Annotated in this window: 43 protein-coding genes, 9 tRNA genes and 3 pseudogenes; 41 read left to right on the top strand and 14 right to left on the bottom strand. The window is 45.9% G+C overall.

The features are described from left to right. Nucleotides 1–154: 154 nt before the first annotated feature. The 8 genes from FU659_RS13170 to FU659_RS13135 all read left to right on the top strand — a co-directional run bounded on the left by FU659_RS13170 (nucleotide 155) and on the right by FU659_RS13135 (nucleotide 951). A tRNA-Ser gene (locus tag FU659_RS13170) sits at nucleotides 155–246 on the top strand. A gap of 27 nt (nucleotides 247–273) precedes the next feature. After that, a tRNA-Met gene (locus tag FU659_RS13165) sits at nucleotides 274–350 on the top strand. 17 nt (nucleotides 351–367) lie between these two features. Further along, nucleotides 368–443, top strand: a tRNA-Val gene (locus FU659_RS13160). A 13-nt stretch (nucleotides 444–456) separates the two neighbouring features. Further along, a tRNA-Thr gene (locus tag FU659_RS13155) sits at nucleotides 457–532 on the top strand. A gap of 12 nt (nucleotides 533–544) precedes the next feature. Further along, nucleotides 545–621: transfer RNA gene (locus tag FU659_RS13150), tRNA-Asp, on the top strand. 48 nt (nucleotides 622–669) lie between these two features. Next, nucleotides 670–742: transfer RNA gene (locus FU659_RS13145), tRNA-Phe, on the top strand. 44 nt (nucleotides 743–786) lie between these two features. After that, nucleotides 787–868: transfer RNA gene (locus FU659_RS13140), tRNA-Tyr, on the top strand. A gap of 10 nt (nucleotides 869–878) precedes the next feature. Beyond that, nucleotides 879–951 (top strand) — tRNA-Lys (locus FU659_RS13135). Nucleotides 952–1,183: 232 nt separating this feature from the next. Here the strand turns inward: FU659_RS13135 and FU659_RS13130 are convergent. The 7 genes from FU659_RS13130 to FU659_RS13100 all read right to left on the bottom strand — a co-directional run bounded on the left by FU659_RS13130 (nucleotide 1,184) and on the right by FU659_RS13100 (nucleotide 6,304). Continuing rightward, complete coding sequence (locus FU659_RS13130; protein ID WP_222708539.1) at nucleotides 1,184–2,008, bottom strand: aminoglycoside phosphotransferase family protein; 825 nt, start codon at nucleotides 2,006–2,008, stop codon at nucleotides 1,184–1,186. Between the two features lie 103 nt (nucleotides 2,009–2,111). Next, on the bottom strand, nucleotides 2,112–2,567 hold the full coding sequence (locus FU659_RS13125) for a phosphotransferase family protein (protein WP_147947992.1): 456 nt from the start codon (nucleotides 2,565–2,567) through the stop codon (nucleotides 2,112–2,114). Between the two features lie 20 nt (nucleotides 2,568–2,587). Next, nucleotides 2,588–2,968, bottom strand: a complete 381-nt coding sequence (locus FU659_RS36350; protein ID WP_222708538.1) for a phosphotransferase — start codon at nucleotides 2,966–2,968, stop codon at nucleotides 2,588–2,590. A 373-nt stretch (nucleotides 2,969–3,341) separates the two neighbouring features. Then, a complete protein-coding gene (locus tag FU659_RS13115; protein WP_147947996.1) occupies nucleotides 3,342–3,644 on the bottom strand; it encodes an MTH1187 family thiamine-binding protein in 303 nt (100 codons plus the stop codon). A 102-nt stretch (nucleotides 3,645–3,746) separates the two neighbouring features. Further along, on the bottom strand, nucleotides 3,747–5,312 hold the full coding sequence (locus FU659_RS13110; RefSeq protein WP_147947990.1) for a GMC family oxidoreductase: 1,566 nt from the start codon (nucleotides 5,310–5,312) through the stop codon (nucleotides 3,747–3,749). Next, nucleotides 5,309–5,905 carry a gluconate 2-dehydrogenase subunit 3 family protein gene (locus tag FU659_RS13105; RefSeq protein WP_147947989.1) on the bottom strand — a complete coding sequence of 199 codons (597 nt, stop codon included), beginning with the start codon at nucleotides 5,903–5,905 and terminating at the stop codon, nucleotides 5,309–5,311. The genes FU659_RS13110 and FU659_RS13105 overlap by 4 nt, the downstream gene beginning before the upstream one ends. Before the next feature lie 6 nt (nucleotides 5,906–5,911). After that, nucleotides 5,912–6,304, bottom strand: coding sequence for a hypothetical protein (locus FU659_RS13100; protein ID WP_147947988.1), 393 nt, complete (start codon nucleotides 6,302–6,304; stop codon nucleotides 5,912–5,914). Between the two features lie 243 nt (nucleotides 6,305–6,547). On the opposite strand from FU659_RS13100, the gene FU659_RS13095 reads away from it, so the two are divergent. The 24 genes and pseudogenes from FU659_RS13095 to FU659_RS12980 all read left to right on the top strand — a co-directional run bounded on the left by FU659_RS13095 (nucleotide 6,548) and on the right by FU659_RS12980 (nucleotide 30,277). Then, nucleotides 6,548–7,663: a PucR family transcriptional regulator gene (locus FU659_RS13095; protein WP_147947987.1), complete on the top strand. Its 1,116-nt coding sequence runs from the start codon at nucleotides 6,548–6,550 to the stop codon at nucleotides 7,661–7,663. Nucleotides 7,664–7,774: 111 nt separating this feature from the next. Further along, entirely contained in the window at nucleotides 7,775–8,905 is a 1,131-nt protein-coding gene (locus FU659_RS13090) for an ABC transporter ATP-binding protein (protein WP_147947986.1), read from the top strand. A 178-nt stretch (nucleotides 8,906–9,083) separates the two neighbouring features. Continuing rightward, nucleotides 9,084–10,025: an HPr(Ser) kinase/phosphatase gene (gene hprK / locus FU659_RS13085; protein WP_147947985.1), complete on the top strand. Its 942-nt coding sequence runs from the start codon at nucleotides 9,084–9,086 to the stop codon at nucleotides 10,023–10,025. Between the two features lie 74 nt (nucleotides 10,026–10,099). Next, nucleotides 10,100–11,077, top strand: a complete 978-nt coding sequence (gene lgt / locus FU659_RS13080; protein ID WP_147947984.1) for a prolipoprotein diacylglyceryl transferase — start codon at nucleotides 10,100–10,102, stop codon at nucleotides 11,075–11,077. After that, entirely contained in the window at nucleotides 11,055–11,714 is a 660-nt protein-coding gene (ppaX, locus tag FU659_RS13075; RefSeq protein WP_147947983.1) for a pyrophosphatase PpaX, read from the top strand. Before lgt ends, ppaX begins: the two co-directional genes overlap by 23 nt. After that, nucleotides 11,711–12,205: an acyltransferase gene (locus FU659_RS13070; protein ID WP_147947982.1), complete on the top strand. Its 495-nt coding sequence runs from the start codon at nucleotides 11,711–11,713 to the stop codon at nucleotides 12,203–12,205. The genes ppaX and FU659_RS13070 overlap by 4 nt, the downstream gene beginning before the upstream one ends. A gap of 194 nt (nucleotides 12,206–12,399) precedes the next feature. Continuing rightward, a complete protein-coding gene (locus FU659_RS13065) occupies nucleotides 12,400–13,608 on the top strand; it encodes an ATP phosphoribosyltransferase regulatory subunit (RefSeq protein WP_147947981.1) in 1,209 nt (402 codons plus the stop codon). A gap of 20 nt (nucleotides 13,609–13,628) precedes the next feature. Next, nucleotides 13,629–14,267 carry an ATP phosphoribosyltransferase gene (gene hisG, locus FU659_RS13060; protein WP_147947980.1) on the top strand — a complete coding sequence of 213 codons (639 nt, stop codon included), beginning with the start codon at nucleotides 13,629–13,631 and terminating at the stop codon, nucleotides 14,265–14,267. Between the two features lie 54 nt (nucleotides 14,268–14,321). Next, nucleotides 14,322–15,607, top strand: a pseudogene (gene hisD / locus FU659_RS13055) (histidinol dehydrogenase). Next, nucleotides 15,608–16,216: an imidazoleglycerol-phosphate dehydratase HisB gene (gene hisB / locus FU659_RS13050; protein WP_147947979.1), complete on the top strand. Its 609-nt coding sequence runs from the start codon at nucleotides 15,608–15,610 to the stop codon at nucleotides 16,214–16,216. A gap of 1 nt (nucleotide 16,217) precedes the next feature. Further along, nucleotides 16,218–16,822: pseudogene (gene hisH / locus FU659_RS13045) on the top strand (imidazole glycerol phosphate synthase subunit HisH). A gap of 18 nt (nucleotides 16,823–16,840) precedes the next feature. After that, nucleotides 16,841–17,581: a 1-(5-phosphoribosyl)-5-[(5-phosphoribosylamino)methylideneamino]imidazole-4-carboxamide isomerase gene (gene hisA / locus FU659_RS13040; protein ID WP_147947978.1), complete on the top strand. Its 741-nt coding sequence runs from the start codon at nucleotides 16,841–16,843 to the stop codon at nucleotides 17,579–17,581. Between the two features lie 84 nt (nucleotides 17,582–17,665). Next, nucleotides 17,666–18,424, top strand: coding sequence for an imidazole glycerol phosphate synthase subunit HisF (gene hisF, locus FU659_RS13035; protein WP_147947977.1), 759 nt, complete (start codon nucleotides 17,666–17,668; stop codon nucleotides 18,422–18,424). Continuing rightward, complete coding sequence (hisIE, locus tag FU659_RS13030) at nucleotides 18,421–19,083, top strand: bifunctional phosphoribosyl-AMP cyclohydrolase/phosphoribosyl-ATP diphosphatase HisIE (protein ID WP_147947976.1); 663 nt, start codon at nucleotides 18,421–18,423, stop codon at nucleotides 19,081–19,083. The genes hisF and hisIE overlap by 4 nt, the downstream gene beginning before the upstream one ends. A 25-nt stretch (nucleotides 19,084–19,108) precedes the next feature. Further along, nucleotides 19,109–19,914 (top strand): annotated as a pseudogene (hisJ, locus tag FU659_RS13025) (histidinol-phosphatase HisJ). 75 nt (nucleotides 19,915–19,989) lie between these two features. Next, the gene (locus tag FU659_RS13020) at nucleotides 19,990–20,940 is read left to right on the top strand and encodes a ribose-phosphate diphosphokinase (RefSeq protein WP_147947975.1); all 951 of its coding nucleotides are present in this window, start codon (nucleotides 19,990–19,992) and stop codon (nucleotides 20,938–20,940) included. Nucleotides 20,941–21,030: 90 nt separating this feature from the next. Continuing rightward, the gene (locus tag FU659_RS13015; RefSeq protein WP_147947974.1) at nucleotides 21,031–22,767 is read left to right on the top strand and encodes a tetratricopeptide repeat protein; all 1,737 of its coding nucleotides are present in this window, start codon (nucleotides 21,031–21,033) and stop codon (nucleotides 22,765–22,767) included. 138 nt (nucleotides 22,768–22,905) lie between these two features. Further along, nucleotides 22,906–23,853: a thioredoxin-disulfide reductase gene (gene trxB, locus FU659_RS13010; RefSeq protein ID WP_147947973.1), complete on the top strand. Its 948-nt coding sequence runs from the start codon at nucleotides 22,906–22,908 to the stop codon at nucleotides 23,851–23,853. A 168-nt stretch (nucleotides 23,854–24,021) separates the two neighbouring features. Beyond that, nucleotides 24,022–24,969: an ROK family glucokinase gene (locus tag FU659_RS13005; RefSeq protein ID WP_147947972.1), complete on the top strand. Its 948-nt coding sequence runs from the start codon at nucleotides 24,022–24,024 to the stop codon at nucleotides 24,967–24,969. Nucleotides 24,970–25,044: 75 nt separating this feature from the next. After that, nucleotides 25,045–25,932 carry an RNase adapter RapZ gene (gene rapZ / locus FU659_RS13000; protein WP_147947971.1) on the top strand — a complete coding sequence of 296 codons (888 nt, stop codon included), beginning with the start codon at nucleotides 25,045–25,047 and terminating at the stop codon, nucleotides 25,930–25,932. A 31-nt stretch (nucleotides 25,933–25,963) separates the two neighbouring features. Beyond that, nucleotides 25,964–26,947, top strand: coding sequence for a gluconeogenesis factor YvcK family protein (locus FU659_RS12995; protein WP_147947970.1), 984 nt, complete (start codon nucleotides 25,964–25,966; stop codon nucleotides 26,945–26,947). A gap of 5 nt (nucleotides 26,948–26,952) precedes the next feature. Then, on the top strand, nucleotides 26,953–27,888 hold the full coding sequence (gene whiA / locus FU659_RS12990) for a DNA-binding protein WhiA (protein ID WP_147947969.1): 936 nt from the start codon (nucleotides 26,953–26,955) through the stop codon (nucleotides 27,886–27,888). A gap of 148 nt (nucleotides 27,889–28,036) precedes the next feature. Further along, nucleotides 28,037–28,306 (top strand): HPr family phosphocarrier protein, encoded by a 270-nt coding sequence (locus FU659_RS12985; protein WP_028555561.1) that lies wholly within the window; start codon nucleotides 28,037–28,039, stop codon nucleotides 28,304–28,306. Nucleotides 28,307–28,513: 207 nt separating this feature from the next. Further along, entirely contained in the window at nucleotides 28,514–30,277 is a 1,764-nt protein-coding gene (locus FU659_RS12980) for a stalk domain-containing protein (protein WP_147947968.1), read from the top strand. A 95-nt stretch (nucleotides 30,278–30,372) separates the two neighbouring features. Here the strand turns inward: FU659_RS12980 and FU659_RS12975 are convergent, their stop codons facing one another. The 7 genes from FU659_RS12975 to FU659_RS12945 form a co-directional block, all read right to left on the bottom strand. After that, on the bottom strand, nucleotides 30,373–32,013 hold the full coding sequence (locus FU659_RS12975; RefSeq protein WP_147947967.1) for a response regulator transcription factor: 1,641 nt from the start codon (nucleotides 32,011–32,013) through the stop codon (nucleotides 30,373–30,375). Then, nucleotides 31,988–33,742, bottom strand: coding sequence for a sensor histidine kinase (locus tag FU659_RS12970; protein ID WP_147947966.1), 1,755 nt, complete (start codon nucleotides 33,740–33,742; stop codon nucleotides 31,988–31,990). The genes FU659_RS12975 and FU659_RS12970 overlap by 26 nt, the downstream gene beginning before the upstream one ends. 40 nt (nucleotides 33,743–33,782) lie before the next feature. Next, the gene (locus tag FU659_RS12965; protein WP_147947965.1) at nucleotides 33,783–34,601 is read right to left on the bottom strand and encodes a carbohydrate ABC transporter permease; all 819 of its coding nucleotides are present in this window, start codon (nucleotides 34,599–34,601) and stop codon (nucleotides 33,783–33,785) included. Further along, nucleotides 34,598–35,479, bottom strand: coding sequence for a carbohydrate ABC transporter permease (locus tag FU659_RS12960; protein WP_147947964.1), 882 nt, complete (start codon nucleotides 35,477–35,479; stop codon nucleotides 34,598–34,600). Before FU659_RS12960 ends, FU659_RS12965 begins: the two co-directional genes overlap by 4 nt. Nucleotides 35,480–35,590: 111 nt before the next feature. Then, nucleotides 35,591–36,898, bottom strand: a complete 1,308-nt coding sequence (locus tag FU659_RS12955) for an ABC transporter substrate-binding protein (protein WP_261807807.1) — start codon at nucleotides 36,896–36,898, stop codon at nucleotides 35,591–35,593. Between the two features lie 261 nt (nucleotides 36,899–37,159). After that, nucleotides 37,160–37,741, bottom strand: coding sequence for an ATP-dependent Clp endopeptidase proteolytic subunit ClpP (gene clpP, locus FU659_RS12950; RefSeq protein WP_147947963.1), 582 nt, complete (start codon nucleotides 37,739–37,741; stop codon nucleotides 37,160–37,162). A 166-nt stretch (nucleotides 37,742–37,907) separates the two neighbouring features. After that, a tRNA-Arg gene (locus tag FU659_RS12945) sits at nucleotides 37,908–37,979 on the bottom strand. 239 nt (nucleotides 37,980–38,218) lie between these two features. Here FU659_RS12945 and FU659_RS12940 point away from each other — a divergent pair. From FU659_RS12940 to FU659_RS12900, 9 genes are all read left to right on the top strand, one after another. After that, on the top strand, nucleotides 38,219–39,241 hold the full coding sequence (locus tag FU659_RS12940) for a sugar-binding transcriptional regulator (RefSeq protein ID WP_147947962.1): 1,023 nt from the start codon (nucleotides 38,219–38,221) through the stop codon (nucleotides 39,239–39,241). 78 nt (nucleotides 39,242–39,319) lie between these two features. After that, on the top strand, nucleotides 39,320–40,327 hold the full coding sequence (gene gap / locus FU659_RS12935) for a type I glyceraldehyde-3-phosphate dehydrogenase (protein ID WP_029195998.1): 1,008 nt from the start codon (nucleotides 39,320–39,322) through the stop codon (nucleotides 40,325–40,327). 121 nt (nucleotides 40,328–40,448) lie between these two features. Next, the gene (locus tag FU659_RS12930; RefSeq protein WP_147947961.1) at nucleotides 40,449–41,630 is read left to right on the top strand and encodes a phosphoglycerate kinase; all 1,182 of its coding nucleotides are present in this window, start codon (nucleotides 40,449–40,451) and stop codon (nucleotides 41,628–41,630) included. A gap of 55 nt (nucleotides 41,631–41,685) precedes the next feature. Further along, on the top strand, nucleotides 41,686–42,438 hold the full coding sequence (gene tpiA, locus FU659_RS12925; RefSeq protein ID WP_147947960.1) for a triose-phosphate isomerase: 753 nt from the start codon (nucleotides 41,686–41,688) through the stop codon (nucleotides 42,436–42,438). 1 nt (nucleotide 42,439) lies between these two features. Then, nucleotides 42,440–43,978 carry a 2,3-bisphosphoglycerate-independent phosphoglycerate mutase gene (gene gpmI / locus FU659_RS12920; protein ID WP_147947959.1) on the top strand — a complete coding sequence of 513 codons (1,539 nt, stop codon included), beginning with the start codon at nucleotides 42,440–42,442 and terminating at the stop codon, nucleotides 43,976–43,978. Between the two features lie 36 nt (nucleotides 43,979–44,014). After that, nucleotides 44,015–45,307: a phosphopyruvate hydratase gene (gene eno / locus FU659_RS12915; protein ID WP_147947958.1), complete on the top strand. Its 1,293-nt coding sequence runs from the start codon at nucleotides 44,015–44,017 to the stop codon at nucleotides 45,305–45,307. Nucleotides 45,308–45,334: 27 nt separating this feature from the next. Beyond that, nucleotides 45,335–46,045, top strand: coding sequence for a M50 family metallopeptidase (locus tag FU659_RS12910; protein WP_147947957.1), 711 nt, complete (start codon nucleotides 45,335–45,337; stop codon nucleotides 46,043–46,045). A 108-nt stretch (nucleotides 46,046–46,153) separates the two neighbouring features. Further along, nucleotides 46,154–46,390 carry a preprotein translocase subunit SecG gene (gene secG / locus FU659_RS12905; protein ID WP_147947956.1) on the top strand — a complete coding sequence of 79 codons (237 nt, stop codon included), beginning with the start codon at nucleotides 46,154–46,156 and terminating at the stop codon, nucleotides 46,388–46,390. Between the two features lie 87 nt (nucleotides 46,391–46,477). Beyond that, nucleotides 46,478–47,170 carry an alpha/beta hydrolase gene (locus FU659_RS12900; RefSeq protein WP_261807806.1) on the top strand — a complete coding sequence of 231 codons (693 nt, stop codon included), beginning with the start codon at nucleotides 46,478–46,480 and terminating at the stop codon, nucleotides 47,168–47,170. Nucleotides 47,171–47,238 lie beyond the last annotated feature (68 nt).

Genomic DNA, 47,238 nt, shown 5'->3' with positions numbered 1-47,238 from the left:
ACCAAACAATCCCAACCAAGTGAAGATAAGCTTTGTAGCAAATTCCGAATACTTGATTGGGGCCCAAGAACAAACCTAAGCAAATCTAACTTTACGCAATGTTTCGTATCTAGTTTTCAGGGAATAATATTTCCTGTACTGTGTATTATAGCTTGGAGAGATACCCAAGTGGCTATAAGGGGACCCTCTGCTAAGGGGTTAGACTGCGTAAGTGGTGCGAGGGTTCGAATCCCTCTCTCTCCGCCAGTTTCCAACTATATACACCTTTTATGTGGCGGCGTAGCTCAGCTGGCTAGAGCGTACGGTTCATACCCGTAAGGTCGGGGGTTCGAGCCCCTCTGCCGCTACCATAAAACCAAACCCAGATGGAGGCTTAGCTCAGCTGGGAGAGCATCTGCCTTACAAGCAGAGGGTCGGCGGTTCGATCCCGTCAGCCTCCACCATCTTTATTCTTTTGCCGTTGTAGCTCAACTGGTAGAGCAACTGACTTGTAATCAGTAGGTTGGGGGTTCAAGTCCTCTCGACGGCACCACTAATAGAACACGGAGCTGTGGTGTAGTGGCCTAACATGCCTGCCTGTCACGCAGGAGACCGCGGGTTCGAATCCCGTCAGCTCCGCCATCTATTATTTTTTTTGCAAATTTGGGTAAACTTTAGTTATCTACATAAGGCTCGGTAGCTCAGTCGGTAGAGCAGAGGACTGAAAATCCTCGTGTCGGCGGTTCGATTCCGTCCCGAGCCATTGAGATGGTTGATCTGTCTATGCAGATCAGATATCTCTTATCTGGAGGCTTAGTGAAGTGGCTAAACACGGCAGACTGTAAATCTGCTCTCTCCGAGTTCGGTGGTTCGAATCCATCAGCCTCCATCTTTCATAAGAGCCATTAGCTCAGCTGGTAGAGCACCTGACTTTTAATCAGGGTGTCGTAGGTTCGAATCCTACATGGCTCACTTTTTATTACAGACACAAGACCTTAGAGGTCTTTTTTTGTTTTATAAAGAAGGAGAAATGATTTCCACAGCGGAATGTCAGCAATTATTTAAGAAAATGTTTCCTATCGGGAGACTACTGCAAAACGAATATATAGTATTTGTACAAATTAACCCAGTGCCGGATAGGTACGGGGTCTTTAGGTTAGCCGCATTCTTTTGCACTATTGTAAGGTCCATAACTTTTCGCATCTCATAACAGCTTCTTAAGCTGCTCTTTATAATTCTTAACTTGTTTTGTGGTAGGAAGAAGGATGTTGAGGTGTTGATTTCTTTTTTGTTGCTGCAGCGCCCTAATAACAGGATATGGCAGAAGCAGCAATGTGTACAGTAAGTGCCTGTCTTCCACACTTAAAGATCGTTTTCTTTCGTAATAATTGATCCAACTTAGAGTTTCTTTACCTTGCCAGGGGAAATTACGATGCAAAATATGAGCAAGGTCCTGCATTCGTACATTCAATGACGTATTGTCGAAATCAATCATATGAATGGAACCCGACGTATCGAGAACAAGATTCGGATAATTAAAGTCCCCGTGCACGAAAGCGGATACGGTTTGTTCCTGTGCAATGGCTTTTATGACTGTTGGACTGTCCAAACGATCCAGTGCTTCATCGCAAGCATAAAGGAGATGCTGCATCTTGGGGTTATCGCTTAATATCTTTCTATAAGAGGTGATTCGCTCCCTAAGTCCGTTGTATCTTATCCTTGCCTCAGGAATAAGATCCGAAGGAATTCCCTGGGCAGCAGAATGAAATTTAGCAAGAGTACGAATCGCTTTTTTGAATATATTTTTTTTGTGAAAATGGGGTCTCGTTCCAATAACCCAATTGGTAATCATGTAATGAACTTCATTTCTAGTAATCCCAGGTGCTTGGTTGATTGTCAATAAAGTTTTCGGACCATAATTGAAGTTATTTTCAGAAATATGTGTAAAGACATGCGCAATAAAGCGGGTTTCCGCTTCGGGAATAGGGTAGCTTTTCAGACACAATACGCCATGATTACGTGTAGACAACTGATAAACGTCGCGAACTTTTTTCTTTTTTAAAATTGTTATTCCATATCCTTTTTCAATATCAGACCATAGGGACATTTATATCACCTAGTTTATATTATTTTTATTTGTTTATATCCAAAATGTCTTCTTTGACATTCGGTAACTGGAGCGCCCAATTATCTAACCAACGAATGGCTTTTAAACGTTCATCCCATGTTCGTTCAAGTATGCGAATATCACGAGGCCCTCTTCCATATGCTATGTTCCGGGCTGCACTCCATGCTTCTCTCGGCAATCGGAATAAAGCGCTTATCAAAAGCCTTTCAGCCGAGTTGAACGATTGTATCTCTTCATAACCCTGTAGTGTTTCTTTGATATGATCCGGATTAAAAAAGGACGTGTTCAATAGTGCTTTAGCAATTTCGTTATATCTCGATCCTATAGTTAAGCCATCCCAATCAACGAGATATAGGTTATCTGAGTTTATAACTATATTGGGGATTGTTACATCACCATGAATGAAAGCGGGTTGTTTCATTTCCTCTGAAAACACTTGATGTACCTCAGCGTTCTCCATGATATTCTATGCTTCAACAGCTAAGTTTTTGCATTTATCCTTATTTCTTCGAAACCATCTATGGGCAATGTTTTTTTATGAGTTAAATGCAACCTAAAAAGACGTTCTTGAGCTTTGAAAATTTTCGCTTTTCTTAATGTAGTAGATGAATGGGCAGGAGGGAGGTCTTTACAACAAGTATGAAGATGTGCCAATGCCCTACCCAGAGCTTTATAATCTTGGTCATCATTTTGTAAGCTGCGTCCCTTAATCCATTCCGTCATATAGTATGCTTTTCCATTTTTGAATGTCAACAACTGTCCGGATACCGTAGTAAGCCAAACGGGACAATTGGCATATCGACTATTTTTTAATTTTTGAATGTATGAAGATACCCTCCTGCATTGCTGGTCTTTGGTCAAATTTGTACCATGAGTTCTTATAAATAATGCTTTGATTAAGAATTCAAATGATCCTCCATTTCATCTAAGATATAAATATTATTTCTAGCTTATTCGGTAGATGTTGTGGGGTGTCTGATTTATCGCGCTTTGTCGTATTCCATAATCGGCTGCTTAATAAAAAAGGCCATTGCCGTTTGAGATGTATTCCGTATTGTACATATTACCCTAAAGCATGCGTAAGTATTGAGAGGCTGTTGTATCGGGGAGCGAGAGAAAAAACCGTTCACGATCTGGAAGAATGGTTTGAAGCGAATGGTCACGTTGGCAAAGTAAAAGCAGCTCGTCCTTTGAGGAGGAACGGGCTGCTTATTTGTTTATTTTATGCTCTATTTTATTTTAACCTGTCTGCAACGGATTGCATTTTTTGAGATATGGAAGCTGATTTGTCTCGGCGATCATCGATTTTTATGGACGTGCTAACTCTTTGGGCGCCATTTAGGAACGGTACTTCATGAACAGCTTGGATGACTTCAAATAGTCGGTCCAAGGAGCCTTCAAGGATGGTACCCATAGCTGTCATCTGAAAGGTAATGTCTGTATGTTTCTCTAGCTCTTTGTGGAGATCAGCTACATACCCACTGAGGCTTGTAGTTTCTGTGCCTATGGGGATAATGGTAAATTCTGCGATAGCTATGTGAGGTCACTCTCCTTCATAAATAAATGTATTCCTCTATTGTAGAATAGAGATTGTGACCTTAGCAAATAAGTGGTTCAGTTTTATTGTATACTGCGTCCATTATGAACTGGCAAACTGTTCAATAATATAATCAGCTGATCTAGCAGCGAGAGCCATCACGGTATTGGTGGGATTACCCCCACTGGAAGTAACAAAGGTGCTCGCATCACAGATGAATAGGTTGGGGATGTCGTGACTCTGTCCATACGAATTAACGACCGATGTAGATGGATGATTGCCCATACGGCAACCGCCCATCAAGTGCGCGCTATCAGGGACAGTGTGAGCAATCTCACCCCCGGCTGCTTTAAGAATCAATTTCATATTATCTACAGCATGATCAATCAGTTTACGGTCATTTTCACTATAACTGAAATGGACACGGGCTCGTGGAAGACCATACTCGTCCTTTTCGTTCGACAAGGATATATGGTTTTCCCACTGCGGCAGAACCTCCCCAATCATGGTAAGGCGTCCGTAATAATTGTAATCAAGCATGACTTGTTTCAGAGTTGAACCCCAAATATACGATTCCTTGGACTTACTTACACCCTGCGCCATTTCTACAGGTCTGGAGCCATGCGCATGGATGGTATAGCCACGCGCAAAGCCTCTGCGCAAATCAGTTTCATAGAAATCCTGCGTAGAGGCTAACACAGGTGTGCCCTTGTATAGGCGTACTTCTTGATCAAACTTGGCGTAAACGTCATTGCTGCTATGTGTCATTATGGCGCGGCCTACCCATCCACTGGAGTTTGCAAGTCCATCCGGAAATTGTGTATTTGCAGAATGAAGCAGCAAACGAGGTGTTTCGACAACATGAGCACTTACAATAACCATCTTAGCCCGTTGACGATAAGTGGAACCCTGATTAACGAAGAGCACTCCGGTGACATGCCCTTTAGGATTGACTTCAATTTGAGTCACCATGCAGTCCGGAAGAACTTCAGCCCCAGCCTTGACGGCTTTGGGGATATGAACGATCAAGGTGCTGAATTTTGCATTTGGCATACAACCTTGATTGCAAAATCCGCGATTGATGCATGGCGGACGCCCATCAAAAGGGGCAGAAAGAATGGCAAGGGGGGTTACGGCTGATTGAATGCCAAGCATTTCGCAACCTTTTTGAAATAAGTAGGAATTAGGACTGAGGGGATCTCTTTCCGGATAGGGATAAGGGCCGCGAAAATTCCCCCAGGGAAAATGTTTGGGACCGGATACGGCAATTTCTTTCTCTATTTTATGGTAGTAGGGCTCGAGATCCTTGTAATGAATCGGCCAATCATCACCTACATTATCAATAGACTTGGTTTTAAAATCGGATTCGTGGAAGCGCAAAAATACACCTCCAAAAAGTTGTGTTCCCCCACCAATACCTCGACCTGAATTATGGAATCCCATCGTTAAAGGATCTTCTCCATCCACGATGCGAGTATCCTCCCAAGACAAGCTTCTCATGCTAAGTTCATCACTAGCGAAGTCCTTTTGCGGATCACGCCATGGACCAGCCTCCAGCAGGACTATGCTCAGACCTGCTTCACTGAGTTCTTTGGCCAATACCCCACCGGCAGCTCCCGCGCCGATAATAACGACATCAACTTCTTCATGCTCGTGCCTCCACTTCATGAGTGCTTCACTGCCTCCCAGGGATCGAGTTGTCCCGGTTCTGTTCTTACGTATCCCCGGGGGTAGGCAGGTCCACCAAAGCCTATTTCTGACCAAACCACAGGATGAGAGTAATAAGCTTCTATGGTGAGAGTTAGCAGCTTTTGAAATAAAGTGGTTTGTGGGATACCGTCCCAGGCTTCTGTGGCGGGATAAGCACCTTCGCTGACTTGCTGCATGATACGACGCTGCATTTGATGATCCATTTGAAAAAATGGTTGTGTATTCGCTGTCCAACCTGCTTCATCGATTGCTTTCAAACCTTTTCGCACGAGTATTTGAGCTGGGGGATCTTGAAGCTTACGTTGACCTTCACCTTTATTTACTGCCAATGTATGGTCGATGTGACACAAAACGAATTGAATAAGGTTTCCACGATTGTCATCCACTAAAAGGGAGCACCAAGCCCTTAATGTTTCGGCTTCTAAAGGAATGAGGAAGCGGTAAACATATTCGCGATGCAGCCTGGCATTTACGATGGATTGGGTATGGGAGTCCCATTCATTTTGTTCGTCCATAACGTTGTAAGACGGATAGTGGGATTTCATTGTCATGGGATATCAACCTCCATAGATGGCAGTAAGTCCGAGGATACCAATCATTGAGAATACTAATGGCATCATAACGGGCGGCCCTGTAAGGAAATTTCGTAATGCCAACCCACCGACGCGTTTTCTTACGCCCTTGATGTGATACATAAAGCCAATCAATCCTTGAATAAGTCCAAGCCAGAAGCCAATATGTGCGGCAAGCAGCCAGCCTTGGCTATTAAGCAGTGTACTGACGATGGAAACGAAGCTGATAATGAGAGCAATAATAACAGGTCCCCACATGGACTTGTTATGGAAATTTTGCCGATAGTGCGATAAGCTCACTTGCACCCATAAGAGAAAGTAGGCGATTCCAACCAAGAGAATAATGAAACGATCCAAAGACCACTGGCTCCAAACCATATGTGTAACCTCCTGATTAGGATGAAATTCAATACGTTAAATTATTTCCAAATTTTACGAAGTTTATGAGCAAAGTTTAATTTGAGATAAAAGGCTTGAAAAACAAGTTGTATAAAATGGATCCGAAAAGAACCCTTCTGCCGCAATCATGCAGGGGGGTTCTTTCACATGGGAGTGGTCATATATGGTACAATAGAGAGATAGAGAAATAGAAGATGATTATGGAGTAAGGAGAGAAAGTCAATGGATTGGGAGCGAATGAAGGAGCGTTTGGAAGCGGTTTTACAGGTGCCTATGCAAATTAGTTTGTTACCCGAGGCGGATTGGAATCGCCTGGTACATGAGGAGGAAGAATCGCCAGGGAGCTCTGGTCGGAGTGTGCTTCGAGATCAAGATGTTCTTTTCTATTTAGCCAAGGAAGATAAAGAGTTCCGAATCCTGGAAATAGCAGCAGCCGAATTAACGACATCTGAGCGTAGGCTGGTGGAGTTAACCGTAGAGTCCAAGCAAACCGTTGATAAGAAACAATGGGGGGCCTATCTGTCGGAAGATGAAAGGAAAGCCTACCAACTAAAAGATTGGCTTCTGGAGCAGATGGAGCGCGGTTCCACTCATGCGGAACTTCCCGATGCTCTTGCCTCTCAATCCTCTTTATATTCGACGAAAATTCCACTGCTGCTCTATGGAGATTACTCTCAAAGTCAAAGCGTCTCCTATGCAGAACTGAAGAAATTGCTGGAATCTTTCTTTGAATCTGAGATTATCCTGATCCCCTTATTGGATAAAGAATGGCTTATATTAGCGCCAGAGGGCTTATTGACCAGTGGAAGTGAAGAAAGAGAAGGAGATGAAGAAGAGAGTGTCGAACAGACCCTTGATGCTCTTGGTTCCGGTCTTTATGAAATGCTTGCCAATGAATGGATTGGCGAATGCCATTTAGCCATAGATTATCCTGTCAAGCCAGCGAAATCGCTGTTTGCGACGATTCTAAAGCTGCGCGAAACGATTATGCTTGGGCGGTCCTTCCATGTAGGCAGCTTTATTCATTTGCGCTGGGAACTCCGACTTGAGAAGCTCCTGCATCTCGTTCAAGAGGAAGAAAAAGCGGAGTTCTTGGAACAGGTTTTGCGCGGGACGGACCATGCACTGGATGCGGAGACCGTAACGACACTGGAGCATTTCTTCACATTGGACTGTAACGTTAGTGAGACGGCTAAGAAGTTATATATTCATAGAAACACACTGTTGTATCGTTTGGACAAGTTTAAGAATGAGACAGGGCTTGATGTAAGAACGTTTAATCATGCCGTATTGGTCAGACTGGCATTACTATTGTACAAAGTAACGAAAAGAAAGTGATTTTTTTGTAGGGATTGTGCATAGTCAGTCATGCCTTCGTAAGGTAAGATGAGTATATTGAAAAGTTGATCAACAAGTATATGATCAATAAATCGTAGGGGGAATGAAACCATGGCAGGCGTACGTTTAAATCATATCGTTAAAAGATATTCTGGTGCAGAAGAATCCACAGTTAAAGATTTCCATCTTGAAGTTGAAGATAAAGAGTTCGTTGTATTGGTTGGAGCATCCGGTTGCGGAAAATCCACAACTCTTCGTATGATCGCAGGATTAGAGGAAATTACTGAAGGTGAACTTTACATCGGCGACCGCCTTGTAAATGATGTCGCTCCAAAAGATCGCGATATCGCAATGGTATTCCAATCCTATGCCCTTTATCCACATATGACTGTTTATCAAAATATGGCGTTCGGTTTGAAACTTCGTAAATTCAAAAAAGCTGATATCGATGCTCGCGTTCGCGAAGCAGCGAAAATCTTAGATATCGTTCACTTGCTTGACCGTAAACCAAAAGCACTTTCCGGTGGTCAACGTCAACGTGTTGCCTTGGGCCGTGCGATTGTTCGTGAGCCACAAGTATTCTTAATGGATGAGCCGCTTTCCAACTTGGATGCGAAACTTCGTGTACAAATGCGTGCGGAAATCACAAAATTAACAAAACGTCTTGGCGTAACTACAATCTATGTAACGCATGACCAAATCGAAGCTATGACAATGGGCGATCGTATCGTTGTTATGGACAAAGGTATCATTCAACAAGCGGCTACACCTGAAGAAATCTACAATTTCCCAGTAAACATCTTCGTTGCGGGCTTCATTGGATCTCCTTCCATGAACTTCATGACAGGAACATTGTCCCAAGAAGGAAGCGGTGTATTCTTTAAAGCAGGAACTGTAAATGTTGAAATCCCTGCAGGCAAAGCGCAAGTACTGAAGGACAAAGGTTATGTAGGTAAAGAAATTATTCTAGGTGTGCGTCCAGAAGATATTCACGAAGAGCCTGTATTCTTGGAAGCTTCTCCAAACACAGTTTTCAATGTAAACGTAGAATTGACTGAGAACTTGGGTCATGAAATGTACTTATATCTAAACGGAATCGGCGCTAACACGGTTATCGCACGTGTAGATGGCCGTTCGGGAATCAAAGAAGGTACGAATGTTAAATTGGCGCTAGATATGAATAAAGTTCATTTCTTTGATAAAGAATCAACTTTGTCTATCTTAGTTAACCCTAATCTATAAGATCGTATGAAGAAAGGCCAGCCGTTCACGGCTGGTCTTTTTGTCTGTGTACACCCAGCTTCATGAACACTTTAGTTGATTTCATACGGGTATTCCATTACGATGAAACTATTGGGAAAACGATGTTTAGTACAAGAAGCACGTTTTGCTTAGGGCAAAACTCGGAGGAGACAGGTCGATGGCGAAAAAAGTAAAGGTTTCCGAAATGGTGGAACACCTCCATATGGAGGTTCTTGCAGGTGAAGCTGGACTCAAACGTCCAATAACAACGGGTGACCTTTATCGGCCGGGTTTGGAGATGGCCGGATATTTCAACTACCATCCGCGTGAACGTATACAAATGCTGGGGAAGACCGAAGTAACCTTCATGGAAATGCTGACGACAGGGGTTCGACGTAATCGGGTAGAGCAGCTATGTTCCCCTGAGGAGACACCTTGTATCATAGTAACGAGAGGTTTGGACGTGCCTGTAGAGCTTCTCGAAGAGGCGACCAAACGAGATCTTCCGGTGTTGAGAAGTCAAATGTCGACAACGATCTTTGCAAGTCGTTTGACCGGATTTCTAGAAAATAAACTAGCACCGAGTACGACGATTCATGGTGTACTGGTCGATGTTTATGGCATTGGTATGTTGATTACGGGAAGCAGCGGTATCGGGAAAAGTGAAACCGCACTTGAACTTGTGAAGCGGGGCCACAGGCTGATTGCTGATGACGCCGTGGAAATCCGCCAAAACGGTGATAAAGTACTGACAGGTAACGCTCCAGAGCTTATTCGTCATTTGCTCGAAATTCGCGGCGTGGGCATTATTAATGTCATGACGTTATTCGGGGCCGGTGCAATACGGAATGTGAAGAAGATTTCGGTTGTAGTAAGGCTGGAGAATTGGCAGCAGGACAAGCAGTATGATCGATTGGGATTGGATGAAGAGTTAACCCGAATTATTGATACCGATTTGCCACTTGTAACCATTCCTGTTCGACCTGGAAGAAATCTCGCGGTTATCGTGGAAGTAGCCGCGATGAACTATCGATTGAAGAATATGGGTTATAACGCAGCTCTCCAGTTCACGAATAAACTGACCGAATCGTTGAACGAGGATTTTGAGGATTCTGATTAATCACGTGTGAATTTGCCTCATAATAACGGACAGAGGTTATCAGAAACGGGGATTAAATAAGAAGGAGTGAAACTATGCTAGAAAGTGTTGCATTTTCGCTTGGCCCGATACATGTGCGGTGGTACGGCATTATTTTAGGTACGGCTGCTTTAATCGGATTATTGCTGCAAATCCGAGAAGGGAAACGGTTCAAAATCGTCCCTGACTTTTTTATGGATTTATTGCTAATTGGTGTACCAGCAGCAATTATCGGAGCAAGAATTTACTACGTTGCTTTCCAATGGTCGGATTATAAAAATAATTTGGCCGAGATTTTTATGATTTGGCACGGCGGAATAGCGATATACGGAGCATTGATAGGAGCAATTATAGGTAGCTACTTCTACGTAAGGGCTAAAGGCTATGGGTACCTAAGAATTGCCGATATTAGTGCGCCCGGTTTAATTATTGGACAAGCGATCGGCCGTTGGGGAAACTTTATGAACCAGGAAGCGCACGGTGGTCCTGTCTCGGAATCCTTCCTGCGCAATACCTTGCATTTGCCCAATTTTATCGTCAATCAGATGAATATCGATGGTCAATTCTATCACCCTGCCTTTTTATATGAGTCGGTATGGAATATAGTAGGTCTAATCTTTTTGTTGTGGCTGCGCCGCAGACCGTTCCTTCGAGCAGGTGAACTATTTTTCAGTTATTTCATCTGGTATTCCATTGGTCGTTTCTTCATTGAAGGAGTGCGTACGGACAGCCTTGATATCACGGGCCCGACATGGCTTGCTTCACTCATGAACGCACTTTGGTCCCCGATGAGAATTGTTTTTGAACCAGGCGTGTTGACTTATGGCGGAAACATTAGATTTTCCCAGCTGTTAGCGCTTCTCATTGTAATTGGGCTGGTTATCGTCATTATTGTAAGAAGAAAAAAGGGGTATGCGAATGTTCATTATTCAGATCCCATTGTTTCAACAAAAGCAATTGATAACAACAAAGCACGAAATGAGACAGAGATAGAGGATAAAGGAGCAGATTATGATTCAAACCGTACTGTTTGATTTGGATGGCACGATTGTCGATACAAATGAATTAATTGTCCAGTCTTTCCTGCATAGCTTGGAAGGCGAAACGCCGGAACCTGTAAGCAGAGAGCTGATCATACCGAATATGGGACGACCTCTGGTTGAGCAAATGGAATTTTTTACAGGGAGAAAAGAAGTCGAAGAGATTATTAAAAAATATCGTACGTTTAACCTTTCTAAACATGATGAGCTGGTTAAAGAATTTCCGAATGTACATGCAGTCATGTCTACACTCCACGAAAAAGGAATTAAAATTGGCATCGTGACGAGCAAAATTCGACAAACGACTTTGATGGGATTAAAGCTCTGCGGACTAGATTCCTTCATCAGCACGATTGTTACAGTCGAAGATGTGAAGGAGCCAAAGCCCAATCCGGAAGGCATATTTAAAGCGTTAAAGGAGTTAGGCAGCACAGCAGACCAAGCGGTCATGGTTGGAGACAGTCATTATGATATTGAAGCTGCGCAAAATGCCGGGGTTACCGCGGTAGGCGTATCTTGGTCGTGGAAAGGACGCTCTTATTTGGAGCAATACAATCCGAATTATTTGATAGACGATATGCTTGAATTGCTGCCGATTATCGGGCTTACGTCGGATGTGAATGCTGGTTGAGAAAAACGGACAAATATCCGGTTGATGGACCTAACGCGTTATGGCAAATTTATCACACGGTAAGTAAGTGGAAGGCGATACGGAATTTTGTTTGTATCCAAATAACGCGATACTCGCCTTCACTGCGTGTGAAGAACTGGATCTATCGTCATATCCTAGGTATGAAAGTAGGGGAGCACACAGCCTTTGCTTTGATGGTTATGGTTGATGTTTTTTTTCCAGAGAAAATTCATGTGGGCAGTAATACGATTATTGGCTATAACACAACGATTTTGGCGCATGAGTATTTAACCAAAGAGTACCGATTGGGTGAGGTAAACATCGGATCGCACGTTATGGTGGGTGCCAATACAACGATTCTGCCTGGCGTGACGATAGGTGATTACGCCATCATTGGCGCCGGCTCTGTTGTACATAAAGATGTGGCACCGCACAGTTTTGTGGCCGGAAATCCACTTCAAACGATTCGAGAAGGAAATAAGGAGAATTAAGAGGTGTACGCAGGCAAGCTGTACAGCTCTTTTTTTTGTGTATGGAGCTTTACAGTCAAAGGAAGATGATTGACGGTCCTAGGGTTACATGATAAAATAACCGTACATTCTTTATTTTGGTAGTATGGTAGCACGTTACCGTAGTAAAGCATTTATAATACAAGAGAACAATTTCTAGATATTGAGGTGAGCCGGTGTCAAAGCCAAAAGTGTTTGAAAAACCGATAGGGGTTAAAGATTATTTGCCTGAGGCGGTTGCGAAGCTGCGAAATATTGAATTCCGTGTATTGGCTTGTATGGAACGCTGGGGATACAACCAGATTATTACGCCTACACTTGAATATTATGATACGGTTGGAGTAGCAAGCTCCACAGAAGATAAGAAGTTGTTTAAGCTGCTGGATCGTAAGGGCAAGACGCTTGTATTACGTTCTGAATTAACAGCACCCATTGCGCGTGTAGCATCATCCTTGTTGAAAGAATATGCTTTCCCATTGCGTTTGTCCTATCACTCGAATGTGTTTCGGGCGATTGAAGAAGAAGCGGGACGGGACGCTGAGTTTTTCCAAACGGGGGTTGAGCTTGTCGGCGATGCTTCATCGGAAGCAGATGCGGAAGTCGTTGCACTAGCTATTGCATCCTTGCAAGCAGCCGGTGTAGGAACGTTCAAAATAGCGCTTGGGCATGTAGGCTTCCTGAACGGATTGTTCCAGGAAACGCTGGCTGGTCGCAGTGAGGCACAACTGCTGCTGAAAGAACATCTTCTTAGCCGCGATTATGTGGGTTACCGGGAAGCGATTAAGTCTCTCGCGCTTTCCTCAGAGGTGGAACGTGAACTTATAGGGGTATTGCGCCTCAGAGGCGGGAATGAAATTTGCGAGCAAGCTCGCCTAGTATCCCAAGATCCTATTGCACAAGATGCAATTCGTCACTTATGTGAAGTATGGGATGTCTTGAAGGCCTATGGGGTTAGTGAGCATGTGGTCATCGACTTAACGATGATCGGAGATTTCTCCTACTATACAGGTATGACTTTTGAAGGGTATGCAGCAGATCTGGGCTTCCCTGTTTGCAGTGGCGGCCGTTATGATAATTTGCTTAGCCAGTTCGGTCGTCCTGCGCCAGCAACGGGCTTTGCTTTAAAGACGAACCGGATTCTCGAGGTTATTGGGAAAGAAATCGTAGAGCAGCCTAGCCGCGTGCTCATCGCCTATGATGTAGATCATCGGGAAGAGGCGCTGCAGTTGGCGAAGGCTATGCGCAGCAACGAAGAAGAGGTTATCATTATTACTCAGCTGGTTACTGAGCCTGCTAATTGGGCGAATCAGTTGCTGAAACGCGAAGATGGGCAGTTCGAGTTTCACGGAACGAGATATAGCGATGTTATTACGTTGATTGTGTAGGTAAAGGAGGTTTGTAAGCGATGGATGATATTCTCAAAGTAGCGATGCCGAAAGGCCGTATCTATAAACAAGCAGCGAAGCTTTTTCATAAAGCGGGGTTGCCGATTCCGGAGGATTTGGAAGAGGGACGTCGGTTAATCATACCTGTTCATGAGGCAAGGATGGAGTTCATTCTGGCGAAGCCGGTGGATGTTCCGACGTATGTGGAATATGGTGTAGCGGATATTGGCGTTGTCGGCAAAGACGTGCTGATGGAGGAGAACCGCAACGTATATGAGCTGCTGGATCTAGGCATTGCTCGCTGCCGCATGTCCGTGATTGGACTGCCGGATTGGACGGAAGTTATCAACCCTCGTGTCGCGACGAAGTACCCGAATGTAGCGTCGCAATACTTCCGTGAACGGGGTCAGCAGGTTGAGGTTATTAAATTAAACGGTTCTATCGAGCTCGCGCCATTAATCGGGCTTGCGGATCGCATCGTAGATATGGTCGAAACCGGAGAAACGCTGAGAGAGAACGGTCTTGTGGAGCAAGAGGAGATATTCCAGATCACGAGCCGCTTAATTGCGAACCGGGTTAGTTATCGGATGAAGAATGAGTCCATTCAACGTTTGTGCGATATGCTGCAGGCCGTACTGCCTGTATTAACGAAGGCTTAGTTCTTATACGAGATAGATATAGAGTGACAAGGCAATGAAGAGAGGATGATGGAGATGCGGATTATGCCCGCCTCGGAATTTCAATTGAACCGCGAGGTTGAATATGGCTCGCCAGAGCAAAACGAGGCCGTTCGCCGCATCATAGAGGACGTGCGGCAGGACGGAGATGCCGCGCTGCGACGCATGGCGGAGCAATTTGACCGCGTAACCGTCGCTGAGCTTCGCGTCAGCGACGAGGAGATCCAGGCGGCGTACGCGCAGGTTGACGCCGAGTTCCTGGCGGCGCTGCGACAAGCCGCCGCTAACATCCGTGCGTTTCATGAGAAACAGAAACGCAGTCGTGGATGGACCTGCAGGCCAACGGCAGCCTGCTGGGCCAAATCATCCGACCGCTGAAGCGGGTCGGATTGTACGTGCCCGGAGGGAAGGCGGCTTACCCTTCCTCCGTGCTGATGAACGCCATCCCCGCGATCGTCGCGGGGGTGCCGGAGATCGCGATGGTGACGCCTCCGGCCACCGCGGGTGAAGCAGGCATTAACCCGCATATCCTTGTGGCAGCAGCCGAAGCGGGTGTGAAAGAGATCTACCGCGTAGGCGGAGCGCAGGCGGTAGCCGCGCTGGCCTACGGCACGGAATCGATCCCGCCGGTTGACAAAATCGTCGGGCCCGGCAACATCTACGTCGCGCTGGCGAAGCGCTTCGTATTCGGCGTCGTCGATATCGACATGATCGCCGGACCGACCGATATCGTCGTGCTCGCTGATGAGCATGCCGATCCTGAATATATCGCGGCCGATTTGCTTGCGCAGGCCGAGCATGACGAAATGTCACCGTCGATTCTGGTGACACCTTCCGAAGAGCTGGCCGAATCGGTGAGGCTGGAGCTATGGCGGCAGCTTGATGTGCTGCCGAAGAAAGCGATCGCGGCTGTCTCCACAGCAACTAAGGGAGCTATCCTCCTTGTGGATAGCTTGGACGAGGGCGTGGATGTCGTTAATCGCTTAGCTCCTGAGCATTGCGAGTTGCTGGTGCAGGAGCCTTTTAACTTACTGCCGCGTATCGAGAATGCCGGAGCTATTTTCCTTGGCGCTTACAGTACGGAACCGGTAGGCGATTACTTCGCCGGACCGAACCATGTGCTGCCGACGAACGGAACAGCACGGTTCTCATCGCCACTGAATGTGGACGATTTCCTGAAAAAATCAAGCGTCATTCACTATAGCAAGGAAGCTTTGCTCGCCAATGGCGAGATGATTATGACACTGGCTCGTAATGAGGGGCTGGAAGGTCATGCGAGAGCGGTAGAGGTAAGACTTAAGAAGGAAGGGAAGTTAAAGTAGATGGCTGAACAGGAGAAAGCGCTGACTCGCTCAGCGAGTGTAGCCCGCAAAACGAATGAAACGGATATTGCCCTCACATTTCAAGTAGACGGAACGGGAGTTTCCGAGATTGAAACCGATGTTCCCTTCTTAAATCATATGCTCGATTTGTTTACGAAACACGGTCAATTCAACCTGAATGTGGTAGCCAAGGGTGATATTGAAATTGACGATCATCACACGGTTGAGGATATCGGCATTTGCTTGGGCCAAACGCTCCGCGAGGCACTTGGAGATAAAAGAGGCATTAAACGCTATGCAAGTGTTTTCGTACCTATGGACGAAGCGCTTGCGCAAGTTGTGATCGATATTAGCAACCGCCCGCATTTTGAGTATCGTGCGCAGTATCCGTCCCAACAGGTAGGAAGCTTTGATACTCAGCTTGTTCATGAGTTTCTGTGGAAGCTAGCCTTGGAAGCGCGTATTACCCTGCATGTGATCGTACATTACGGACAGAATACGCATCACATGATTGAGGCTGTATTCAAAGCATTAGGCCGCGCGTTGGATGAAGCGACATCGATTGATCCTCGTGTACAGGGGGTTCCTTCGACGAAGGGAGTGCTGTAAGATGATTGCCATTATTGACTATGGAATGGGTAATTTACACAGCGTGAGCAAAGCTGTCGAGCGCCTTGGCTATGAAGCGGTTGTAACCGGTGATGCTGAGCAAATTCTTGCGGCAGAGGGAGCTATCCTACCAGGTGTAGCGCTTTTGGCGACGCGATGGAGCAGCTGCGCGATTCTGGGCTGAACGATGTCGTTATCCGATACGCAGCGTCAGGCAAGCCGTTGCTAGGCATTTGTCTGGGCATGCAACTCCTTTTCGCCAGCAGCGAAGAGCATGGTGATCATGAAGGATTGGCTCTTTTGCCTGGTTCGGTCGTTCGTTTTCGCGGAGACTACAAAGTGCCGCATATGGGCTGGAATCGTCTTAGCTATAAGAAGAGTGAAAGCCCGATCTTCCAAGGCATTGAGGAAGGCCATGTGTATTTCGTTCACTCCTATCATGTAAAGCCAGAGCGGGAGAGTGACTTGCTCGCCGTGGCGGATTACTACCAGCCAGTGACCGCTATTGTCGGAAAAGATAATGTGTATGGCATGCAGTTCCACCCGGAAAAAAGCGGCGATATCGGCGTGCAACTGCTTAATAACTTTTTGAAAATGTGTAAGTAAGGGAGCGAAACGGGAATTATGTCTTCATTTATCATTTATCCGGCTATTGATATCCGGGATGGAAAATGTGTTCGTCTTATCCAAGGCGATTACAGTCAAGAGACGGTCTACAGCACAAGTCCTTTAGAGGTTGCCTTAGCATGGGAAGCACAAGGGGCATCCTGGATTCACCTTGTTGATTTAGACGGGGCCAAAGCCGGACACCCTGTTAATGATAAGCTGATTGGTGAAATTGCCCAATCTGTGAAAGTGCCTGTTCAAATTGGCGGTGGCCTGCGTACAGAACAAGACGTGGATCATTTGTTAGCTTTAGGGGTTTCACGCGTTATCATCGGCACAGCTGCGATCGAAAACCGAGAGTTTGTCTATAATCTGCTGGCTAAACACGGCGAGAAAATCGCGATCGGCATCGATGCCCGTGATGGCTACGTAGCGACACGCGGTTGGCTGGAAACATCGCAAGTAAAGGCTGAGGATCTGGCTGTGGAGCTAGCGGCGCACGGGGCGAAAACATTCATTTTCACGGATATATCCCGCGATGGTATGATGGAAGGCCCGAACACAGAGGCGATTGCACATTTAGCTAAAGTGTCCGGACAAACGGTTATCGCTTCCGGTGGTGTAAGCAAGATGGAGGATCTCGTTGGTCTTGCTGCGCAAGCGGATAGCGGTGTAGGTGGAGCTATAGTGGGCAAAGCGCTCTATACAGGCAGTATTGACCTGGAAGATGCCATAGAAAAATTTCAAAATCGGGCATAACTCAAGTCCGATGAACTCATTTATATATCGTCATACCTGAAGCAGTGGGGCAAAGCTGCAATAACCGAGATGGAGGTGCCCATCATGTTAGCCAAAAGAATTATTCCTTGCCTGGACGTTAAGGATGGCAGAGTAGTCAAGGGCGTTAATTTCGTTAACCTGCGCGACGCGGGGGACCCCGTGGAGTTGGCAGCGATCTATGATAAAGAAGGCGCGGATGAGCTCGTATTTCTCGATATCTCGGCTTCGGTTGAAGGCCGGGCGACGATGGTGGAGGTTGTTCGACAAACAGCTGGAGAGATTACAATTCCTTTTACCGTCGGCGGAGGCATTTCAAGCGTAGACGATATGAAGCGGCTGCTTCGTGCAGGCGCAGACAAGATCGGTATTAACACAGCAGCGGTTCGCAATCCTCAGCTCGTTTCCGATGGCGCACGCAAATTCGGCTCTCAATGTATCGTTGTGGCGATTGATGCGAAGTTTAACCGTGAATGGGGCGAATGGGAAGTCTTCACTCACGGCGGACGGAATGCCACTGGCATGAAAACGCTGGAATGGGTGAAACGCTTGGAACAGCTTGGCGCAGGCGAGATTTTGCTGACCAGTATGGACGCCGATGGAACGAAGGATGGATTCGATCTGGGGCTGACGCGCGCCGTTTCGGAACTGACGACGATTCCTGTGATTGCGTCCGGCGGAGCGGGCAAAGCAGATCATTTCTACGATGTTTTTGCCGAAGGGAAAGCTGATGCAGGGCTGGCAGCGACTATTTTTCATTATAAAGAATTAACGATTCAAGGGGTCAAAGATGACCTTAAAGGTAGAGGAGTTGAAATCCGATGACATTTTCAGTAGATCAAATTAAATATGATGCGCAAGGACTTGTACCAGCAGTGGTACAGGATGCAGTTAGCAAAGAAGTGCTTATGCTTGCTTATATGAACAGTGAGTCCCTTGAGCGCACGATTCAAACCGGTGATACCTGGTTCTGGAGCCGTTCCCGTCAAGAGCTTTGGAACAAGGGCGCAACTTCGGGACATACGCAAAAGGTGAAAGCTCTTCGTTATGACTGTGATGCGGATACCTTGCTCGTTCTTGTTGAGCAGGTAGGTCCTGCTTGCCATACGGGAACTTACACTTGCTTCACAACGAGCATTCCGCTTCAAGCTGAAGGTTCTGTAAAGGAAGAAGCGCCTGCTGCTTCATCTGGCGATCGCTTCGCTATCCTTGGAGAGCTCGAGGCCGTTATTGCTTCGCGCGATGCCGAACGTCCGGAAGGTGCTTATACGACTTACCTTTTCGAAAAAGGTGTCGATAAGATCCTCAAAAAAGTCGGTGAAGAAACAGCTGAAGTGATCATTGCTGCGAAGAATCAAGATAATGACGAGCTTCGTTACGAAGCAAGCGATCTTATTTTTCACTTAATGGTGCTATTGCGTAACAATAAACTGCCTTTAGATGATATTATGAAAGAGTTAGCTAACCGACACGTTAAAAAATAAATAAGCGACCTGGAGTGAAACCACGATGTTGATTGATTATCATACACATCATGTGCGCTGCGGTCACGCCTCCGGGGAACTGGAGGCATATGTACAACGCGGCATCGAGATCGGGCTCACGCAATTGGGGCTATCAGATCATATGCCGCTTTTGCATGTGAATCCGCAGACGTATTGGCCGGAGATGGCCATGCCGATGGAAGAATTGCCTCGCTATGTGGAAGAATGTCTTTATCTGAAAGAAAAGTACAAAGATCAAATCGATATCCGAGTTGGTCTTGAAGGTGATTATATCGAAGGGTATGAAGCGGAGATCGAGAAGATCATTCAGGCTTACCCTTGGGACTACGTCATCGGATCGGTACACTTTCTGGGTGAGTGGGATATCTCTGATTTCAGGCAAGTGGCGGGTTGGGAAGGCAAGGATATTTATGAGGTTTATTCCCAATACTACGAGGCAGTGAAGAAAGCCGTAAGAACAGGATTTTATGATTATATAGGTCATATAGATGTTATTAAGCGGTTTGGTTATACACCGATCGCGATCCATGGGAGCTAGAAAAGGCTGCATTAGATACAGTGAAAGAGGCAGGTCTTGCCATCGAACTGAATGCTTCGGGCCTGCGCATGCCATGCAAAGAGATGTTTCCAAGTCGTCGTATGCTTGAATATTGCCATAAGGTGGGAATTCCGCTGACGGTCGGTTCCGATGCTCATCAACCAGAACGGTTGTCCCAATATTTGGACCAGGCAATAGATCTTTTAAAATTGATTGGATTTAACGAAATAGCCACATTTTCTGCAAGAAATCGACAACTTGTGACTTTTTAAATTCGACAAGTATCATGTATAATGAGTAGGGCATGTATAATCTATTTAATGAACCTTCGGAGGTAACCATTAACCATGTATAACGACAATGTTAAAATTTTTTCCGGATCTTCGAATCCGAAGCTTGCGGAACGAATTTGTAAAGAGCTCGGCCAGCCGCTTGGAAAAATCAAATTATCCCGTTTCAAAAGCGGAGAAATTTACTGTCTCTACGAAGAAACGATTCGTAACTGTGACGTATTCCTGGTACAAACATTCTCCCATCCGATTAATGAGCATATGATGGAACTTTTGGTCATGATGGATGCGGCGAAAAGAGCTTCTGCAAAAACGATCAACCTTGTCATCCCTTACTATGGTTACTCCCGTCAAGAACGTAAAGCTGCTCCGCGTGAGCCGATTTCTGCTAAATTAGTAGCTGACTTGGTTAGTGCAGCAGGTGCAACTCGTGTCGTAACGATTGACCTGCATGCGCCTGCGATCCAAGGCTTCTTCAATATTCCTGTGGATCATCTGACGGCTCTTGACGTCATCAGTGACTGCATCAAAAAGAAAAACCTGCCTGATCCGATTATCGTATCACCGGATGCAGGTCGTGCAACAACTGCGGAGAAAATGGCTAACATCCTCGATGCGCCATTTGCCATGATGATCAAAAAGCGTCCCGCGCACAACGAATCGGTGATTACTCACGTGATTGGCGATGTGGCTGGACGGACGCCGATTATTATCGAGGACTTAATTGATACGGGAACGACAATCGTTAATGTCGTGGAAGGTCTGAAGGAACGAGGAGCGCATGACGTTTATATTTGTGCAACACATCCTGTGTTCTCGGGCCCGGCTCTTCAACGACTGGTTCATCCGAATATCAAGGAAGTTATTATTACGGACTCAATTGCGATTCCTGAAGACCATTCTGACAAATTCCGTGTGCTTTCTGTAGCTCCGCTTTTATCAGATGCGATTCGAATTATTAATGAGGGTGGCTCTTTATCTTCCCTATTTAAGTACGGTGGCGTTTAAAGGAAACAATAACCTTCGGATAATGTTTTTGGCTTCCGAGCGATCTATGGTATAATTTGATGGTAATCAAATTGCCGGAGGTGTCTTGCTATGGGAAAGATTAAGCGTGTGTCCGAAGCACCAAAACCTAAAGTCATTTCGATTAACATGGATGCCGCCTTCTTTTTCGAGAGAGCGGTTCAATCATTGGATCGGTTTCATTATGATAAGGCATTGAAATATTTCCGGCGGGCTGCGGAGTACGAGCAGGATAATCCTGTGAATCACTGCAACCTCGCGGGGGTTCTCTCCGAAATGGGCAATTATGATGAGTCGAACCAAATATTACAGCATATCCTTGATGATATCGATCCCGAAATGACGGAATGTCATTTTTATATGGCTAACAATTATGCAAATATGGATAATTTCGAGCAAGCAGAACAGTCCTTGGTTCGGTATTTGGAGAATGACCCTACGGGCCAATTCATGGAAGAATCCGAAGAAATGATGGATATGCTGAGCTACGAGCTTGAACGTCCCGCCCCTCTCACGAGCATTAAGAGTCGAGAAGGGCTCTTCGAGCATGATAAAGCGCGTGCGCTTCTCGAGGAAGGCAAATTTGCTGAAGCTGTCAGACAGCTTGAAAAATTGGTGAACAATCAACCTGAGTTTACGGCCGCTCGCAACAATTTGGCTCTGGCTTATTATTATATGGGTCAATTCGAGAAGGCGATGGAAACGATTCGTGGCGTCCTTGAGATCGAGGCAGGTAATTTGCATGCGCTATGTAATATGGCTATTTTCCACCAGCATTTCGGAAATAAGCAGGAATTGGCGGAGCTGACTTCTCTGCTCTGCAAGACGTATCCCTATCAGCAGGATCATGTGTTCAAGTTGGCAACGACAATGGGCATATTATCGGAGCATGAGAAAGCATACCACTTGTTCAAACGTCTGCTTAAGGCGGGTGAAGGGACGAACGATCCTTGTTTGTATCACTATGCGGCTATTGCTGCTTGCCATATCGGTCGGTTCGCAGAAGCATTCCGTTACTGGAAGCAAGTGCAGAAGCTGGATCCTGGTGCGGAGATCTCCAAGTTTTATTTGGAGCAGCTGCGTGTTCGTGAGAAGAGTGATACCCCGTTAACCTGGAGCTACCACTATCATCTCCCTTTTGAGGAGCAGTTCAAGGTGTTGGAGAAATCCACACAAGGCATTCCTGAGCAGTTGAAGAAAGACCCGCTAGTTCGCTCTTCTTTTTTCTGGGCTTTACGCCATGGGGATATCGAGACGAAGCTGCAAGTGATTCAAGCGTTTGGATTAATTGCCGATAATGAAGTGAGAGACGCGTTGCAGGACTTTATTCTTGATCGCGGCGAAGACGATTATCTGAAGAAGGTCGCTATTTTTGTGCTTCGAAGCATGGGAGTCCGTGAATCTCTTCCCGCATTTCTTGAGAATGAAGAAATTAGGGTAGAGGCTTCCCCTTATTCACCGCATTTGCCTGTTTGGGATGCCAAATGGCAAAGTGTGATGGAAACCGCACTGTCCCATATGCACAAGCGTTACGATATGGTGCAACAGTATGATCTAGAGATTCTTTGGGTGGAATTTCTGACAAAAGTTTACCCTGCTGTACCTAAGATTCATAAATCCGCAGGATGGGCTGCCGCGCTGGAGTATCTCATTGCCAAGATGCATCGCCGAGCTATATCCTATCAAGAAGTATCGACACGTTATGGTGTAACCGTCTCGACGGTTAGTCGCAATGTGAAGTTGATTGATGATACTTGTGGCCTGCGCGAGAAAATGGAAGCCATTTTCAATAAATTTACGAGCATTTGATGGTTGGGCTTTTGTTTTCATGACAAAGGGCCAGCTTTCATTCATAAATGAAGCAGCAGTTATGACTGCTTCAGAAACGTAAAGCGTATGCTTACGTAGATCGTTTTGCTAAAGCAAAACACTTAGGAGGGAAACCATATGTACAAATCAGTCGTTGTAGGAACAGGACCATCCGGTCTAACAGCAGCCATTTATCTAGCTCGCGCCAATCTTAGCCCACTCGTTATTGAAGGACCGGAGCCAGGTGGTCAGTTGACGACCACTACCGAAGTAGAGAATTTTCCGGGTTTCCCTGAAGGAATTATGGGCCCTGAATTGATGGAAAACATGCGTAAGCAAGCAGAACGTTTCGGAGCCGAATTCAAAACCGGTTGGGTGAATTCTGTTGAGCTGACGAATCGTCCGTTCAAGCTGCTAGTGGAAGGTCTAGGCGAAATTGAGACCGAAACTTTAATTATCTCCACAGGCGCATCTGCCAGATTACTTGGTATTGTCAACGAGAGAGAAAATATCGGGCGCGGCGTAAGTACATGCGCAACGTGTGACGGATTCTTCTTCCGCGGCAAAAAGATCATCGTCGTTGGCGGTGGTGACTCCGCTATGGAAGAAGCGAACTTCCTTACACGCTTCGCTTCGGAAGTTCGTCTTGTACATCGCCGCGATGAGCTGCGTGCCTCCAAAATCATGCAAGATCGCGCGCGCGGGAATGAGAAAGTAAAATGGTCGTTGAATAATACACCACTTGAGGTCGTTGCCGGAGAAAAAGGCGTTACGGGTCTGAAAGTGAAAAATAATGTAACAGGTGAAGATGAGGTTATCGAAACCGATGGTATTTTCGTAGCGATCGGACATACGCCGAACACGAAATTCCTTGGTGGTCAAATTGACACGGATGATCATGGTTACATTGTGGTTAAACCAGGAACGACGGAAACAAACATCCCAGGCGTCTTTGCTTGCGGTGACGTACAGGATACCAAATATCGTCAAGCCATCACAGCTGCAGGCAGTGGATGTGCGGCGGCTTTGGAAGCTGAAAAGTTTTTAGAAGGTAACATCGTGCACGATTGGAGTCAATCGCTGTAAGCGGTCTGGAATTGTTACCGAAAACGTGGAAGGCGATGCTTTCCACGTTTTCTCATTGTCCGGAGTGTTCGCTGAATTTCTTGACCTGTATACAGGCTTGTCTTATAGTTGGAACAGGAGCTTTTGCCCGAAAAATTTTATGATTATTCATAGAGGTGACCTTTGCAAATGTCAAATCAGATTTATATCGGCGTAGATTTAGGTGGTACGAATATTAAGGTCGGAATCTGCGATGAGCAGGGAGCACTGCTGCATACGCTGGAAGGACCTACGAGTGCCGAAAATGGCGCGCAATCGGTTCTTGAACGTATAGCTCAATATGTACGCCAGATCGTCGAAGAATCTCCGTATGAGTGGGAACAAGTCGCAGGTATTGGCGCAGGTCTTGCGGGATTCATGGACATTCCAGAAGGCTTCGTGAAATTTTCTCCTAATCTGCAATGGCACGACGTCCCAGCGAAAAAGACACTCGAAGGTTTGCTTGGCAAAACGGTAAAGATTGATAACGATGCAAATGTTGCCGCTTTGGGCGAAGCATGGGCTGGCGCCGGAGCAGGCATTCCGAATGTCGTTTGTTACACCTTAGGTACAGGTGTTGGCGGTGGAATTATTATTAACGGCAAAATCTATCAAGGTTCCGCAGGGATGGCTGGAGAGCTAGGACATATGTCTATCGTTCCTGACATTGAAGCGGTGCAATGCGGATGTGGGCAAATGGGGTGTCTGGAAACAGTATCGTCTGCAACAGGAATTGTTCGCATGGCGAAAGAGGCGGTTGAACGCGGCGAGCGTACTTCTCTTGCCCTACATGAGAAAATTGAGGCGAAACATGTGTTTGATGAGGCGAAGTCCGGAGATGAAGTATCGCTTCGTATCGTGAATCGTGCTGCCTATTATCTGGGACGCTCAATGGCGGCTATGGCTGTTGTCATTAATCCCAAAAGATTCATCATTGGTGGCGGAGTTTCCAAAGCCGGAGAGATCTTGTTCAATCCTATCCGTGAAACATTTAAGAAATACACACCGGAAACAGCAGCAGAAGGTGTTGAAATCGTCGCTGCAACACTTGGTAATGATGCAGGTGTCGTCGGAGCTGCCGGGCTTAATTTAAGATAAACTACTAGTAAGGGTTCGTGAGATTAGCTCTTCGGAGACAGTCTGCGAAAGCACTCCAAAGGAAGGTGTCATTTCATGGAAGAAATCCACCCTTTAGCGAAACTGGTCATAATTACAGGAATGTCCGGTGCTGGAAAAACGATCGCGGTACAGAGTCTAGAAGATCTTGGATTCTTTTGCGTCGATAATCTACCTCCTGTACTTATTCCTAAATTTGCTGAATTAATCGAACAGTCGATGGGGAAAATCGGTAAAGTCGCACTGGTAATTGATTTGCGGGGGCGTGAGTTTTTCACTGCACTTCAGGAGTCGCTTCGTTATTTTCAAGAAAATTACACACTGACCTATGAAATTTTATTTCTGGACTCTACAGATGCCACGCTTGTACAGCGATACAAAGAAAGCCGCCGCCGGCACCCGTTAGCTCCTAATGGAGCGCCGCTGGAAGGTATTGCTCTTGAACGTAAGCTGCTGGAAGAGTTGAAGGGCTTAGCTACTCAAGTCATTGACACGAGTACACTTAAGCCTGTGCAGTTGAAAGAAAGAATTATTTCTCGGTTTACCAATTTGGAAACGAACCGCATATCTATAAATGTAATCTCTTTTGGATTTAAGTACGGAATTCCCATTGATGCCGATCTCATCTTCGACGTTCGTTTCTTGCCCAATCCACATTATATCGATCAACTACGCCCGCAGACAGGTCAGGATCCGGATGTTTACGATTATGTAATGAAGTGGACCGAGACCCAGGAATTCCTTACCAAGCTGCTTGATATGCTGAATTTCTTAATGCCTCAATATAAGAAAGAAGGCAAAAGTCAGGTTGTTGTCGGTATAGGCTGCACAGGAGGCAAGCATAGATCCGTTGCAATTACTGAATATCTTGGGAAAGCGATGGGTAACAGCGAAACCGAAGTTGTACGAGTGAGTCATCGAGATGCCGAACGGGATCGCGGATAAGCGATCATATGAGTAAGAGGGTGAAAGAAATATGGAACGTGTGGATATTCAGCGCACTCCCAAAATAGTCGTTATCGGCGGTGGAACAGGTTTATCTGTCATGTTGAGAGGCTTGAAAGAAAAGCCGGTGGATATTACAGCGATCGTAACAGTTGCGGATGATGGCGGTAGTTCGGGCATACTAAGAAGTGAAATGCAAATGCCTCCGCCAGGAGATATTCGCAATGTACTAACAGCGTTAGCGGATGTGGAGCCTCTGCTTTCCCTTATGCTGCAATACAGGTTTCAGGTAGGAACAGGTTTAGCCGGACACAGTCTGGGAAATCTAATCTTAGCTGCTCTTACCGATATTACAGGCGACTTCGTCACTGCCGTACAAGAGATGAATCGTGTCTTCGCTGTTAGAGGCCGTGTATTGCCGGCATCCAATCAGGCTATCGTTTTGAAAGCGGTCATGGAAGACGGAACTTTAGTTGTAGGAGAATCCAAAATTCCAAAAGCGGATGGCCGCATCAAGCGAGTGTTTATTGAACCAGCTAACGTAACACCGCTTGCGGAGGCCGTACAAGCGATTCGAGAAGCAGATGCTATACTGTGCGGTCCAGGAAGCCTGTACACGAGTCTGCTGCCTAATCTGCTTGTCCCTGGTATTGCCGAAGAAATCATGAAGTCAGAAGCAGTAAAGCTATTTATCTGCAACGTGATGACACAGCCAGGAGAAACGGATGACTATTCGGTGAGCGATCACTTGGATGCCGTTCATGATCATCTTGGGCAGCATTTATTTGATTATGTTATTGTGAACAACGGTGAAATCCCTCCTCAAGTTCAGGCCAAGTATGCTGAAAAAGGTTCAAAAGCGGTTCACTTGGATCTTGATGAGGTGACGAAGCGAGGGTACCAAGTTATTGCTGATCGACTTGTGCTTTTCCGTACCTATCTTCGTCATGACGCCGAGAAATTGAGTGATCATATTTATCAGCTTGTCGAAAGCTGGATGTTAAGGAAGAGGTGAGACCCTTGTCCTTTGCGGCAACAACCAAAAAAGAATTAACTTTAATTACCGAATCGGAAGCATGTTGTGAAAAAGCCGAACTATCCGCTTTAATTCGAATGAATGGAACGGTTCAGCTCTCTAGCCAACAACGTGTCGTTCTTGATATTTCTACCGAAAATGCCGCCATTGCAAGGAGAATTTACTCCCTCCTCAAAAAGACGTACCGCATCCACACCGAGCTTCTCGTTCGGAAGAAGATGCGGTTGAAGAAAAACAATGTATACATTGTTAGAGTTCCAGGTCAGGTGCAGGAATTGCTGAGTGATCTGAAGATTGTATCCGAGGGTTTTATTTTCACCACGGGGATTAATAAGGAGATTATTCGGGGAAACTGCTGCAAACGAGCATACTTGCGCGGTGCATTTATGGCTGGAGGTTCTGTGAATAACCCGGAAGGTTCTTCCTATCATTTGGAGATTGCTTCAATTTATGAAGAACATTGTAAGGCGTTAGCGCAGCTTGCTAATAAGTTTGATTTGAATGCCCGATTTATTGAACGCAAGAAAGGGTTCGTCTTATACATGAAGGAAGGCGAGAAGATTATTGAGTTTCTGAGCATCATCGGCGCGCATCAAGCCTTATTGCGTTTTGAAGATGTGCGGATTATGAAAGATATGCGGAACTCAGTCAATCGCATTGTCAATTGTGAAACGGCGAACTTGAACAAAACGATTGGGGCATCCTTAAGACAGATCGAAAATATTCGGTTGCTTCAAAGGGAAGTAGGGCTTGAAAGCTTACCTGAGAAGCTGCGAGAGGTTGCCGAAATTAGACTTCAGCACCCAGATTTGAATCTCAAAGAAGTTGGCGATATGCTAAAGGGTAGTGTAAGCAAATCCGGAGTCAATCATCGTTTGCGAAAAATAGATGAATTAGCAGAAAAACAGCGAAATTCGTAGGTATGTAGTCCTTGTACTTACGATGCAGAAGTTTTTCGCATTTTTTCTAGTGTACTTCAGGGAAAAATGCTATAATGTTAAAACATAAGGTATAGCAATGTTATCAATAGTAATTCATATAAGCTCCACACTAGGGGGAATTAGTTCCATGTCCAGACGTCCAGTCGTTGTGAAGTTGAGAACAGGACTTCATGCCAGACCTGCGGCATTGTTTGTTCAAGAGGCAAATAAGTTTTCATCTGAGATCTTTGTTGAGAAAGATGAAAAGAAAGTGAATGCCAAAAGCATCATGGGAATTATGAGTCTTGCGATCAGCACAGGGACCGAAGTCTTCATAAGTGCAGAAGGTTCGGATGCCGAGCAGGCTGTAAACGCTTTAGTCACGTTAGTTAGCAAGGAAGAATTGGAGAACCAATAATCCGTCAAAAGCTTCCTTTCGAGGAGGCTTTTTTGCAGGATGAGACTAACTTACTGACTTAATAAGTGTCAATCTTGTTAACATTTAGGGAAATTAGCAACCTTTTTCTCGTGGCTACGTCTAAACAACGTGGTCAATGAAGGAAAGGGCTATTTGCCGTTCCTTCGTTGGAACATTAATTTGGGAAAGTCAAAGGAGTCAAAGAGAATGAAAGCACTTAGAAAAGAAGTTACTTTGCTGCTGGCTGTGCTAGTCTTTGTAGCCAGTACGTTAACAGCGCCGGCAGTTCATGCAGTATCAGCAAGCTCATCCCTCATTTTACTTTATATCGATAAGTCAGAAGCGTTCGTTAATAAAGATCAAATTCACTTGGATGCCCCTGCTACCATCATAAATGGCAGCACCTTTGTTCCTGCCAAATTCCTTGGCGATACCATGGGCTTCAAGGTAGAGTGGAATGACGCAACGCGTACCATTTTGATGACGCCTCCCGGTTATTCGATCGTGCTGGATGCCGATCACAAAACGGTAACGAATAATGGCGTGGATATTCCTTTCAATTCCGTTGCTGCGATTGTGAATGGGAAGCTTCTAGTGAAGCTGACGTGGTTGGCCGACTACATGGGTGCCAAATACACGTACAACAGTGAGCTTCGTCGTGTGGAGATTGTCAATTTCCCAACGCCTGAGGGCGTCTACATGGATCAGAGCGGCAATTCAAGACCTGTAGCTAAGTTCACCACAGCGAAGCCTACATACCGTCTCGGAGAGCCTGTAAAGTACTTGGATCTTAGTTATGATCCTGATGCTGAAGGTATTGTTTCTTATGACTGGTCAGGCAAACAGGAAGTTTTCTTCAAGGCAGGCAAGTATCCGGTCAGCTTAACGGTCAAAGATCGTCATGGTAACGTAAGTAAAGTATTTACCAGCAATGTAACGGTTGTGGATGTACCCTATTTGAATGAAGTTGAATATCCAATCTATACGAAACCGGTTGGCGGTTTCATTAAGTCGGACTGGGGCACGATCTGGTCCCATTTTAACGAAATGGTTCCTTTGCCTAAAAAAGCAACAGAGGTTCCTGGACGTACGCTCTTAGTCAGCGATAGCCCTGAAGAATTCACGGAAAAAGGAATTCTATACCGCGATAATATTAATGGCAAAGCCCGTCTCTATGCGGACCATGTTAACGGGACTAAGCAAAAAATGACGATGGCCATCTTCGCAACGAACAATTCAGATAAGCCGGTCACGATCAAAACAACGAATAAAGGGGAAGTGTACCCTTCCGTGTATGCCAATTTAATTGGCAGCGAAGCGTCTGTAGACTTCTTGCTGAATAATGTATACACCGATGAATTGACTGTGCCACCACATGAAACGTATATTTACGCGAAATTGCCTGATTTCTATCCAGGCCAAGGCGTGAACCTGTTTTATGATGTGGAAACGGACGGAGAGATGCAAATTTCGTTTGGCGTTACCGATGAACGTCTGACGCCAACTACGGCGCAGGATCTGCCTCTTCTCGGCTTCACAGGCCACGTGAGGGGAACATTCCCAATCTCTGAAATCAAGTGGGATGTGGATGCAACAAGCTTCACGAAGACGTCTGTGCTGACGATTGGGGACAACAAAACAGATCCATTCGTCAAAGGCTATGACGTCATGCGTAAACAGAACGTGGAAAACGGCGGCAACTATGGGGTCGTTTATAAAATTCATGCCGATAAGCCGCGCAAAATGGCTGTCATGATCATGGCTAAAGGCGGCGTATTCAAAGGGCCGTTCAAAATTAATGGGGAGATCATTCCCGTTCCGGCCTCTGGGGTTATTACAGCCTTCGATGGCATGGAAGTGTTAGCACGCACAACGGGGACGGAGGATGCGTTAGATATTGAATTTACGCCTCCGGCTGGGTCTGCATTCCCGATCGATCTTATTTTTTACCCATTGGATGAAAAGAAATAATGAGTTGAATAGTAGTCTGTATCGGAAAAGTAAACAAAACCAGCCTGATGGCCGCTCGTTGAGCAATCCATTAGGCTGGTTTTGTTTGGTTACGACTACCCGTATTTATCTCGATATTCTTGCGGCGTCAAGCCTGTGTGCTTCTTAAATACATTAATAAATGAGTGTGCGCGTTGGTAGCCGATTCTGGAGGAGATCTCATAAATTTTCTCCTGTGTATGCAGGAGCATATGCGTAGCTTTCTCCATTCGTTTACGGTGTATATATTCGCTTAGATTCTCTCCGGTTTCGAGCTTGTAAATCTTTGAAATGTAGACAGGGTGCATGAATACATGCTCCGAGATAGCAAGAAGCGAAATATCCGTAGATAAATGCTGCTCCACGAATTGCTGAACTTCAGCAATAAGTTTGGTTCTTGAATTCCTGGCATCGTCCTCATTCTCGCTCTTCAATCGATTCAACAGATCAATGGACCAATTATGCAGTTGTTGAAAGGAACGGTGCGGAATGCCTTGCACAAGCTTATCGAAGGTGGGACCGATTAATTCGGAAAGTGATCGACCATTTTTATGGGCGTAATAAGAGGCTGCAGAAGCAATATAAAAGTATACTTCCAGCAGATGCTCCTGCAGGTCTCCTGACTTTTCTTTCAGTTCACCCATCATTCGCTCCAGACGCTTATAGGCCGTTGACCATTGCCCTGCATCGAGCAACTGAGCGAGTGTCGGCAATTCGTATAGGGCGGGGACGGAACGTATTTCTGTACCTTCAAGCTGTTCTTCTGCAAAGGTTAAAATCATATCCTGTTCGGCTCCGATACGTCTCCTAAGCATGGAGAGGGTGTTGTTGTAAAGAATGGGCAAATCATCCGGAAAAACGCCTTTGCGGCTAATCAGAATTGTTGCAAAGCCTTTTAAATTAGCATGAATAGCGGTTTGCAGCTGCGCGGCAGTCCGCTCCAGCGAATGCGAGATTTCCACTTCATCTCCTATATTCGCGTCTTCCTGAAGGTTACTGCCTAGCTTAATTAAGAAGACTAAATAATCATGGGCTTCCTTACCATGCCATAGCTCAAACTGGGGGGCGAATAACTCTTCTGCGATATTCCCCACAGCATACTCAACGAGGGCTAAGCTTCGAGAATCGTAGCTGTGGAACGGTTCTTCGAGGCGGACCAACATCGACCAGAAGGAACTTCCCTTAAAATCGGGAACCCGAAGCATCGCCATTTTATCCTGCAGATCCGCTTCTGTAAACCTTCGTCCCTGGAGCAGCTCATTTAGCAAGCCGGCACGCATTTGCGGCAAGTTTTCTCGTAGCGTTCGGGCCGCTCGTTCTTGGGAAATAATCTGCTCCCACTCTGCCTTCAGCTTCTGTAGAACTTGAGAGACCGTATCCAGCAACTCTTCATCAGTTACGGGCTTCAATAAATAACCGGCGGCACCCTGATGAAGAGCTTCCTTCGCATACTGGAAATCTGCATGACCAGATAAAAGGATACATCTGGTTTTCTTCCATTTTGTTCCGATTATTGCCGATAATTCAAGCCCGGTCATCACAGGCATGCGAATATCGGTGATGACGACGTCAATGGGGTTCTCGTGAAGCTTCTCCAGTGCTTCGCTTGCGGAAAAAGCTTTATGTACGGCAGTTATGCCTAATTGCTCCCAAGGTACGAGAGTTGCAAGACGCTCAACGACGTGAGCTTCATCATCCACAATCATGAGTTGCGTCATTGGCTTCATTCCTCCTCCAGGTTAACGTGACCTTCAGTCCACCCAATTTGCTTGATACGATGTCAAGTCCTGATCCTTCGCCGAAGCTGTATTGCAGACGTTGGTGCACGTTCCATACGCCGCAACTGACCTCTGTGTCTGTGGGGTGGAGCAACTGCTTTTTGAGTTCGCCCAGGACTTGGAGACTGATGCCTACGCCGTTATCCTCTATGATAACCATGTAAAAATGATCTTGTTGTTTTCCTGTAATGTGGATCATCCCGTCGCCGGATTTATTTTCAATCCCATGTACAATAGCGTTTTCAACAAGCGGTTGAAGCAGCAGGCGCGGAATCTGCACATCCAGCATGCTTTCTGGAATATCGATGACATACTGAAGCCGCTGCATCCGTAGATTATGAATCATCAAATAATTTTCCAACAGTTTGATTTCCTCGCGTAGCGTAGCGTTCTGAACTTCCATTCGGGTTGTATACCGGTAATATTCGGCTAAATTTTGGCTCATCGCGACGACGGCTCGGGTATCACCGAGCTTGGCGGTATTAATGACAAAAAATAAACTGTTATACAAGAAATGTGGATTAATTTGGGCCTGAAGTTGTTTCAATTTAGCTTCGTGCAGACGAAGCTTTTCGGCATAGACGTGTTCAACTAAATCTTGAATTTGCTCAGCCATTTCGTTAAACCGCTCGAACAGGAAATCAAATTCATTGTGAGGTTGATAGTGGAGCCTCGCAGACAATTCCCCTTTTTTCAACCGCTGAACCCCTTGTACAAGCTTGCGAATGGGCCGCTGTACATTTCGATAAAGGAAATAAGCTGCCAGGATGCTCATGAGCAGGAGCATGGCAATCGTGGTGTAAAAAAGCTGGTTTGTCTTTTTAATAGGAGCGAGTATATTTTCCACGGGTACATAATCGACTAGAAACCAGTTTAATTGTTTGGACAACACATAGAAGATCGCATACTGTTTGCCGCCCAGCTGCGTAACCAAACTGCCTTTCTCCCCTAACCGTTGGGAATCTAAGACAGATATGAGACCGGAAAGCATTTCGCTGTCGCTATCGCTTCCCTTAATCGGCGGTTGTCCGAAGCGGTAAAAGAAAGGGTCCCCTTTTCCGCCCGATTTGACCTGATCCAGCATGGCCGTGACATTATTTACCGAGAAGCTGACTTGGATCATTGATTTAATTTGAGAGAGTGAAGTTGCCCCATAGGGTTCGACAATTCCTCTAATAAATCTTGCACCCGGTTGCCGTGCCTCTACTCTGGTTGTAGGATCGTAGATCCACCCTCGCAGAGGGGCGTATGTCGTGACATCTTCTTTATTGTAGGTGATTAAATGATTGGAGGAGACGGCCGTCGCTTCTTTCGGTAAATAGACGGTGAGATCATTCGTCCAGGCACTGGAAACGCTTTGCAAGCTTAGCTTCTCCATAATTCGGGTTTGCTCTGAAATCCGATCATAGGGCTTGTTCGACCGATGTTCGACAAAGTCACGCAAATAGGGGTCCGAACCCAAAATGCCCGGGAACATTGCAAGCTGTTCCACCGTTGTATCAAATTGTTGAAGAAAAAAGGACAGTTGAGTGAGGCTGGAAGACTGAATTTCGTCTTGAACCACATTCACGCTGACCTTATTGGTATAGATATAAAGAATAAGCACTGGGGTTACCAGCAGGACGATCAAGATCATTACTTTACTGAAAATTGTCGGTTTTCCTTTCATGATAAACCGCTCCTTACCCTGTGGAATCCTACGGATCAGTTTATCCTTTCACTGCACCGGACGCAAGACCACTGACAATATATCGTTGAGCGAGCAAAGCGATGATGAGTACAGGCAAAGTAATGATACAGGCTGCTGCCATCAAGGCTCCCCAGTTGATTTCTGAGTAGGATAGGAAATTAAATACAGCTATCGGCAAAGTTTTCGTCTTATCCCCAGCTAAGATGATAGAGAACATGAAATTATTCCATGAAAAAATGAAGGATAGGAGCGACGATGTAATGATGCCCGGTCCGGAAATAGGCAGTACAATACGTGTGAAGACACCGGAATGTGTACATCCGTCGATTAGTCCCGACTCCTCAATTTCCTTCGGCAGTCCTTCGAAGAAAGATATCATGACCCAAATAATAAAAGGAAGTCCGACAAGCATATGGCTTAATATGAGCGATGCATACGTGTCTACCAATCCCATTTTAGAGAAGATGATGAACCAAGGGATTAAGAAGGAGATACCCGGAACAATACGCGCAACCAATATAATCAAGCTAAAGCTGTGCATGCGGTACCTTGCAATGGCGTAAGCCGCAGGTAATCCTAAAAGGAGAGAGCCGATGGTTGAGCCTGTCGCAACTACAAAGCTATTGGTCACGAATTTCATGAAATCATATTCTTTAAACACACTGGCATAGTTAATCGCTGTAGGTTTGAAAATAAAGAATTGATCACTCGACATGATTTGTGTTTGCGTCTTGAACGAGGCGAGCAGCATCCAGATGAAAGGAAAAGAAAAAGCTACTATTACAATCAACGTAATCAGTGACAAAAGAAGGGTGGTAAGGCGTTTTTTCTGTTTCATGCTGATGCCTCCAGACGTTTGCGAATCCAGATCATAAGAAGTGTAGCGCCCATGACAAGAGCAAAAAACATGACTAGGAGCGAGGAGGCTGTACCTAGCTTAAAGTATTGGAACCCAAGGGTGTACCCATAGATGTTTAATGTTTCCGATACATTATTCGGACCGCCTTGAGTGGTAGAGTAGATGATATCGAACGTTTTTAACACATCGATGAGTCTCAGCATCATGGCGACGATAATGGTTTGTCTTAGCAAGGGTAAAGTAATGTGAGTCAGCTTCTGCCAGCCTGAGGCGCCGTCGACATCAGCCGCTTCGTAAGGCTCACTGGGTAATGTGGCTAACCCAGCCATGACAATGAGGGAAATCATCGGCGTCCATTGCCATACATCAATCAAAATAAGCGATGGAATGGCTTGAGTAGGCGAAGCAATCCATAGCTGCGGGCTAAGCCCCAGCATTTTTAATATCGTGTTGGCAGCGCCGATGGTTGGCTCATAGATCAGCAGCCATACTAGACCCATTGCAACAGGGGTAGCTACCATGGGCAGCAGGAATAAGGTTTTCACGATGTTTTTACCAAAGAAATCTCGAAAAAGCAGCAGTGCAATGGCGACGCCTAGCACAGTTTCAATGGCTAGAGAGCCGATTGTGAAGGTAAATGTGCTTTTGACAGAATTCCAAAACCGTTCTTCTGTCAGCAGTGCGGTGTAGTTGGCCAGTCCCACCCATTTGGGCGGAGTCATTGCGGACATGCTCCATTCATAGAAGCTGATTCTTCCCGTATACAGAATCGGAAACACCATCATGAGTAGAACAAATATAACCGCAGGCAGGGTGTATATCCATTTCAAATTGCGGTCGAACCAATTAGTGGGCATATCTGATCACATATCCTTTCTTATGGAGATAAGCGGTTAAGGAATGAGGGATCACCTTTTATGAGGTGCATCCGACTGTATGAATGGATTACTTGCCTGTTTCTTTATCGATCAAGGCTTGGAATTCTTTGTTCGCTTGTTCTGCAGCAGCTTTAATGTCTTCACCGCTAATCGCCTTTGAACAATCGCTCCGATGATATCGCGAGCTTCGCTGACAGCGCTAACTTGTGGCAGGGAGTGGTCAACGCCTCCCTTTTGTGTTTCTTTGGTCACTTCCGCCAATTGTTTAGGGTAGGCAACGATGCCATCGGGATTTTCCCATACGGACAATCGAGGGCCGGGGTTGCCTTTTTTCTGGGTAGCAAGAACGATCTCTTTGCTCGTAGCCCATTTGATGAATTCCCATGAAGCATCTTTGCTTTCCGATTTGGAATTCATGGCTAACCCCCAGGAAGTGATGTTAAAGGGTTTGGAGCCTGCGCTTCCTGCTGGGAATTGCGCGTAACCGACCTTATCGGCGATTTTCGATTTTTCAGGATCACTCGCATTCAAATAAATTGAATTGGCATCTGCGAAGAAAGCGACCTTTCCTTGCGCGAAGATACCGATGGCTTGCGGCCAGGACATGTTAAGTACGCCGGGCGGCGCGTAATCTTTAAGCAAATTCGCATAGGTTGTCATTCCTTTGATCGCTTCTGGCGTATTCAAAGTAGCTTTATCGCCCTGCTTGAATTCGCCGCCCTCCGAATAAATAAAGGAGGAGATTTGGCCCACGAGCGGTGAGCGCTGACCACGGGATACAAAGCCGTACATTTCGTTTTTGGGATCATGCAATTTTTTGGCGGCCTCTTTCAATTCCTCCATGGTTTTAGGTACAGCAATGTTTGCTTTTTCTAACAAGTCCTTCCGATAATAAAGGATGTGCTGCTCTGTAATGAGGGGAATGCCTGCAAGCTTGTTATCTACTGTTGTAGAGCTGATTGAAGTTTTTGTGAAGTCATTGAAGTTGTAGCTCGCATCCTTTTTGGCATAATCATCTAACGGTTGAACCCAACCGTTTTTATAAAATAATTTGATGTCCTGCATGGGACGAAACATGTAAACATCCGGGGTAGCGGAACCTGCGGTAAATTGAACGGTCAGCTTTTGTGTTAATTGATCCTCGAAAAAGCTCTGAATGTCGACTTTAATACCCGTTTGCTTCTCAAACTCCGGAAGCAAGACTTTAATGGCGTCACCCCACGGATGATTGGCGGTAACCACAGACAGTTTTTTACCTTCGAACGGTTTACTAACGGACTGCGCTGTGGCAATGGCGCTAGGCTTTGGTGCAGCGGCTCCGCCACATGCGCTCAGAAGTGATGCTGACATGATGGTAACGAGTCCTGTACTCAGAATGTTTTTGAATGATAATTTCATCTATTACCCCTCCTATGTAGATCGTCGATCACGGTTTATGGAAGAATGAGGATCGTAAGTATGACCATATTCCCGCTGTGTTCTAAGTGTATTTTATTATTCGGTTTATCGAAATAACGCATAATAAACTTTCATAACGCGCGGTGAATGGAAATAAACCGTTTACATACTGCGGAATACCGGGCAATAAAAAAAGCTCTTTCGTATGCATGGTGAGATGCACATCAAAAGAGCTTTATTTAACACATATTTATTTTCGTTCTACACACGTTCGATAACTTTATCGATGAGTCCGTAGGCTGCTGCTTCCGCCGCACTCATGAAGTTGTCGCGGTCGGTATCTTTCTCGATGCGTTCGAAGGTTTGTCCTGTGCGCTCGGCAAGAATTTTGTTGAGGTTATCTCTCATTTTCAAAATACGCTTAGCGCGGATCTCGATGTCCGAAGCTTGCCCCTCAGCACCGCCGAGTGGTTGGTGAATCATGACTTCGCTGTTAGGCAGCGCGTAACGTTTGCCTTTGGCACCTGCTGTAAGCAGGAAAGCTCCCATGGAAGCAGCCATACCTACGCAGATCGTGGAAACGTCTGGCTTGATGAACTGCATGGTATCATAGATAGCCATACCGGCTGTAATGGAACCACCTGGGCTGTTGATGTAAATCGAAATATCTTTATCAGGATCTTGTGCGGCCAAGAAAAGTAGCTGAGCAATGATGGAATTCGCAACAACATCGTTAACGCCCGTGCCGAGAAAAATAATGCGGTCCTTCAGCAAACGAGAGTAAATGTCATATCCTCTTTCACCGCGCGCGTCCTGTTCGACGACCATAGGGATGAAACTCATGAGAATTACCTCCTTCAATGGGTAGATGCTTAAATGGCTGGTACTTGTGCATACTATTTACAGTATCTACAAGTATGATAACGAAAAAACCTCCGAAGGTCAAGAAAGGTCAAACTGAGTTCAAAAAAAATCAGTTTCGCAACTGATTTAGGGTATTTCTTATGGACGCGCCCGCAAGGAATCGAACCTTGATCTCAGGCTTCGGAGGCCTACGTCATATCCATTGGACCACGGGCGCAAAAAACGTATAAAAAAGTGAAGCAAGGGTTATTATAAGATAGAAGCCTTCAAAAAGCAAGGAGGTAAACCATGCCGCTATTTACATAAGAAAAATGTTTGAACAAATATTGAATCTTCCTGAGATATTGGTTATAATGAGCGTGTAAGGAACTTTTTTTTCGCTCAGGTGGGACGTAAAATGCACACCTGGGACATAAAACGTCCATCAACTGGATCAGGAGCGGTATAAGTCGTCATATGAGAGAAATTCTTGACATTCAGAAACAGCTCATACCGGATTTAATGGACACCATGAAGAAGCGTTACTCGATTCTGCATCACATCCTGGTTTCCGGCGTCGTCGGCCGAAGAACGTTAGCTTCTTCGCTGGATATGACGGAACGAGTGCTCCGCGGCGAAGTCGATTTCCTCAAAGAACTCGGACTTCTCGAATCGGACACGACGGGAATGAAGATCAGTGAATCCGGTCGTCAACTGCTTGAAGATATGCAACCTATGATTAAGTTGGCTTTTGGCTTGACGGATCTAGAGGAAAGCATCACGAAGGTCTTCGGGCTGAAACAAGTGATTGTTGTTCCGGGTGACTCCGATATTTCGGCTTTTACGAAGAAGGAGCTTGGCCGTGCGGGCGCAGCAGCTTTGCGCAAATACGTAGCCAAGGGCGATATTATCGCTGTAACAGGCGGCTCGACAATGGCTCAGATTGCGAATAATCTGGCAATATCGTCATCACTGAAAGGCAGTTGGTTCGTACCAGCCCGCGGTGGACTTGGGGAAAGCGTGGATATGCAAGCCAACACGATCGCTTCCATTATGGCCAAGAAAACAGGTGGGAAATACAGATTGCTTCACGTGCCTGATCATTTGGGTGAGGAAGCGTACCAATCGCTTATCCAAGATCCACAGATTCAGGAAGTCGTTGATGCTGTGCGCAGTTGTCGCATCGTTGTACACGGAATCGGAGATGCTATGGTTATGGCACGAAGACGCAAGGTTGATTCCGAAACAACACGAAGCCTGCAAGCAGACGGCGCTTTAGCTGAAGCTTTCGGTTACTATTTTGACAGACAGGGTAATGTTGTTCATAAGATGCCAACGGTTGGACTTCGTTTGGAGGATCTTCAACGAACCGAAGTGGTCATCGGTGTAGCAGGCGGCAAGAGCAAAGGGGAAGCGATCGCTTCCGTACTTCGTCATGGGCAGGAAGATGTGCTTGTGACCGATGAGGCTGCAGCCTTGGAAATTATGAAACATGTGTAACAACGACATCTCGATGTATGCCTTCAAAAGCTGCATCTTGAAATATAATTATTTATTTAATCTTAGGAGGAATTGGCTATGACAACAAAAGTAGGTATTAACGGTTTCGGACGTATTGGTCGTAACGTATTTCGCGCAGCTTTGAACAATTCAGAAGTACAGATCGTGGCAGTAAACGATTTGACTGACGTTAAAACATTGGCTCACTTGCTTAAATATGACACAACTCACGGTAAACTAGACGCTACAGTTGAAGCTGGCGAAGGCGAATTGATCGTTAACGGTCGTTCCATCAAAGTTTTTGCTGAGCGTGACCCTGGGAACCTGCCTTGGGCATCTGTAGGCGCAGAAATCGTTATCGAATCTACTGGTATTTTCACAGCGAAAGAAAAAGCAGCCCTTCACTTGAAAGGTGGAGCTAAAAAAGTTATCATCTCCGCTCCTGCTTCCGACGAAGATATCACAATCGTACTGGGCGTAAACGAAGATAAATACGATCCAGCTGCTCATACAATTATCTCCAACGCTTCTTGTACAACAAACTGTCTGGCTCCTTTCGCGAAAGTTATCAACGATAGCTTCGGAATCGTAAAAGGGATGATGACAACTGTTCACTCTTACACAAATGATCAATCCGTGCTTGACGTTCCTCACAAAGACCTTCGTCGTGCTCGTGCGGCTGCTGAAAACATTATTCCTTCAAGCACTGGCGCAGCAAAAGCAATCGGCCTAGTTCTTCCTGAGCTTAAAGGCAAATTGAACGGTATGGCTATGCGTGTTCCTACGCCTAACGTTTCCGTAACTGACTTGGTTGTTGAATTGAAAGTTAACGTAACGGTTGATGAAGTCAACGCAGCTTTGAAAGCAGCTTCCGAAGGCCCTCTTAAAGGCATTCTGAACTACACAGAAGATGCTCTTGTATCCAGCGACTTTAACGGTGACCCAGCTTCCTCCACAATCGATGCTTTGTCCACAATGGTAGTTGGCGACAACATGCTGAAAGTGGTTTCCTGGTACGATAATGAGTGGGGCTACTCCAACCGCGTTGTTGACTTGGTAGCTTTCATCGCGAAAAAAGGTCTGTAATTCATAAGTAACACGCTCGTATAAACGTGAAGAGGAGAAGCGATTCTCCTCTTTATGTATGATTTTCGCCTATAGATGATGGTTTAGTAGCAAACAATACAGGTTCAGGAGGCTTTGATACATGAATAAGAAGAGTGTTCGCGATGTTGAAGTAGCTGGTAAAAGAGTATTTGTACGCGTTGATTTCAATGTACCTGTAGAGAATGGTCAAATCACCGACGATACAAGAATCAGAGAAACACTGCCTACGATTAAATTCTTAATCGAAAAAGGCGCGAAAGTCATTCTTGCAAGTCACTTCGGACGTCCAAAAGGTCAAGTTGTTGAAGAACTTCGATTGACACCTGTAGCGGCAAAGCTGGCTGAATTGCTTGGCCAATCTGTGATTAAAGCGAACGAATCCGTTGGCGAAATCGTGAAAGCACAAGTGGATGCTCTTGAAAATGGCGACGTTCTCTTGCTTGAAAACGTACGTTTCAATGAAGGCGAAGAGAAGAATGATGCGGAATTGGCTAAATCCTTTGCTGAGCTTGCTGACCTGTTCGTCAATGATGCCTTCGGCGCTGCTCACCGCGCACATGCTTCGACAGAAGGAATTGCACACTTCATTCCTGCGGTTTCCGGTTTATTGATGGAGAAAGAATTGGATGTTCTAGGTAAAGCTTTGAACAATCCTGAACGTCCTTTCACAGCTATCGTTGGCGGATCCAAAGTGAAAGACAAAATCGCTGTCATTGAGAACCTCCTGAACATTGCTGATAACGTCCTTATTGGCGGTGGACTGTCCTATACATTCCTGAAAGCACAAGGTTACGAAATCGGTAAATCTCTCGTGGATAACGAGAAACTTGATCTGGCGCTTAGCTTTATTGAAAAAGCCAAAGAAAAAGGCGTAAACTTCCTGATTCCGGTTGATATTGTTGTTACAGATAAATTCAGTGCCGATGCGAATACCCAAATCGTAGGCGTTGATGGCATTCCTGCGGATTGGGAAGGCATTGACATTGGACCCAAAACACGTGAGCTTTATGCTGACGTAATTGCGAAATCCAAGCTGGTTGTATGGAACGGACCAATGGGTGTATTTGAAATCGAGCCTTTCTCCCACGGTACGCGTGCAGTAGCTGAAGCTTGTGCAGCAACTTCCGGTTACACCGTTATCGGTGGTGGCGATTCCGCTGCAGCTACAGAGAAATTCCATTTGGCTGACAAAATGAACCATATGTCCACAGGTGGCGGAGCTTCCTTGGAGTTTATGGAAGGTAAAGCATTACCAGGCGTAGTAGCCTTGAACGATAAATAGTAACTGCTTAAGCAACCCATTTTTCTAATGAAAAATTTCTAGGAGGGTATCCCCCATGAGTAGAACACCCATTATCGCGGGCAACTGGAAAATGTTCAAAACGGTTTCCGAAGCTGTAAGCTTTGTAAACGAAGTAAAAGGCAGCACCGTAGAAGGCGTTGAGAGCGTAATTTGCTCTCCGTTCACTAATCTGCCAGCTTTGGTTGAAGCTGCGAAAGGCACATCCCTTCATGTGGGCGCACAAAACCTGCATTTCGAAGACAATGGCGCATTCACAGGCGAAATCAGCGGCGTTATGCTGAAAGATCTTGGCGTTGAATACGTCATTATCGGTCACTCCGAGCGCAGAGCTTACTTCGCGGAGTCGGATGAAATCGTGAACAAAAAAGTCGTTGCTGCTTTCAAACACGGCTTAACACCGATCCTTTGTGTAGGTGAGAAATTGGAAGAGCGCGAAGCGGGTCAAACCAAAGATGTTTGCAAAGTGCAAACAGAAGCAGCTTTCGCTGGTCTGAGCGCTGAGCAAGCGGCACAAGTTGTTATCGCTTATGAGCCTATCTGGGCGATTGGCACAGGCAAATCTTCGACAGCTGAAGATGCGCAAGATGTTATTGGCTACATCCGACAATTGGTGAGCGGTCTTTACGGGGCATCCGTTGCCGATGCAGTTCGCATTCAATACGGCGGCAGCGTAAAGCCTAACAACATTGCTGAATACATGGCACAACCTGACATTGATGGCGCACTTGTTGGCGGAGCGAGCTTAGAGCCAGCTTCTTATATCCAGCTTGTCCAGGGGGCGAAGTAACATGTCCAGACCGAAACCGGTAGCACTCATCATTCTCGATGGCTTCGGACTGCGCTCAGAAGAGCAAGGGAATGCGGTTGCTCATGCGAAAAAACCAAACTACGACCGTTACTGGTCGACTTTTCCACATACAACGTTAACAGCTTGCGGCGAAGCTGTAGGTTTGCCTGAAGGCCAGATGGGGAACTCTGAGGTAGGACACTTGAACATTGGCGCAGGCCGTATTGTTTATCAAGATCTTACCCGCATTTCCAAATCGATTCGTGATGGTGAATTTTACGATAACGAGACGATTCTCGGCGCTTTCAAGCATGCCAAAGAGAACGGAAAGAAGCTTCACCTTTATGGTTTGCTTTCCGATGGTGGTGTGCACAGTCACATTCAGCATTTGTTCGCTCTGCTTGACTTGGCGAAAAAAGAGCAGTTCCATGACGTCTACATTCACGCTTTCCTGGATGGCCGCGATGTCGCCCCGGATTCCGCGAAAGGGTACATGGAAAGCTTGCTGCAAAAAATCCGCGAGGTTGGCGTAGGTCAAATCGCTACGGTTCAAGGGCGCTATTATGCGATGGATCGCGATAAACGTTGGGAACGGACAGAGAAATCGTACCGTGCCATGGTTTATGGCGATGCCCCTGCCTACACAGACCCTATGAAAGCTATTGTTGAATCTTACGAGAAATCCGTATTCGACGAGTTCGTTATGCCAACGGTTATCGTTGGACAAGACGGCAAGCCGGTAGGTCTCGTGGAATCAGGCGATTCGGTCATTTTCTTCAACTTCCGTCCTGACCGTGCGATTCAACTTTCCCAAGTGTTCACGAACGAAGATTTCCGTGGTTTTGATCGTGGAGACAAGGTGCCGAAGGATCTATACTACGTTTGTCTGACTTTGTTCAGTGAAACCGTAGAGGGCTTTGTTGCGTACAAACCCAAAGATCTAGATAATACACTGGGTGAAGTATTGGCTCAGAACAATCTGAAGCAGCTTCGTGCTGCTGAGACTGAGAAATATCCGCACGTTACCTTCTTCTTCAGTGGTGGTCGCGATGCGGAATTGCCAGGCGAAACGCGTCTTCTTATGCCTTCTCCAAAGGTAGCTACCTACGATTTGCAACCAGAAATGAGTGCATATGAGTTGGCGGCAGCTGTCGTTAAGGAAGTCGAAGCGGAGCGTCATGACGTGATTATTCTGAACTTCGCCAACCCTGACATGGTAGGCCACTCCGGTTTGCTGGAGCCTACGGTGAAGGCGATCGAAGCAACAGATGCCTGTCTGGGTCAAGTTGTTGAGGCGATCCTCGCCAAAGGCGGCGTGGTGTGCATCACAGCTGATCACGGAAATGCGGATGTGGTTACGAATGCCGACGGATCACGCAACACGGCACATACAACAAATCCCGTGCCTTTTATTGTAACGGACAAATCTGTTACACTAAGAGATGGCGGAATTTTGGCAGATATTGCACCAACGATGCTCGATTTCTTGCAAGTCGCGCAGCCGGTACAAATGACCGGAGCCACGATTCTAAACAAATAGCAAGCCACCTATTATATAAAAGGAGTGTTTCTAACAATGACTATTATTTCTGATGTTTATGCACGCGAAGTATTGGATTCCCGCGGTAACCCAACAGTTGAGGTTGAAGTTTACTTGGAGTCTGGCGGTTTCGGCCGTGCTATCGTTCCTTCAGGGGCTTCCACAGGCGCGTACGAGGCTGTTGAGCTTCGTGATGGTGACAAAGGTCGTTACCTGGGTAAAGGCGTTCTGAAAGCCGTTGAGAACGTGAATGAAATCATTGCTCCTGAAATCATTGGATTAGATGCACTTGATCAAGTGGGTATCGACCACAAAATGATCGAGCTTGACGGTACACCGAACAAAGCTAAATTAGGCGCTAACGCAATCCTTGCTGTTTCCATGGCTGTAGCTCGCGCGGCAGCTGACGCTTTGGACGTTCCATTGTACGTTTACCTTGGCGGATTCAATGCCAAAACACTTCCAGTTCCAATGATGAATATCATCAACGGTGGCGCACATGCGGACAACAACGTTGACGTTCAAGAGTTCATGGTTCTGCCTGTTGGCGCACCTACATTCAAAGAAGCTCTTCGCATTGGCGCTGAGATTTTCCATAGCTTGAAATCCGTATTGAAAGAAAAAGGCCTGAACACAGCAGTTGGCGACGAAGGCGGATTCGCTCCTAACTTCACATCCAACGAAGAAGCCATCACAACCATCCTTACAGCTATCGAAAAAGCTGGCTACAAACCAGGTGTTGATGTATTCTTGGGTATGGACGTAGCTTCCACAGAATTCTTCAAAGACGGCAAATACCACCTTGAAGGCGAAGGCAAATCCTTCACTTCCGCTGAGTGGGTTGACTTCCTTGCTGCATGGGTGGATAAATACCCAATCATCACAGTTGAAGACGGTTGTTCCGAAGACGATTGGGAAGGTTGGAAATTGCTTACTGAGAAATTGGGCAGCAAAGTTCAATTGGTTGGTGACGATCTGTTCGTTACGAACACTGAGCGTCTTTCCAGAGGTATTGAAGAAAACATCGGTAACTCCATCTTGGTAAAAGTTAACCAAATCGGAACACTGACTGAAACTTTCGACGCTATCGAAATGGCTAAACGCGCTGGTTACACAGCTGTTATCTCCCACCGTTCCGGTGAGAGCGAAGACAGCACAATCGCTGACATCGCTGTAGCTACGAATGCGGGTCAAATCAAAACAGGTGCTCCTTCCCGTACAGACCGCGTTGCGAAATACAACCAACTTCTTCGCATTGAAGATGAGTTGTTCACAGTAGCTCAGTACGCTGGTAAAAAAGCATTCTACAACTTGAAAAACTTCAAGTAATAATTTAATAACTGGGGGGTCTGCTGCATGAGCAACTGGGTGAAAACTATTTTATTTCTGATAGGTTCCGCGTTGCTCACGCACTGGATCCCTTCTTCTATTTTTCGCAACTTGGATACGATGGTTCATGAGTTTGGCCATGCTGCCGTAACCTTGGCGCTATCAGGAAAAGTGATGTACATCGAGCTTTACAGGGATCATAGCGGTGTGACCTATTCCACGATTACAAAGCCATGGGCGATTATACCGGTTGCCTTAGCCGGCTATATGACAGCTTCGTTGTTTGCCTGGTTCTTGTTCTCAGCTTACGCGAAGGGAAAGCAGCGTTTGGGCCTCCAGGTTATGCTTGTCTTATCTGGGCTTTCCTTAGTGTTGTTCGTTCGCAATGGCTTTGGCATCCTATTTATAATAGGTTTCATTGTCCTGACGCTTGTGATCATGGCACTGACGCCGCAATGGTTGCGCGATATTTATTACTTGCTGCTCGCTTTTTTGTGCTTGGAAGAGTCCGTGTTTGGTCCGTTATCCTTGATTCTATATGCTTGGGGAGATGCGCGCCAAGCCGGTGACGCCACGAATCTTGCCCTTCGTACCGGAATTCCGGCTATCGTATGGGCCAGCTTTTTCACACTGTTCGCTTTATGGTGCGCGAAGCGGGCCGTGCAGGCTTTTCTGGGCCGAAACAAGCGTGCCAAGAGCTCAAGCAGGTACTCACCGTCAGCCTCCTATCGGGACTAAACGGATAGATCGCTGCTGGGAAGCGGCTTTGGTTGTAATTGAGGACGAACTGTGTTAAAATACTCATGCTAGTTGTATGAGCATAGAACAGGCAATTGGGGTGCTAACATGGTAATTTTTATGAAAATCTTGTTGATCATAGCTTCGCTTGGATTAATTGCAATTGTACTACTTCAAAAAGGTAAAAGCGCAGGTTTATCTGGCGCAATTTCTGGTGGTGCCGAACATTTGTTTGGTAAGCAAAAAGCACGTGGTTTGGAGCTGTTCTTGTCCCGTACAACGATGGGGCTTGCTGCTGCATTCTTCATTCTCTCCATTGTCGTAGCCTACGTAGTGAAAGCCTAACACACATAAAACGATAACAGCAGGGGAACTCTATTCCTGCTGTTTTTTCATTTTATACGGGTTGTACAGGCGGGAGCGGTTACCATCATGAGCAAAATTTACAAATCCCCGGAGCCTTTCTTTTGGCTGGGAAGTGGGAAGAACAAAGAGACAGGCATATTAATGATTCATGGTTTCACGGGCTCTCCGTCTGAATTTAGGCGGATCGGTTATGTTTTGCAGGAAGAAGGGTATACGGTTCAAGCCATTAGGCTTCCCGGACATGGAACAACCCCCGAAGAGATGATACGAACCGGATGGACGGATTGGTATGCGCATGTGCTGGAGAATTACGACGTCCTTGCAGCTCATTACAAAAGCGTTGTTGTCATGGGCCATTCAATGGGCGGTCTGCTAGCTTTGAAGCTGGCTGTAGAACGGCGTGCAGCGGGTATCATTTCGCTCGCTACACCTATATTTCTAACGACGCGGAAGACGGTCCTAGCCGTTTTGCTGCAATATGTTATCAAATATTTAGAGAAGAAGCCTACAGACATTCCCACTTTGTTAGATGAGTCATGTGCCTATACCAAAACGCCGATTCGTTGTGTCGTCAGTTTGCGTAAACTAGTAAAGCAAGTGAGAAATTTGCTGCCTCATGTGGAAACCCCGATATGGATCGGTCAAGGAAGCAAGGATCAGATTGTACGGAAGGAGAGCGCTGCTTTTTGCATGAACGGACGCGATCCGAGGTCAAAGAAATTCATTATTACCCAGAGTCATCACACGGCCTGCTGCTAGATCAAGAAAGAGAGCTTATTTATGAGGATATTCAAACGTTTATCCAATCCCTTCAGGTGGTATACTAT

Source organism: Paenibacillus sp. N3.4, from assembly GCF_008017805.1.
Taxonomy (GTDB): Bacteria; Bacillota; Bacilli; order Paenibacillales; family NBRC-103111; genus Paenibacillus_E.
This window is presented reverse-complemented; position numbering and strand designations above follow the sequence as displayed.

Bases quoted from the DNA above. Each gene is read 5' to 3' on its own strand.
- FU659_RS13125 (WP_147947992.1), bottom strand. From the start codon at position 2,567: ATGGAGAACGCTGAGGTACATCAAGTGTTTTCAGAGGAAATGAAACAA.
- FU659_RS13110 (WP_147947990.1), bottom strand. From the start codon at position 5,312: ATGAAGTGGAGGCACGAGCATGAAGAAGTTGATGTCGTTATTATCGGC.
- FU659_RS13105 (WP_147947989.1), bottom strand. From the start codon at position 5,905: ATGACAATGAAATCCCACTATCCGTCTTACAACGTTATGGACGAACAA.
- FU659_RS13100 (WP_147947988.1), bottom strand. From the start codon at position 6,304: ATGGTTTGGAGCCAGTGGTCTTTGGATCGTTTCATTATTCTCTTGGTT.
- FU659_RS13095 (WP_147947987.1), top strand. From the start codon at position 6,548: ATGGATTGGGAGCGAATGAAGGAGCGTTTGGAAGCGGTTTTACAGGTG.
- FU659_RS13090 (WP_147947986.1), top strand. From the start codon at position 7,775: ATGGCAGGCGTACGTTTAAATCATATCGTTAAAAGATATTCTGGTGCA.
- hprK (WP_147947985.1), top strand. From the start codon at position 9,084: ATGGCGAAAAAAGTAAAGGTTTCCGAAATGGTGGAACACCTCCATATG.
- lgt (WP_147947984.1), top strand. From the start codon at position 10,100: ATGCTAGAAAGTGTTGCATTTTCGCTTGGCCCGATACATGTGCGGTGG.
- ppaX (WP_147947983.1), top strand. From the start codon at position 11,055: ATGATTCAAACCGTACTGTTTGATTTGGATGGCACGATTGTCGATACA.
- hisG (WP_147947980.1), top strand. From the start codon at position 13,629: ATGGATGATATTCTCAAAGTAGCGATGCCGAAAGGCCGTATCTATAAA.
- hisB (WP_147947979.1), top strand. From the start codon at position 15,608: ATGGCTGAACAGGAGAAAGCGCTGACTCGCTCAGCGAGTGTAGCCCGC.
- hisA (WP_147947978.1), top strand. From the start codon at position 16,841: ATGTCTTCATTTATCATTTATCCGGCTATTGATATCCGGGATGGAAAA.
- hisF (WP_147947977.1), top strand. From the start codon at position 17,666: ATGTTAGCCAAAAGAATTATTCCTTGCCTGGACGTTAAGGATGGCAGA.
- hisIE (WP_147947976.1), top strand. From the start codon at position 18,421: ATGACATTTTCAGTAGATCAAATTAAATATGATGCGCAAGGACTTGTA.
- FU659_RS13020 (WP_147947975.1), top strand. From the start codon at position 19,990: ATGTATAACGACAATGTTAAAATTTTTTCCGGATCTTCGAATCCGAAG.
- FU659_RS13015 (WP_147947974.1), top strand. From the start codon at position 21,031: ATGGGAAAGATTAAGCGTGTGTCCGAAGCACCAAAACCTAAAGTCATT.
- trxB (WP_147947973.1), top strand. From the start codon at position 22,906: ATGTACAAATCAGTCGTTGTAGGAACAGGACCATCCGGTCTAACAGCA.
- FU659_RS13005 (WP_147947972.1), top strand. From the start codon at position 24,022: ATGTCAAATCAGATTTATATCGGCGTAGATTTAGGTGGTACGAATATT.
- rapZ (WP_147947971.1), top strand. From the start codon at position 25,045: ATGGAAGAAATCCACCCTTTAGCGAAACTGGTCATAATTACAGGAATG.
- FU659_RS12995 (WP_147947970.1), top strand. From the start codon at position 25,964: ATGGAACGTGTGGATATTCAGCGCACTCCCAAAATAGTCGTTATCGGC.
- FU659_RS12985 (WP_028555561.1), top strand. From the start codon at position 28,037: ATGTCCAGACGTCCAGTCGTTGTGAAGTTGAGAACAGGACTTCATGCC.
- FU659_RS12980 (WP_147947968.1), top strand. From the start codon at position 28,514: ATGAAAGCACTTAGAAAAGAAGTTACTTTGCTGCTGGCTGTGCTAGTC.
- FU659_RS12975 (WP_147947967.1), bottom strand. From the start codon at position 32,013: ATGACGCAACTCATGATTGTGGATGATGAAGCTCACGTCGTTGAGCGT.
- FU659_RS12970 (WP_147947966.1), bottom strand. From the start codon at position 33,742: ATGAAAGGAAAACCGACAATTTTCAGTAAAGTAATGATCTTGATCGTC.
- FU659_RS12965 (WP_147947965.1), bottom strand. From the start codon at position 34,601: ATGAAACAGAAAAAACGCCTTACCACCCTTCTTTTGTCACTGATTACG.
- FU659_RS12960 (WP_147947964.1), bottom strand. From the start codon at position 35,479: ATGCCCACTAATTGGTTCGACCGCAATTTGAAATGGATATACACCCTG.
- FU659_RS12955 (WP_261807807.1), bottom strand. From the start codon at position 36,898: ATGAAATTATCATTCAAAAACATTCTGAGTACAGGACTCGTTACCATC.
- clpP (WP_147947963.1), bottom strand. From the start codon at position 37,741: ATGAGTTTCATCCCTATGGTCGTCGAACAGGACGCGCGCGGTGAAAGA.
- FU659_RS12940 (WP_147947962.1), top strand. From the start codon at position 38,219: ATGAGAGAAATTCTTGACATTCAGAAACAGCTCATACCGGATTTAATG.
- gap (WP_029195998.1), top strand. From the start codon at position 39,320: ATGACAACAAAAGTAGGTATTAACGGTTTCGGACGTATTGGTCGTAAC.
- FU659_RS12930 (WP_147947961.1), top strand. From the start codon at position 40,449: ATGAATAAGAAGAGTGTTCGCGATGTTGAAGTAGCTGGTAAAAGAGTA.
- tpiA (WP_147947960.1), top strand. From the start codon at position 41,686: ATGAGTAGAACACCCATTATCGCGGGCAACTGGAAAATGTTCAAAACG.
- gpmI (WP_147947959.1), top strand. From the start codon at position 42,440: ATGTCCAGACCGAAACCGGTAGCACTCATCATTCTCGATGGCTTCGGA.
- eno (WP_147947958.1), top strand. From the start codon at position 44,015: ATGACTATTATTTCTGATGTTTATGCACGCGAAGTATTGGATTCCCGC.
- FU659_RS12910 (WP_147947957.1), top strand. From the start codon at position 45,335: ATGAGCAACTGGGTGAAAACTATTTTATTTCTGATAGGTTCCGCGTTG.
- secG (WP_147947956.1), top strand. From the start codon at position 46,154: ATGGTAATTTTTATGAAAATCTTGTTGATCATAGCTTCGCTTGGATTA.
- FU659_RS12900 (WP_261807806.1), top strand. From the start codon at position 46,478: ATGAGCAAAATTTACAAATCCCCGGAGCCTTTCTTTTGGCTGGGAAGT.